Raw genomic sequence first — 57671 nt, 5'->3', positions numbered from 1 at the left:
ACCTACGTTTCGCAAGCTAATGCCGCATTAACGATCAATTTCACCAAACACAATGTCTTGAGTACCGATAATGGTCACCGCGTCGGCGATCATGTGGCCTTTAGCCATTTCATTTAACGACTGCAAATGCGCAAATCCTGGCGCACGGATTTTGATACGATATGGCTTATTCGCTCCATCCGAAACCATGTAAATGCCGAATTCACCTTTTGGATGCTCTACTGCAGCGTAAGCTTCGCTTGCAGGGACATGGAAGCCTTCTGTGAACAGTTTAAAGTGATGAATCAACTCTTCCATATTTGATTTCATGCCAACACGCGATGGCGGCGAGATCTTATGGTTCGCTGACATGACCGGGCCTGGATTATTACGCAGCCATTCAACGCACTGCTTGATGATTCGATTCGATTGACGCATCTCTTCAACACGCACCAAATAACGATCATAGCTGTCGCCGTTTACACCAACGGGAATATCAAAGTCGAGCAAGTCATAAACTTCGTAAGGTTGTTTCTTACGCAGATCCCATTCGATACCGGAACCACGCAACATTGCACCAGTAAAGCCCATCGATTTTGCGCGTTCTGGAGACACCACACCGATGCCAACGAGACGCTGCTTCCAAATACGATTGTCCGTTAATAGAGTTTCGTATTCATCAATATAGCCAGGGAAACGTACGGTGAAATCTTCGATAAAGTCGAGCAACGAACCACTGCGATTATCGTTCAGAGCTTGCATTGTTTTTGCGTTGCGCAAATGCGAAGCTTGGTACTGAGGCATGCTATCTGGCAAGTCACGGTAGACACCACCAGGGCGATAGTACGCAGCATGCATACGCGCGCCAGATACCGCTTCGTAGCAATCCATTAAATCTTCGCGCTCGCGGAACGCATACAAAAACACCGCCATCGCTCCAACGTCCAAAGCATGGGCGCCCAACCACATCAAGTGGTTCAGAACACGAGTAATCTCGTCAAACATGACGCGAATGTATTGCGCGCGCAAAGGCACTTCAACACCCAACATCTTTTCGATCGCCATCACGTAAGCATGCTCGTTGCTCATCATGGACACGTAATCGAGACGATCCATGTAAGGCACAGACTGCAGGAATGTTTTTTGCTCAGCTAATTTCTCTGTTGCGCGATGCAACAAACCAATATGCGGATCAGCGCGCTGAATAACTTCGCCATCCAATTCCAGAACCAAACGCAATACACCATGTGCAGCCGGATGTTGAGGACCAAAATTCAGGGTGTAATTTTTAATTTCAGCCATTAAATACCTCTATCAACGCAGCATTGCAGCGCAGCGCTTTTAGTAGAAAGCGAAGCGGATTGATCATAATTAAAAGTAGTAGCCATTATTTTGCGTAGTTTTCTTCACGAATAATGCGCGGAGTATTTTCGCGAGGCTCAATCGTTACAGGCTGGTAAACCACGCGCTTTTGCTCTGCATCGTAGCGCATTTCAACATAGCCAGAGACAGGGAAATCTTTGCGGAAAGGATGACCGATAAAGCCGTAGTCAGTCAGGATGCGGCGCAAGTCATTGTGACCATCAAACAAGATACCAAACAAGTCAAACGCTTCACGCTCGTACCAGTTTGCAGACGACCAAATATCAGACAAGGACGGCAATAACGGCATTTCATCGTCGGGAGCAAACACACGAACACGCAAACGCCAGTTATTGGCGATTGACAGCAAGTGGGAAACCGCGGCAAAGCGCTTACCCTGCCACGAACTATCGGCATAGGCCGAATAATCGATCCCACAGAGGTCGATCAACTCATCAAAACGGGTAGAAATATTGTCGCGCAACTCTGTCATCACAGACAGATAATCGGCATGATCAACGACCAAGGTAAGCTCACCCAGCGCAGAGGTTAACTCAAACGAGCGATCCGCCATTATTGCGCGCACGGCCAACTCAAGATTTTCTAATTTTGTCGTCATTTTGATATTGTCACTTTATGCAACCTGCTTACGATCGCGATCTTAGGATAAAACCAATTCAGAAAATGATTTAAGACGGACAACATCCCACCTCCGACTTAAACTCATACGAAAACCGATTTACCGAGCAATAGTATTGGTACGTTTGATCTTATTTTGCAACTGCATCACGCCATACAGCAGCGCTTCAGCAGTCGGCGGGCAACCCGGCACATAAATATCCACTGGCACTATTCGATCACAGCCACGCACCACCGAGTAAGAGTAATGATAATAACCACCACCATTGGCACACGAACCCATGGAAATCACCCAACGCGGCTCAGCCATTTGGTCATACACCTTACGCAAAGCTGGCGCCATCTTATTGCACAGCGTGCCAGCTACGATCATCACATCAGATTGCCTTGGTGAAGGACGGAACACTACACCAAAACGATCCAAATCGTAACGCGACGCACCAGCGTGCATCATCTCAACAGCGCAGCAAGCCAAACCAAACGTCATCGGCCACATCGAGCCAGTGCGCGTCCAGTTGATCAACTTATCAGCTGTTGTGGTTACAAAACCTTCGTTTAATATGCCTTCGATTGACATGGAACTTACCTTTTGGCTTATCTTTAACTTACCAGTTATTCTTTTTTCGAACTTTTATTCCCAGTCCAACGCGCCTTTTTTCCAGATATACCAAAAGCCCACCGCAAACTCTAGGATGAAGCCCAGCATAATCAGAAAACCAGCCCAACCCAATTCTTTTTGAGCAACCGCCCAAGGAAAGAAAAAAGCTGTTTCAAGATCAAACAAAATAAATAAAATGGCGACGACGTAGTAGCGCACATCAAACTTCATGCGAGCGTCTTCAAACGCTTCAAAACCACATTCGTACGGGGATAATTTTTGAGCATCCGGTTTATACGGAGCCATGAGACGACCTAGGATTTGAGGAATCACACCAACGGCAATTCCGACTAGGATAAACAGCAAGACGGGGAAGTAATTTTCGAGGTTCACAATTGGGCAATTAGAGCTAAAAAGTGGTTTAATTTCTGGTATTGCATTCAAGCCAAAAAAGCTTAGTTTTGCAACCGCCCCGAAACCAATTTGCTTAAGATTTAAAGCGCATTGGCTCTTTGTATTTTTGGTGCCGACGACGAGACTCGAACTCGTACAGCTTTCGCCACTACCCCCTCAAGATAGCGTGTCTACCAATTTCACCACGTCGGCATTAACTAAGTCCGGTATTCTACTTGAAGGGGACTATTTGTTCAACGCACAATTACCGAAAAACAATGAATTCCAGCCTAAATTCTGAAATTATTTCGGTATTTGATCAGCATGGCCATTGGCACTCGCGCCACTAGCAGATTTAGCCGCTGCAGATGCCGGCGCAGCCGCATTAACTGTAGCAGGCTGCGATGCAGCATTTACTGGAGCGCCCGGAACCACTTCGGTTGCTTTAGTTTGATCCACCGCATCCATCACACTTCCAGAAGGTGCTGTATGTCTATTACCAAGATAGGCTAAAGCCAGCGTAGTGCAAAAGAAAATTGTTGCCGCAATGCCGGTAGCCTTGGACAAGAAGCTTGATGACCCGGTTGCGCCGAACAAACTACCCGATGCACCAGAACCGAAAGCGGCGCCCATGTCAGCGCCCTTACCGTGCTGAACCAATACCAAACCGATGATCGCTAACGACGAAAGTACTTGAATAATAATTACCAAATTAAAAATAGTGTTCATTTAAAAGCCTAAAAAAATTAATATCTGATCACGCCGTTAAACATGTCAGCACTTCACAAAATTACAACCAATTAGCCAGATGACTTAAGTTACCCATGCAAACTGACTAAACCAATTCCTTCGCCGCCGCGACAATACCTAAAAAATCGCCGGCTTTCAGCGCCGCACCACCAATTAAGCCGCCATCAATATCTTTCATTGCCAACAACGATGCAGCGTTGTCCGGCTTCATACTACCACCGTACAAAATTTGAACTTTTTCAGCGAGTACCGAATTCGCTTGTGCTAGTTGCGCACGCAAAAAGGCGTGAACTTGCTGCGCCATTTCAGGGGTTGCGGTAATACCTGTTCCAATGGCCCAAACTGGCTCATAGGCTACGACAATCTTATCCAACGAGGCCCCATCAATTTGAGCCAACACCGCGTTTAATTGGCGCGCTACGGTTTGTTCAGTCAACCCACCTTTGCGCTCTTGCAAGGTCTCACCAACACATACAATCGGAGTAATTCCAGCAGCGATTAACCGCAATGTTTTTTGCGCGACGCTGATATCGGATTCAGAGTGATAGGTCCGGCGCTCGGAGTGTCCGACAATTCCGTAACGGCAGGCAAAATCCAGCAACATCGAACTAGAGACTTCACTGGTGTATGCGCCGCCTTCGTGCACCGAAACGTCTTGCGCGCCCCAAGCAATCGACGTGGACTGCAACGCACTTTGCGCTTGGGCCAAGTAAGGAAACGGCACGCAAACAGCGATATCACATGGGGCCGCGCTTAGCTCACTGAGACCACTTTGAATTTCCGACAACAGCACGTGGTTACTGGCAAGGCTGCCATTCATCTTCCAATTGCCCGCGATTAAGGGACGACGTTGTTCCATCCAGATCTTCCAGTTCTTAAATAACTCGACATTCTAGCTTGTCGGCCCAAATCCGGTCAAATACTGCACTGATTTAATTGAGAATTTTCGTAATTTGGCCATCCAAAGAAATCGCGCCATCAAACGCCAAATCGCTTAAGCACTTGTTTCCATAGGAAAATAATATTAACTAACTCCAATCTCCATCAATTACCGAAATCACCACATCTTTGCCATTCTGCGCAGTCCAAGCTAGCCGAGAGCGACTTTCAAGGCGACGAGTTGGGCTATTGCGCTTAGTGATAATGATTTATCGAACCCGCAATACGATTTTTCCGATGTGCTCGCTGCTCTCCATCAATGCATGTGCTTCGGAAGCTTGTTCCAGCGCGAAGGTTTGATAGATGAGCGGCTTAATTTTTCCCGATTCCAGCATAGGCCACACATTGAGTAGCAACTTTTGCGCAATAGCGTGCTTAAACTCAACCGAACGAGCGCGCAAAGTTGAACCCGTTACGGTCAGGCGACGACGCAATATTGCGCCCACATCAAGTGTCGATTTAGCACCACCCAACAACGCGATGATGACGATGCGGCCATCATCAGCCAAGCAACTCAGTTCGCGATTGACGTAATCCCCAGCAACCATATCCAGAACAACATCCACCCCTCGTTCAGCCGTTATTTCTTGAATAACCTGGACGAAATCTTCCGTCTTGTAATTGATAGCCCGCGCTGCGCCAATTTGCTCGCAAGCCCGGCACTTTTCGTCGCTACCAGCAGTTGCATAGACTTTGTGACCCAAGGCTGCGGCAAGTTGAATCGCGGTAACACCAATGCCTGATGTGCCACCCTGCACCAATAATGTCTCTTGTCCCGATAAACCCGCGCGATCAAAGACATTGCTCCAGACCGTAAAGAAAGTCTCGGGCAGCGCCGCCGCCTCGGTTGCAGTGAGATTTTTTGGAATCGGCAAGCACTGCAATAACGGCGCAGCACAATACTCTGCATAACCACCACCGGCGACTAAGGCGCACACCATGTCGCCGATTGCAAAACTACTACCTGCGAGATCACCGGAGACGATTTCGCCCGCCACTTCCAAACCAGGCAGGTCGGAAGCCCCAGCTGGAGCTGGATACGCGCCTTTGCGCTGAAACACGTCTGGTCGATTGATTCCCGCCGCATGCACTTTAATCAATACTTCCCCCGCACCCAAAGTCGGGATTGGACGCTCACATAATTGCAATACTTCGGGGCCGCCGGGTTGTGAAATTTCAATAGCACGCATCATGATTTATTCCTTGCTCCATTAAATTAGCCGCCATTCTGGCACAAATAAAAAACGCCCATGTGTTGAGCATGGGCGCTATTTAAAGTTTGCATGGCCGTGCCACGCAAATTTTAGTCTGCTGCAGGAGTGTCAGTTGTCGCTTCGGCCGCTGGCGCTTCATCTGCTGCCGCTGCTTTCATGGACAATTTCAAACGACCGCGGTCATCGGTTTCGAGCACTTTAACGCGTACTACTTGGCCTTCTTTTAAGTAGTCAGCAACGGCATTAACACGTTCGTTAGCGATTTGGCTGATATGCAGCAAGCCATCTTTACCTGGCAATACCTGGACAATCGCACCGAAATCCAACAACTTCAACACAGTGCCTTCGTAGATCTTACCGACTTCAACTTCCGCGGTAATTTCTTGGATGCGACGACGTGCTTCTTGACCAGCGGCTGCATCGACGGAAGCGATTGTAACAACGCCTTCATCACTGATGTCGATTTGCGTACCAGTTTCTTCAGTCAACGCACGGATGACCGCGCCGCCTTTACCGATTACGTCACGGATTTTTTCTGGGTTAATTTTGATTGTGATTAAGCGTGGCGCGAAATCGGACAATTCAACTTTTCCACTTGGAACCGCAGCTTGCATTTTTTCCAAAATATGCAGACGGCCTTCTTTAGCTTGTGCCAAAGCGACTTGCATAATTTCTTTAGTAATACCTTGGATTTTGATATCCATTTGCAAGGCTGTAATACCGTTAGCAGTACCAGCGACTTTGAAGTCCATGTCACCTAAGTGATCTTCATCGCCCAAGATGTCGGTCAGCACAGCAAATTTATTACCGTCTTTAATCAAGCCCATCGCGATACCAGCAACTTGCGCTTTAACTGGAACACCGGCATCCATCAAAGCCAAGCAACCGCCGCAAACAGACGCCATAGAGGATGAACCGTTGGATTCAGTGATTTCAGACACCAAACGCACTGAATAGCTGAAATCAGCTACATCGGGCAAAACTGCTTCTAACGCGCGCTTAGCTAAACGACCGTGACCAATTTCACGGCGTTTTGGCGTACCAACGCGACCTGTTTCACCAGTTGCAAACGGAGGCATGTTGTAATGCAGCATGAAGCGATCCGAGTATTCGCCCATCAATGCATCGATTTTTTGCTCGTCGCGAGAAGTACCTAGCGTAGCGATAACCAACGCTTGTGTTTCGCCGCGCGTGAACAATGCCGTACCGTGCGTACGTGGCAAAACGCTAGTGCGAATGCTGATTGGACGCACAGTGCGGGTATCACGACCGTCGATGCGTGGCTCACCTTCTAAAATCTGGGAACGTACGATTTTTGATTCCAGATCAAACAGGATATTACCCAACTCAACTGAATCGACATCTTGATCAGCCAAAGCAGCGTGCACAGCGCTTGTTGCCGCTTTGAGTTTTTCGGTACGCGCTTGTTTTTCTTTGATTTGGTAAGCTGCGCGCAATAAAGGCTCGGCAACTGCGGTAACGTTAGCGATTAACGCTTCGTTTTTAGGTGCTGGCGCCCATTCAACCAATGGCTTGCCGCCCTGCTCTACCAAATCATGGATCGCATCGATAACAACGCGCATTTGGGTGTGACCAAACACTACGCCGCCCAACATGATTTCTTCGGACAATTGCTTAGCATCGGATTCAACCATCAACACGGCTGATTCCGTACCAGCAACAACCAAATCCATCTGCGAATCTTTTAATTGCGTTGCACTTGGGTTCAATACATATTCGCCGTTAATGTAACCAACGCGCGCTGCGCCCAATGGGCCGTCAAATGGGATGCCAGATACGCACAATGCAGCGGACGCGCCGATCATGGAAGCGATATCAGGATCGATCTCAGGATTAACGGACAAAACGTGAATGACGACTTGAACTTCGTTCAAATAGCCTTCTGGGAATAAAGGACGAATTGGACGATCGATCAAACGGGAAGTTAATGTTTCTTTTTCTGATGGACGACCTTCGCGTTTGAAGAAACCACCAGGAATACGGCCAGCCGCATACGATTTTTCTAAGTAATCAACAGTCAGCGGGAAAAAATCTTGTCCCGGTTTTGCATCTTTTTTTGCTACTACAGTAGCCAATACAACGGTGTCTTCAATCGATACGAGCACAGCACCGGAAGCTTGACGGGCGATTTCACCCGTTTCTAACGTAACTTGATGTTGTCCGTATTGAAACGTTTTAGTAATTTTATTAAACACAATATTTCCTTTCGTGTGGTCATGTGACCTTGCCGACAGAATTCCAGGTGCTGTCGTTCACCTCACAACAGATTGCTAATTAACAACCATATAATGCAATTCGCAACCTTACTACAAAATTCGCTTTAAAACTGCTTGCTGAAATACAAAAAGCCCGCATCAGAAAACTGATACAGGCAATTTTTAACGCTTACAAAAGAGCGGCAAGCTAATCTGATATTACTTACGCAGACCGAGTTTAACGATCAAATCGCGATAGCGCACTGCGTCTTTATTTTTCAAATAAGACAACAAGCTCTTACGACGATTAACCATCATGATCAAACCGCGACGTGAATGGTGATCTTTCGAGTGCGCTTTGAAGTGAGCATTCAAATCGTTGATACGTGCAGTCAACAAAGCAACTTGAACTTCAGGAGAACCTGTGTCGTTAGCCGCGCGTGCATTGTCAGCAACAATCGCTGCTTTAACTTGTTTTTCGATAGTCATGATAAATCCTTTACATGCGATCAATGGAGTAAGCGATGAATTCCAACCCCAAAAATCGTGATTAATTAATAAATTTTCTACAATTAGCCAGTAAAAACACCAACTAAGCCCGAGATTATATAGGAGAAACTATTTATTCACAAATATTTAGTCCCCGAACCGAACGACGTTCCTAAAACCCTTGTTTCCGCTAAGTGAATTGACGCCCGCCAAATTGAATCGAAAGAGCGTCAATCCACTCACTAGAACTAATTAAAGCTGAGGATTTACTTTCTCAACCTTGGAATGCAGTTTATTCAAAGCAGAAATATAGGCTTTAGCGGAGGCCACAATGATGTCTGGATCAGCGCCAACACCGTTGACGATGCGACCGGACTTAGACAAGCGCACCGTTACTTCGCCCTGGGACTGCGTTCCGGTGGTGATTGCATTTACCGAGAACAGCAACAACTCTGCGCCACTTTGAGTCACGGCTTCAATCGCCGCAAAGGTCGCATCAACGGGGCCATTGCCGCGTGATTCTGAAGTAGCTTCTTTGCCTTCAATGGAAAACACCACTTTAGCGTGCGGCTGTTCGCCCGTTTCAGAACGCTGGGATAACGACACATATTGGTAGTGTTCTTGATGATGCGACTGCTGCTCATCGGACACTAAGGCCATGATGTCTTCGTCGAAAATTTCGGATTTTCGGTCGGCCAATTCTTTGAAACGCGCAAAGGCGGCGTTGACCTCCGTTTCCGATTCCAAGGCAATACCCAACTCTTCTAAGCGCTGTTTAAAAGCGTTGCGGCCGGATAATTTGCCGAGCACGATTTTATTGGCGGTCCAACCGACGTCTTCGGCGCGCATGATTTCGTAGGTGTCACGCGCTTTCAAAATACCGTCTTGATGAATGCCTGAGGCATGCGCGAAAGCGTTGGCGCCCACGACCGCTTTATTCGGCTGCACATTAAAACCGGTAATTTGCGAGACCAATTTAGACGCTGGCACGATCTGGGTGGCGTCGATCCCAAGTTCAAAGTTGAAGTAATCTTTGCGCGTGCGCACAGCCATCACGATTTCTTCCAGCGCCGTGTTACCAGCACGCTCGCCCAATCCGTTAATCGTGCATTCAATTTGACGCGCACCACCTATAGTCACACCCGCCAAGGAATTTGCTACCGCCATGCCCAAATCGTTGTGGCAATGCACTGACCAGATTGCTTTATCCGAATTGGGAATGCGTTCGCGCAAAGTTCTGAGCATATTGCCGTACAACTCTGGCACACCATAACCGACTGTGTCGGCGAAGTTGATCGTCGTGGCACCCTCGCTGATTACCGCCTCGATTACACGGCACAAAAAGTCCATCTCCGAACGGCTGCCATCTTCGGGGCTGAATTCGACGTCATCGGTGAATTTGCGCGCATAACGCACGGCCAACTTAGCTTGCTCTAAGACTTGCTCTGGACTCATGCGCAACTTCTTTTCCATGTGCAATGGCGAGGTGGCGATGAAGGTGTGAATACGTTTGCGTTTGGCTGACTCTAAGGCTTCGGCGGCGCGGGCGATGTCGCGGTCATTGGCGCGAGACAAGGAGCAGATGATGGAATCTTTGATGACGCTGGAAATAGCTTTAATCGATTCAAAATCACCTTGCGAGGCCGCGGCGAAGCCAGCTTCGATGACATCGACGCGCATTCTTTCGAGCTGCTTGGCAATGCGGATTTTTTCGTCGCGTGTCATTGAAGCGCCGGGCGATTGTTCGCCGTCACGCAAGGTCGTGTCAAATATGATGAGTTTTTCTGCCATGATGAGCTCCGTTTTTTCGTAAGAATAGTTACTGGTTGACTAAAGGAATACTGAAAACTTTGGGGTAAAACTGGCAATTTGAACGTCTTTTCTCGCCCCTTGCTGGATGTGCATGAGGTGGAACCAACTCAAATTGTGGGGGTATGAGATTTAGCGCGTGAACCGCACTAGGATTAGTGCTAGAACGTTCAGCAATAGACCGGCAGCTAGCAAGGAACTTGCCAGTTGGAGGGATGTATTGTTGCTGAAGTTTGAAGAAGTCATGGGAAAAGACTATAAGGGTAAAAATGATGTGGCGCAACACCCTAAACCAACTTTTTGCGACTATTTTTGTGTTTTTTCTGTATTTTCAGCGATAAAAAAAGCCATTTCGCAGGAAATGGCTTAATTTTATTAGGAATAATGACAGATTTTATAAAATTCCTATTAATGATCTTCCGGATCGTGCACTTCGACCTTGGTCTGCAAAATACTCACTGGGCGGCCTTTGCGCCAACGCCACAGAAAAATTGCATAACCGGATAAACAATACGCCACGAAAACGGCAAACAAGACGATAGGCGGATAACTTACGATCAACACATAACCCAAAACCAGCACCAAAGGCACGGCAAACGGAACAGATTTTTTTAAATTCACATCTTTAAAACTGTAAAACGGCACATTACTAACCATCGTCAAACCAGCCAAGATCGTGATGCCCCAAATAACCCAGCGCACGTCCACGCCATCAATTTGCAAATCGGTCATGGCCCAGATAAAACCAGCAACCAACGCCGCTGCCGCTGGACTAGGAATTCCTTGGAAATAACGCTTATCGACAACCGCAATATTGGTATTAAAGCGAGCAAGTCGCAATGCAGCGCACGCGCAATAAACAAAAGCCGCTAACCAGCCCCACTGCCCTAACCCGCGCAAGCCCCATTCGTACGCCACCAACGCTGGCGCAACGCCAAACGACACCATGTCGGACAAACTATCGTACTGAGCACCGAATTCACTTTGGGTATTGGTTAAACGGGCCACTCGACCGTCTAAGCTATCAAGCACCATGGCGATGAAAATAGCGACGGTAGCTTTTTCAAAAAAACCGTCCATGCCCATCACAATCGCGTAAAAACCGCAGAATAAAGCCGCGGTCGTAAAAGCATTGGGTAATAAATAAATACCGCGCCGAGGTTTCTTTTTGGGCTGCGCAGCAGCATTACTGGCCGCATTGACCGACGGCTTTTTCACTACTTTGAAGAAATTCTTGATATTCGTTTTGGATTGGCGACGTTTGAATGCCATGCATGGGCCTTGTAGGTTTGTTGAAGTTTTAATGGTAAATGAGATGGACTATTCTCAATTATTGCCAATAAATAGCGCCGGGAATGCGGTCACTGCAATCTAAAATATGTTGCGCGGCAAGTATAACGGTATTTGTACTAGCCGCAAAACAGCGATTGCTCAGAACTACGCAAATTCCGGAGGTAACAATTTGACTGGCCCCCAATAAATACCAAGCGGATTTTATGTTCCGTCAACATAAAACCCGCTTAAGGCCATCTCCATGCTATGCCGAGCTTATGACTGGCGAATTACAGGCTCCATATTTACAGTTGCCGCCACCCGCATCAATTGAACTTAATTTTAGCCACAACGGTGGAGCTTAAGGTTGAGTCGCCAGGCTCAAAACTGGTTTCAGCTACCGAGTTACTTTTATCCTGCATTGGAGCCGCGACCATCATCGCGCGATACACGGGCTGCGGATGCGGCGCTGAACCGTCAAAGTCTAAGCTCTCGATCACCGAATCGGCCGGATCGCGTCCCATTGCTTTGGCAATCATCGCGACGCGATCTTGTAGATTTTTATAGGCCGATTCCAGGCGTTTGGCTTCCAATTGTTTGGCCGCTTCGTCCGACAAACCGAAATTAAGTCCATTCAAGGCTAACACTTGTTGAACTCCTGCAACAGTAGCAGGAAGTTGTTGAATATTTTTAGTCGTCAAATCTAAATATTGTCCGACGCGCCAGCCGGTAATGGTGCGGGTTTTGGCATTCGGTGTGGAATCTGCATAGACTGGATAGGTGTAATACCCGCGGGTGGCGTATTTGCCATCTGAATCCGCTTTTTTTAATAATTCCGTCCCGTCTTTCATTTTTTGATTCACGCGACTGGCCGCAACCGCTTTATTTTTATCTTGTTCTTCAACAAAAAAAGTAGCGCGGGCTTGGTCATTATCGGCATGCACTTCTCCACTGCCTGAAACCATTAGTACCGTGCCTTTGGTCTGCTGGGCTAATGCTGGCAAACTAAGCGCGCCACACAATACAACAGAGGTAATTGCCACTAATTTTTTCATACGATTCTCCAAATAAAAAAGGGAATTGCGTCTCCGCAACTCACAAGAGAATACCTGAATTCAACCAACATTTACCCTACGGACACTACTTAAATTAACATTTAACGATAAGTTTCTTTGTGCCACATCAATAAGTGGCATTAAATTACAGCGCTATTTACCTGGCAAAAAGACAAATTTAGTCGCTACATTTGGCAATCATGGAGAACCTACGCACCGCAAGCCTATGAAAGCGCTTGCCATCTCAACGAACCAACGCCGCCCTACTTTACCAACTTCAAATCCAAATCCTGAAAGTCATAGCTAAAGTCGGTCATCTCAGAAATAACGGCCATTTTAATTCCCGTCGGCTTGCCATCCACGCCGAATAAAAACGTGGCAAACGCGTCCGCTAACATACTGCGTTCAAACCATTTAACGGCGTAAGTCGTGCCTTGGTAGTAAAACATTTCGCCTTTTAATTTCGGCGAATGGGCAGAGGTAAACAATAACTTACCGTCTTGGTAGCTCAGCACCACGTCGCCAAACCAATTGTCTCGATAGGTGCCGACTAGGCTGACTGGCGCAATCGAATTGACCGCATTTTTTTGCGCATCGACTTTAGCCCACACCGCAGCTACCGCCTTGGCATCTTCGTCGTTCTTCTCTTCTAAACGCGCATGATATTGCGCAATCCGATCGACTTTCGGTAGGCCGAAATACGCATCTTTAATCGTGTCAGTAATCGAGCTAAACGCTGCGCCGACTTGTTGATTGGTGAGCACAATAATGCCGAGTTTTAATTCTGGAATTAAGGTTACTTGCGTGACGACGCCGGTTAATCCGCCGGTGTGACCAACTTGTTTATAGCCATTCACATCACGCAATCCCCAGCCTAATCCGTAGGCGGCAAAGTGTGTGTTGTAGGGATTGAATTTGTGGTCAAACGGCGTGATCGTTTGCGGCGACCACATTTCTTGCTGCACTTCGGCGCTAAATAAATGCTGCGATAAATCCTTGCCATAGGCGCCGCTATTTAATTGCAGGCGCACCCATTTACTCAGGTCAACTAGATTACTATTTATGCCCCCTGCCGCGTCCGAGACTTCGGTGAGTTGCGCATCCACGGCTTGCAATTTGCCGTCAAATTCGACATGCGGCGCAACGATGTTCGATTTGTCTTTTAAGCGGAAAAACGAAGGAGCGCTTTCGGTCATACCGATCGGTTGAAAAATATGTTGCGCAATAAAGTCTTCCCACGATAAGCCAGAAACGCGTGCGACGATTTCGCCGGCGATGATGTATAAATTATTGTCGTAATCGTATTTGGAACGGAAGCTCGACGTTGGCTTTAAAAAGCGCAAATTATGAATCACATCGGCGCGGGTAAAATCACTGCCTTCTGGCCACAACATTAAATCCCCTGCCCCCAAACCTAATCCACTGCGGTGCGTGAGCAAATCGCGGATCGTAAATTCATCCGTCACATAGGGGTTGTACATCTTAAACTCAGGAATATAGTCGGTGACTTTGTCGTCCCATTTGATTTTCTTTTGATCGACCAATATGCCCAGCGCTGCGCTAGTAAAGGCTTTGGAATTGGACGCAATGCCGAACAAGGTATGCTCATCAACTTTTTGCTTAGCATTTAAGGAGCGCACGCCAAAGCCGTTGGAATACACGACCTTGTCGTCTTTAATCACAGCTACCGCAATACCGGGAACATGGAAGGTTGCCATCGAACGCTGGACTAAGGTGTCGATTTCCGATTTGGACAGCGGCTTAACTAGCGATTTGGTTTCGTCGGCTTGCGCGGCTGACAGCGCCAGCACGCACAGCAATGAGCAAAGAACAGATTTCATGTTTTCCCCTGAGTATTGTCGTAATTAAAAACTACTTCTCATTCAAATAAAAACGGCACAACTCAACGTTGCACCGCTTTTTTTAATTATATTTTGCGTATCCGACTAAGCAAACCAGTTACGCAAAAATCACTTGATTTCGGCCCGCATGCTTGGCTGAATAGAGCGCTTTATCTGCTCTAGTCAAGATATTGGAAATAGTATCGTGCGCCACACCATGGTCAAACAGGGTCACACCGATGCTGACCGTTAAGGCAAACGGATAGCCATTATCCGAGAAGAATGGGATGGCAGCGATGACTTCCCGCAACCGCTCGCTCACCAGCAATGCTTCGGTTTCGTCGGTTTCGGGCATCAACAACAAAAATTCTTCCCCACCAAAGCGAGCGGCGATATCGGTGCGGCGCATGACTTCTTTGAATACACTAGCAATCGCGGCAATCACGCGGTCACCAGTTGGGTGGCCGTAATTATCATTAATAAACTTGAAGTTATCGACGTCTATCATGCACAGCGCCAAGGGCTTCTTAGTGCGGCGGCAGCGATCCATTTCATGGTTAATCCATTCAATCATCCGACGACGATTAACCAAACCGGTGAGCGCATCTGTAGCAGCTAATAATTCCAATTCCTTGTTAGCCAGATGTAAATCTTGAGTACGCTCCACAACCCGTTCTTCTAATAACTTGCGTTCTTCGATCAAGGCGCGGTGCAATAACAAAGTGCGGCGCGCCAAACAAAAACAAAATACCAAAGGCAACGCCAACCAAGTCAGCGAGCCATTAATGTGAATTAACTGATTGAATTGCGTCGGAAAAGTGATGCCCACCGAAGAGTGCAAGAACGGCGCAACAGCTGGATCCCAAACGCGGTTAACTAGATCACTAAACATGGACGGTGACAGGCTCAAAAACATTAACAAGCCGTCTTTTGCGCCGCGCCGCCAAGCTTGCAAGCCACCTATCATAATCAAGCCGCCAACCAGAACGTCTTGCCAGTTTTCGTAATTGATCCGATTAAATGGCATGGAACCAACCGGCACACCAATCAGAGCAACAAGCGCCCAGATCAGCATGATTCCGTTGAAAGCGATAAATAATTTTAGTCCAATCGCCGCCACGACACTGTATTGATTGAATTGTCCAAACCGGATCGACAGCCAACACAGCATCATCGTTGCAAGGGGCGCAGAAAGCTGCCAGAGCCAGCCGTAATGATTTCCCAAACCAAATGCATCGACTTGATCCCAAGCTAGCAAGGTCAAACCGATAAAGAAGGAATACAAAGAATAAATACCAAAATCGATATCCCGTAACGCAATCCCAAACGAGGCCGTAAACAACGCGGAAGTCAACAAGCCCGTAGCTGCAAGGACAGTCAATACAATCGTGGTACTTTGTGCTTTCCCCAACGCTTCTAGGGTGCCGGGCGTCTTTACCATCACCCGCTCATCGAATGTGGGATTGGCGGAATCAAGCTTGATATACAGTGGGCCGGGAGCCAGACTAAACAGAGGGAACAGGCTAAGCCGGCCACTAATCAACGGCGCATGTTTGCTGCCCTCAAATTTGGTCAGGTCGATTAATTGACCTTGTGCGTCGTAAAAGGCGCTCGACAACATAGGCGAGCGAGAAAACAGTAGATAGTTAGGCGAACCAGTCTCAACTTGGACGCGCTGCAAATTGACCCGAATCCAGCAATGCGATTTTGGCTCAACGAATGCTACACCGTTGTCGGTAGCACGCCATTCAACATCGCGGGCTTGCCCATTTTGGAATAGCCCCTCCGACGGGCAACTGTAAGCCAACTCGGACGCCGCTAAATTGGCATTGGCTTGTGCATGACAAACTGGGCTCAGTAAAAAACCAAACCAGAGAATCATCAACAAGACTAATCGTGAAAATTTAAATGCCATTTACTTGGGTTGTGAATACTTTGAGCTTGAGTCGAACATTCAACATCGCTGCTTACTTTTTAATCTTAAGTCCGGTTTTATTCGTTCATTTCCGCACGCTCATGAACGCCGCAATCCCGATGAAATTACCAACATCGGCGCCTCCAGCGTTACGGCTTCGTTTGCTATGGAACGGAGTAAATTGTGAATCAAAGCCGTATTTCCAATTGAAAATATTGCATTACGTTAAAATTGTAACTTATTTTAGAACGATAATTCACACGCCAGTTGCACAAATTCAACAAAATGCAAATTTAATTTACTTTATTAAAATCAAAGAGTTAATTGTCGTTATCACTTTTTTCAATTTGGATTGATTGCACTGCGCAATCATAATAGTTATACAACTTTGAACCGTCGATACGTTTAATTCGCCCATAAAAAAACGCTACCGAGGTAGCGTTTTTTGCTTAAAGCTGTTTGGGCTTGCACGCCCAAACAAGGACGATGCCGATGACAGAATCAATTAGTTTTTCGACTGATCAACCATTTTGTTCTTGGCAATCCAAGGCACTTTATGCGTAAAAAAAAACGCTACCTGCGTAGCGTTTTTAGCTTAAAGCTGTTTGGGCTTACACGCCCAAACAAGAATGATGCCGATGACAGAATAAATTAGTTTTTCGATTGATCAACCATTTTGTTCTTGGCAATCCAAGGCACTTTATGCGTAAAAAAACGCTACCTGCGTAGCGTTTTTAGCTTAAAGCTGTTTGGGCTTACACGCCCAAACAAGAATGATGCCGATGACAGAATAAATTAGTTTTTCGATTGATCAACCATTTTGTTCTTGGCAATCCAAGGCATCATCCCACGCAACTTAGCCCCCACCTGTTCAATTTGATGCTCTGCATTCAAACGGCGACGGGAAATCAATGTTGGTGCACCAGCTTTGTTTTCCAAAATGAAGCTCTTCGCGTATTCGCCGGTTTGAATGTCTTTCAAACATTGGCGCATGGCGTTTTTGGTGTCTTCGGTCACGATTCTTGGGCCGGTGACGTATTCGCCGTATTCAGCATTGTTTGAAATCGAGTAGTTCATGTTGGCGATACCGCCTTCGTAGATCAAATCAACGATCAATTTTAATTCATGCAAACACTCAAAGTACGCCATTTCTGGTGCGTAACCGGCTTCAGTCAGGGTTTCAAAACCAGCTTTGATCAATTCAACCGCGCCGCCGCACAACACCGCTTGCTCACCGAACAAGTCAGTTTCAGTTTCTTCGCGGAAGTTAGTTTCGATGATACCAGCGCGACCGCCGCCATTTGCCATTGCATACGACAAAGCGATATCGCGGGCTGAGCCTGATTTATCTTGATACACAGCGATCAGATGTGGAACGCCGCCGCCTTGCGTGTAGGTTGCGCGTACAGTGTGGCCTGGTGCTTTTGGCGCGATCATGATGACGTCTAAATCAGCACGTGGTACCACTTGACCGTAGTGCACGTTAAAGCCGTGAGCAAAAGCCAATACGGCGCCTTGTTTAGCATGCGGGGCTACGTTTTCGTTATAGACTTGCGCGATATTTTCGTCAGGCAGCAAAATCATGATGACGTCAGCGGCTTTAACGGCTTCGTTGACTTCAGCTACATTCAGGCCAGCATTTTTAGCTTTGTTCCACGATGCGCCATCTTTACGCAAAGCGACAGTCACTGTGCAGCCAGAATCGTTCAAGTTTTGCGCATGCGCGTGGCCTTGGGAACCGTAGCCGATGATGGCTACATTTTTGCCTTTGATTAAGGAGAGGTCACAATCTTTGTCGTAAAAAACGTTCATTTTATTTTCCTAAATTTTTAAATTGGTTATCTGATCTGAATTAGAGATGCAGAAGAATAAGCTTGCTAAATTAAATGTTAAATTTAAACCTTGAGTATGCGTTCACCGCGCCCAATACCTGAACCGCCGGTACGCACTGTTTCTAAGATAGAGGTGCGTTCGATCGAATCAATGAAGGCATCTAGCTTGGCTTTGTTGCCGGTCAATTCGATGGTGTAGGTTTTTTCAGTGACATCAATAATGCGGCCACGGAAAATATCGGCGGTGCGTTTCATTTCTTCGCGTTCTTTACCTACTGCGCGCACTTTGATCAACATCAGTTCGCGCTCGATGTGCGCGCCTTCGGTTAAATCAACGACCTTAATCACTTCGATCAAGCGGTTTAAATGCTTGGTGATTTGCTCGATCACGTCGTCCGAACCCGTGGTAACAATGGTTAAGCGCGACAGTGTTGCGTCTTCGGTTGGCGCGACAGTTAGCGTTTCGATGTTGTAGCCGCGGGCTGAGAACAAACCTACTACGCGTGACAATGCACCGGCTTCGTTTTCTAATAAGACTGAAATAATATGGCGCATGTTATAAGTCCTCCGAACCAAGTAACATTTCAGAGAGACCTTTACCGGTTTTGACCATCGGCCAAACGTTTTCGGTTTGATCAGTAATGAAGTTCATAAACACTAAACGATCTTTCATCGCAAACGCGTCACGCAAGGCACCATCAACATCCGATGGATGCTCAATCTTCATCCCAACATGTCCATACGATTCCGCCAATTTAGAGAAATCAGGTAAGGAATCCATGTACGACTCGGAATAACGTGACGAGTAATCAATTTGCTGCCACTGACGCACCATTCCTAAGAAACGGTTGTTGAGCAAAATGATTTTTGGTGTGAGGTGGTATTGCTTGCAAGTGGCCAATTCTTGGATACACATTTGAATTGAGCCTTCGCCCGTAATACATGCCACGGTCGCATCGGGATTCGCCATTTGCACGCCCATCGCGTAAGGCAAGCCTACGCCCATCGTGCCTAAGCCGCCGGAATTAATCCAACGACGTGGTTTGTCGAAACCGTAGTACTGCGCTGCCCACATTTGATGCTGACCAACGTCAGAGGTAATGAAGGCGTCACCTTTAGTGATTTGCCAAACTTTCTCTACGACTGATTGCGGCTTGATGACTTCGGTGGACGGCGTGTATTTTAAGCATTCACGTGTACGCCATTCGTTAATTTGTTTCCACCACGGAGCTATAGCCGCAGCCTTTGGTTTGTTTTCGGCAGCGGCTAATTGCGAGAGCAATTCTTGCAGCACGTCTTTAACATTACCAACAATTGGAATATCGACTTTAACGCGCTTGGAGATTGATGACGGATCAATATCGATATGAATAATCTTGCGCTGTTGCGAGGCGAAATGTTTTGGATTACCGATCACGCGATCATCGAAACGTGCGCCAATTGCAATCAACACATCGCAATTTTGCATCGCCATATTGGCTTCATACGTTCCGTGCATGCCCAGCATACCAACGTATTTTTCATCCGATGCGCGATAGGCGCCCAAGCCCATTAAGGTATTGGTGCAAGGGAAGCCGAGTTGGTCCACCAGCTTATTCAATTCTGGCGAAGCATTGGCTAAAATCACGCCACCGCCGGCATAAATCATGGGTCGTTCGGCTTGCAAAAGCAGTTGCAGCGCCTTACGAATTTGCCCAGCATGACCTTTATCGACCGGCTTGTAGGAGCGCATTTCAATTTCTTTAGGATAGGAATAAGCACACTTGTGCATACTGATATCTTTAGGAATATCGATCAACACCGGACCAGGACGGCCAGTTGTCGCGATATAGAAAGCCTTTTTGACTGTCTCTGCCAGATCACGCACATCTTTCACTAAGAAATTGTGCTTGACGCAGGGACGCGTAATTCCAACGGTGTCGCATTCTTGGAAAGCATCCTGACCAATTGCGCTGCTCGGCACTTGGCCGGAGATCACAATCATGGGAATGGAATCCATGTACGCGGTTGCTAAACCCGTTACCGCATTGGTAACGCCGGGACCGGAGGTCACCAGAGCAACGCCAACTTTGTTGGATGAACGCGAATACGCATCTGCCGCATGCAATGCAGCTTGTTCATGACGAACGAGTACGTGTTGGAATTTGTCTTGTTTGTAGATGGCATCGTAAATATACAATACCGCGCCGCCAGGGTAGCCGAACACATGTTCAACGCCTTCTTCGGCCAAGCAGCGTACTAAGATTTCCGCGCCTGTTAAATCGGGATTATTGCTCACTTGCAGTTCCTTTCAAGGTCCATAGGAGATTGATCGGATGTCCTCACCTTGCGAAGTGCCATACCAGACAACAAGTGCTCCACCAGACGCATAAACAATTCTTACCTGCTTACACACTTTTATCGTCACCGCCTTCGCGCTTCACACAACCGTAGGTGTGTTACGCACAAAAACTAATGACAACTGGATTTGCTAAGTCACCCAATACAGAAAAAACTTCTCACGCTTGTGGCATGGGTTAGAACAAACTAGCTTCAAAACTTGATAAAGCGAGTCGCACATGATTAACGGGATGAGTCATGATGTGGACTTGGTTGCTCCTAGATGTAGGAGCGGAGTAGTACGGTAATGCGTTGCACCAATTTATGTCAAGCAATTTCACCATTTTAGGGAGAAAAATCCGGAAATTGACGATTCAACGCGCTGTTCTCCGAATATTTACCACTAAAATTTATATTTTGCTATGCAGCGAAATAGCGGCAATAAGTGGTTTTAATAATTCATTTAAGCAAGTAATTTGAGCGGAAAATTACCGTTCTCATTTATACTTCGGGCATATTCGGAGACTCATTATGCTTAAACATCCCTTTTTCCACGCCTTTAAATTAGGCACGCTGATCGTCTGCGTAACGACTTTATTAAGCGGCTGCGCGGTAATTGCAGTCGCTGACGCGGTGGTCAGCACAACGGTCACCGTTGGTTCGGCCGTGGTGGGAACGACGGTCAATGTTGGCTCTGCGGTGGTGGGCTCGGCGGTGGATGTGACGCGCGCTGGTGTTAGAGCAGCAACTAGCGAACCAACTCCCGCTCCAACCCCAGCAAAATAAACGATCTTCTAACTGTTGTGCGCCCTGCTGACGTTTTCACCATCGTTCACGCGCAACGTGGTGAAAGTCAGCGCAGAGATAATAGTAATCGCACCCATGCAGATAAATGCACGATGCAACGCGCTTAGCACCGCCACATGATTGGTTTGTGGCAGCCCAGCTAAAAACCAGCCAGTAATCAATAAGCCAAAAGCCAAGCCAAAACTCATCGAAAGTTGCTGCAGCGAACTAGCAATCGTGCTCGCCATGCTGGCGTCGGGCGTTTTGATGTCCGCATACGCCATGGAATTCATGCAGGTAAATTGCAGTGAATTAAAAAATCCCATCGTAAAGCCTAACAAGACAATCAATGCAATCGGCGTAGTCGTATCAACGAGTGAAAAACACGCAATCGTGCAGCCTATCATCACCGTATTAATCGTTAGGATTCGACGATAACCAAAACGCGCTAATACTTTGGTCGCAATCATCTTCATGCCCATCGCAGCCAAGGCCGACGGCATCATTAGCAGACCGGATTGCCAAGCAGGTAAGCCTAAACCGAGTTGATACAACAGCGGCAGTAAAAATGGCAGCGCGCCTATACCCAGCCGAGTGATAAATCCACCGCCGACACCAACCCGAAAAGTACGCACTTTGAACAACGCCAAATTGAGCAAAGGGTAGACGTGTTCGCGCGCATGCCAAACATAGGCCGCCAACAGCATTACCGACAAACCAAACAAAATCAAGGCCGACATATTGCTCAAATCATGCTGGCCAAATATCTCTAGCAACCACGACATCAATGCCGTTCCAGAACCGAATAGCACTAAGCCGATAACGTCTAAGGGACGCTGGCTATCCCCATAATAATTAGGCATATAATGGTGACTCAAATATAGCGCCACCAAACCAACCGGAACATTGACAAAAAAGATCACCCGCCACGACAACCAATGCACAATTAATCCACCTACCAACGGCCCCAACAACGGGCCAATTAACGCCGGAATAATCACAAAGTTCATGGCCGCGAGCAGTTCAGATTTAGGGAATGTACGCACGATCGTCAAGCGCCCGACCGGCATCATTAACGCTGCGCCTAAACCTTGCAGTACGCGGGAAGCGACCAGCATAGGCACATTGACCGATAAGCCGCACAAAATTGACGCAATCGTAAATAAAGTGACCGCAAAGCTAAACACACGGCGCGTGCCGAAGCGATCAGCAATCCAACCGCTAACAGGAATACCCACCGCTAAACTCAAAATATAGCTGGTCACCACCGCTTTCAAACTTAGTGGAGTGACGCCCAAACTAGCTGACATGGCCGGAACGGCCGTATTAACGATAGTGGAATCGAGTTGCTCCATAAACAGAGCGGAGGCCACTACCCAAGGAAGAAAACGCTTAACAACGGATTCAGACTGAGTCATTGCGACTGACTTAACGTTGAGAACTAGCGGCGCGCATTAGCAACACTTGCCAGCGCCTTTGCCGTTATAACGGGCTTCTTGCCGTTCGCGGAAAAACTCTTCATACGTCATGCAATGCTGCTCAGGATGATTTAGACGCATGTGCGCAGCATACACTTCATAATCTGGAACACCGACCATCAGACGCGCCGCTTGCCCTAGATAGCGCCCTACTTTGCCTAGTTCTTCTAACATAATCATTTCCTTGAAACGTAATGCAAAAATGAAATTTGCCGATGAACTATTCATCGGCAAATTCCAGCTCATAGCGCAAATTTGTGCTGCTAAGACTAATTACGCCATCGCTTCGTAAGGCGATTCTTTCGCCGTTGATTGATTGCTTTTAAGTGAGTGGAAAGCAGTTTTCAATCCAAAACCAACCACGCTAATCACCACAAACATAAACAGCAAAGTTAAACCAGCATCGAGTCGGTTGTTAAACACCAAACGCCCCATTTCTTCCATCGATTTAGCGGGAGCAATTAATACGCCCTTGTCGATTCCGGTTTGGAATTTATTAGCGATGGCCAAGAAACCCAATTTAGGACTTGGATCGAACACTTTAATCCAGCCGGCTGTAAGAGTGCAGGTCAACAACACAATCGTCGGGAAAATCGCAACCCAAGCATAACGTTGACGCTTCATTTTAAACAGTACTACCGCGCACATCGTCAAGGCAATTGCCGCCAACATTTGGTTGGCAATACCGAATAACGGCCACAAGGTATTAATACCACCAAGCGGATCGACCACGCCTTGGTACAAGAAATATCCCCATAAGGCCACACAAGCGCCGGTCGCGATTAAGTTCGCTATTAACGAATCGGTCTTCTTGAGCGAAGGAACAAAGGTGCCCAATAAATCTTGCAGCATGAAACGACCCGCGCGTGTTCCCGCATCAACAGCGGTCAAAATAAACAACGCTTCAAACAAAATCGCAAAGTGGTACCAGAACGCCATCATCGCTTGGCCGCCGATGAATTGGTGCAGGATATGCGCCATACCAACGGCTAAAGTCGGAGCACCGCCAGCGCGCGACAGAATTGTGGTTTCACCGATGTCTTTTGTCGTTTGCAGCAACATATCTGGCGTAATGGCAAAACCCCAACCATTAATCACTGCCGAGACCGCTTCTGGCGTTGTGCCAATTACCGCTGCGGGACTATTCATCGCAAAGTACACACCCGGATCGATGACCGATGCGGCTACCAACGCCATAATTGCCACGAACGATTCCATCAACATACCGCCGTAGCCAATCAAGCGCGCTTGGCTTTCGTTTTCCAACATTTTCGGTGTGGTACCGGACGAAATCAGAGCATGGAATCCAGATACCGCGCCGCAGGCAATGGTAATGAACAGGAAAGGAAATAGGTTACCTGCCCAGACCGGACCGGTGCCATCGATGAAACGGGTAATCGTAGGCATTTTTAAATCTGGCGCAACAAACAACACGCCCAAGGCCAAACCAACGATAGTGCCGATTTTTAAGAAAGTAGATAAATAATCGCGCGGTGCTAACAACAACCACACTGGAATGACGGCAGCGATAAAGCCGTAAATCATCAAAGCCCAAGTCAATTGTTTGCCATTAAAGTCAAACATGGCGGCCAATTCTGGGTTGCCTGCAACATAACCACCGAAATAAATCGCCAACATCAGCAACACAAAACCAACGACAGAAATCTCACCGATCCGACCTGGGCGAATGTAGCGCATGTAAATACCCATGAACAAAGCGATTGGAATCGTTGCGCCAACGGTGAATGTTCCCCAAGGGCTGTGAGTCAGGGCTTTGACCACAATCAGCGCCAAGACCGCCAAAATAATGATCATGATCATAAAGCAGCCAAACAGCGCAATGACACCCGGCACAGTGCCGAGTTCGGATTTAATCAAATCACCTAAAGAGCGGCCATCGCGGCGTACCGACACGAACAGCACCATAAAATCTTGCACTGCGCCGGCAAACACCACGCCGGCCAAAATCCACAACATACCGGGTAGATAACCCATTTGCGCGGCTAGCACTGGGCCAACCAAAGGACCCGCACCAGCAATGGCGGCAAAATGGTGACCAAACAAAACGTATTTATTGGTAGGAACATAGTCCAAACCATCGTTGAATTTGTAGGCAGGAGTTTTACGGGTCGCGTCCACGCCCAACACTTTATCGGCAATGAAACGGCTGTAATAGCGATAGGCAATCAAATAAACCGATACTGCGGCGACGATAATCCATAACGCGTTAATGCTTTCACCTCGGTTTAATGCGACGTAACCAAGTGCGAAGGCGCCGACTAGCGCCAATACCAGCCAGCCTATCTGCGAAGAAATCTGCTTCATTTTTATCTCCTGTTGTAATTTTTGTCGTAATAGCAAGCTAAAACGTCGTGCTTAAGTTGTACCAATTGCCGCCTAGCGACATTGCCGTTCTCGAAATGGTTCATGGATTATATCGACATTAATGACTGAGTTGCGAAGCCGATTATAGTCTCAGAGAAATATTACAGTTACCTTGCATGGATTTGGCATTTTGTGAAAATAAGGGCGAATAATCGGCAAAATATCTGAATATCCTTTCAACATGGTCAAAATCCATGGGTGCTTGGTTGGTCTTCGCCAATTTTGGTGCTAAGCAGGATTTTTTCTGTCTTTCCCGTAAAATTTACTTTGAGCAAGCTATTCAGTCGGATAGCATAGAGCCTTCGTTCGCGGCGAACGGATTTTGCACCTCATCGTGAGCCACTTGCCTATCCTTCGCCAACCTTAATTAGCGCACCATTACATCCCAAGCACGCATGTCTCCAGACGAATATTGCCAACAAAAAGCCGCTCAAAGCGGCTCCAGTTTTTATTACAGCTTTTTATTTTTGCCCAAGCCGCGCCGTTTGGCGATTACTGCTTTGTACGCATTTTGTCGCGAAGTCGACGATGCCGTGGATGAAACCAGCGATGCGACCGTTGCGCAGAATAAGTTAATTTGGTGGCGTTCCGAAGTCAACGCCATGTTGGCAGGCAAGCCCACCCATCCGGTAATGCGCGCTTTGGAGCCGCATATGGCGACCTACCAATTACAGGGCAAACATTTGCTGGCCATTATTGATGGCATGGAGATGGATTTAACCCAAACTCGCTACTTGGATTTTATTGGCTTGCAAAAATACTGCTGGCATGTCGCCAGCGTGGTGGGAATTTTATCCGCCAGTATTTTCGGCGTAACTAATCCCAAAACCTTGGAGTTTGCCGAAAAACTTGGTCTCGCTTTCCAACTCACCAACATCATCCGCGACGTGGGCGACGATGCGCGTAAAGGTCGGATTTACTTACCGATCAACGAATTGCAGCAATTTGGCGTAACCGCTGCCGACATTTTAAACGCGCGCCATACAGAGCAATTTACCGCGCTAATGCAGTTCCAATACGAGCGCGCACAGCAATGTTATGCACAGGCGTTCGCCCTGCTTCCAGCCGAAGATAGACGCGCCCAGCGCACTAGCTTAATCATGGCGGCCATCTATCGTACGGTGTTAGAAGAAGTCAAAGAAGACGGCTTTAAAGTCTTACATCACCGAATTTCACTCACGCCCATCCGCAAACTATGGCTGGCGTGGATTACCTATGTGCGTGGTTAATTGATATGGACGTCGCATGAAATACGCCGTCATTGGAGCAGGATGGGCCGGTTGCAGCGCAGCGGTTGAGCTGGCTAAACGCGGGCATCAAGTGCATTTGTTTGAAGCAGCGCGTACCTTGGGTGGTCGAGCGCGGCAGGTCCATCTGCACGGCATCGATTGTGACAATGGCCAGCACATTTTGCTGGGCGCGTATGAAGCGACCTTGAATTTGCTCAACACGCTCGGCGTCGATCCCGATGCTGCGCTACTGCGCCTTCCTCTGCAAATGTATTATCCCGACCAGTCTGGCGGGATGCAATTTATCGCACCTAAATTACCGGCTCCGTTTCATCTGATTGCTGCATTGCTGCGTGCCAAAGGTTTGCAGCGCGAAGATAAGATGTCGTTGGCACGCTTTTCCAGTGCAGCCCGCTGGATGGATTGGCAGTTATACACCGATTGCAGCGTGGCCGAATTATTAGAACGTTTTGATCAAACTGAGCGCTTAATCCAACTGATGTGGCAGCCGCTGTGCATCGCAGCACTGAACACGCCGATTGAGCGCGCCTCGGCACAGGTATTTTTAGCGGTCTTAAAAGACAGTTTAGGCGCGCGCCGCAAAGCGTCGGATATGTTAATTGCCCGCACTGATCTGAGTCATTTGTTGCCGCAACCGGCGGCTGATTATATTCAAGTGCGCGGCGGGCAAGTTCATGTGGGTTGCGCGGTGCAATCAGTTACACCAATTGACCAACAATGGCAGTTGGATTTCAATCCAAACATCCAACAAGAAGCAATGCGCTTCGATGGCGTGGTTATCGCCACTAACGCCGAGGCGGCTAGCACCTTATTAATGCAACTCAATTTAGCCGATCATATCCCCGCTTTTGACTACGAACCGATCACGACTTGCTATTTAAAATATCAGGCTGGAACGCGCTTGCCGCGTCCTTTTCTAGCTTTATTGGAAAATCAGGCTGAGCATCGCTGGGGGCAATTTGTCTTTGATCGAGGCCAATTTGATGGCTCAAACGGTGGGCTTCAAGATGGTTTATTTGCGGTGGTCATCAGTACATCTGGCCTAGCGACCGAATCCGGTCATGCAGAACTGGCGCTGCAATGCGCTAAGCAATTAGCGCACGACTTCAACAACCCGCAATTAGCCACACCAGAATGGTCACAAGTCATTACAGAAAAACGTGCTACCTTTGCCTGCACTCCCGCCTTAGCACGGCCTAGCAACCAACTACCGTTGGCAGGATTGGCGCTGGCTGGCGACTACACCGAAAGTCCTTATCCCGCCACGCTCGAAACCGCAGTAAAAAGCGGGCAAGCCGCTGCCCGATTGTTCGGTTGAATCCAATTACCGGGCTATTTAATCGGGCAATTTCGCCGGCGCTTTATACCAATCTTCTTTGGCAACGATCTTATCTTTAGCTGGATCGCCACGATAATTAGGCGACATAATTTGCACGCCAAATTCATTGAATACGTCTTGAATATTGGCATGCAAGCGACTCATCACTTGGGCGCGTAATTGCGCGTCACTAGGAATGGCCTGACAGATCAATAAATACTCTGGATAAAAATCCGACAACGCCGTTTGAAACACTTTGGGCGCAGGATCATTAATTACACCTTCAGTACGCAGCGCCGCCATGATCAGCATTTGCTCCACTTGCCGCCACGGCGTGTCATAACCAATCGTGACTTTGGTATCGATGATGAAGCCAATGCCCTGCACCGCTTTGGAATAATTTTGCGTCACATTACTGAGCACCAACGAATTGGGCAGCGTCAATTCCACACCCATTCCATTGCGGATGCGGGTCGAGAACATCCCCATTTCGACTATCGATCCTTGGTAATCCAGCACATGAATAAACTCGCCTTTGCGGTAGATGCCGGTATAGGTCAAAATCAAGCCGCTGACCAATTGGCCGACCAAGCCGGACGCGCCCATCGAAACCATTAAACCGACCAACACCGTGACGCCTTTAAACGCTTCCGTATTTGCGCCCGGCAAATACGGATAAGCCATCGCCAAGGCAAACAACCAAATCGCCAGATTAACAATGCGCCTTGTCGGCACTGCCACCTCGGCATCGAGCCAACTCAATTTAATACTGCCGTCTTTGACTCGATTAAAAAATCGGCTTAATCCTTGGGTGGCGGCGCGCGCCAATAAGAAAATGACGAAGGCGGTAAATAAATCGGGAATCGCTTTCAATATCGCGCTGCCCAGCATCACAATCAAGCCGATGAAATAGCCATGCAAATGCTCGCCCCAAGGCCGCGTTAAGGGGAATTGCTCCAACACGACGCTAAGCCATTCGTAGGAGATCAATAAAACAAGCAGCCAAGAAAAAGTTTGCACCAAGCGGCTGAGCACCCATTGGACACGCTCACGGCTGACGATTTGAGCGCTGTTGAGATCGAGCTGATCAATCTTGGAATTGGAAAATGCCAAGATGCGCGCTTCGACCACGCGCCGAATTCGGCGGATTGCCCACAACAAAACCAAATAAATGACCGTCGCCAAGCTCGCCAAAGCAAAGGCTTTGAGCATGTAATTCAGGCTACGGCTTTCGCGCGTTTCGGCAATGACTAGATTTAAGTTATCGACCGTTTTTTGACCGACACCCTGCAAGCTTTCTTGCTGAAACTGATCGATGTCGGTTGGTGCAATATAAAAGCTGCCGGTTTGGTCGATTTGAATCAAGATCCCCGGCGGCAAGTCGATCATGCTGGCTTTATGTTGTCCGCCTGTGCTCAGTTGCGCTGCAACCCGGCTCTCCGCTCGTTTTGCCCGCTCGAGCGGCTCAATTCCTAAGACCGACGAGCGAAACGTGACAATTTCACGGTTTTCGACAGTGACCACTGCATCCGTATTTTTTGAGACTGGCGCAGCAGCAGGAGTGCTTGTTCCGGGCAAATCAAGCGCATGCGCCAAGATGGAAGAACAGCAGAAAGAAGCGCATAACAATAATCGTGTCAGTTTCATGGCGACTTGTTTAATAAGTGAGAGGGAAATCGTCTAAACAGCGCTAAAAATAGGCGAACAAGGGTTAACTTACTTTTTATTTAGCAAGATATTACCATTGTGAAACTAGTACTGTGGAACTAGATTTACGCCTGTTTTAGCGACTTTTTCGGTCAAAAACAGCATTAACAAACTCAACTATCCCTCCATTGCATCAAGTCATGACAATTGTCACCTCGATTTCCTGACACTTGCCCCTGTTGCGCCAGTTCGCTTGGGTTCAAACTGCATTCCATCGACGAAGCACCTTTAACCCAACGTATTACCTTCAAACAACGGAGATTAGATCATGACAAACGCAACGAACGGCTTTCCAACCTGGGTATTATTTTTATTTTTCGGCTTAGTTTATTTGGGCTACCTGCAAAGCAAAACCAGAAAAGTATCGCGTACCCGCATCGTAGTTTTACCCGCCATCATGGTGTCATTAGCACTTTACGGCGTGCTAACAGTGCCGGCCCATGGCGTGATTGCTTTTGTCGCTTGGGCGATTGGGGCTGCCGCCGCGGTCGCGATGAACTCAAAAGTACCGCACGGAAACGGAGTCACTTTGCACGAAGGCCAGCAACATTTTGTGGTTCCTGGCAGTTGGATTCCATTGATTTTGATGATGAGTATTTTCGTCGTGAAATCCATCATTGGCTACTTGATCGGCAGCCATAGCGTCAATCCAGAAGATGTCTACTTCATTGCGGTAAGCAATTGGATTTCGGGACTCATCAGCGGCACCTTCTTGGCACGTGCGTTATTTATTTTCAAAGCTGGTAGCGCACATGGCACTACCCTGCTGAAACAATCCGGCAGCACAATTTAATTATTGTTAACCCAAAGAAAGCTGGCTTAAAATAGCCGGCATTTCGCCTTTCTCTGTTTGGCTCTCGCTCCCTCGACCTAAGGAACGCTGTTTCATGTCTATCGCTAATCGAATTATCAGCGGGCGCTGGATTCCCGAAAACCAAAGCAAATCGAGTTTTGCTTGGCTATTGATGATTGCATTTTTTGGATGGAAATATTTTCTCGTCCAGCCGAGCATCATGGAAGCCGTGCTGGGCGTTATTTCTGTACTATTTTTTATCGCACTTTTTGTGCTGGTCAATTGGGTTGGAATTAACTACCGAATAGGTATTATTTTCACGATGTTTTTGTTGGGCGCAGTGTGGGCGCCCTTTAACCCTGGAGCCGCGGTGTTCGTAATTTTTGCCGCTGCCAACTGCACTTCCATCGAACCCATTAAGCGGGCATATCAAGTTTTAATCGTATTGATGCTGCTATTGCTGCTTGAGGTTAGCTTAGTCAAACTGGGACCGGATTTTTGGGTGCCCTCATTTTTAGTTTCCACCGCAATGGGAATCGCAGGGATTATGCAAGGCGCTCTGCGGCGTTCACGCGAAAAATTGATTCGCTCGCAAGAAGAAGTCGCCTATCTAGCCACGATTGCCGAGCGTGAGCGGATTTCGCGCGACTTGCATGACTTACTCGGTCACACCTTGTCACTAATTACGATCAAAGCAGAATTAGCCAATAAATTACTGGCGCGCGATCCAGCAGCAGCGCAAAAAGAAATCCAAGATATCGAGGTCTGCGCGCGCAACGCACTGAGTGAAGTACGCGCTGCCGTGACAGGATATCGACAAGTCGGCTTTACCCAAGAATTAGCTAACGCCGCTAACTGCCTAAGTGCGGCAGATATCGGCTTAACCACGCATATTGATCAACTTACCATGCACGCCAATACAGAAAGTATTTTGACCTTAGCCCTGCGCGAGTCGGTGACTAATATCACACGCCACTCGCTGGCAACGCATTGTGACATTGAACTAAAAAAAGTCGCGGACCACATCGTGCTGACCATTTCCGATAATGGCAGTAAATTGAGTGAGGCCAATCAAGTCGTGCCCGGCAATGGCTTAACCGGAATGCGCGAACGTATCAATAATATAGGCGGCCAATTGCAGATCATGATCAAACAGGGTTTATCAATACGTATCAGCTTGCCAGCGTCTGGCCCGACCAACAGCGCAGGAGCCAAAGTATGATCCGCGTGTTGATCGCCGAAGACCAAGGCCTCGTGCTCGGAGCGTTAGCTGCACTCTTAAAGTTAGAACCTGATTTGGATATAGTCGGCACAGCGCCCAACGGCTTAGAAGCGCTCACCATGGCCAAAACCATGCAACCCGACATCATCATGACCGACATCGAAATGCCACTAATGACTGGACTAGAATTGGCGGTGGCGATCCAGGAACAACAATTACGCAGCAAAATGTTGATCGTCACCACTTTTGCGCGCAGCGGATTTTTGCGCCGCGCCTTGAATGCCGGGGTACGTGGTTATTTGCTCAAAGATGCGCCGTCGGAAACCTTGGCTGCAGCAATTCGCACCATCCACAAGGGCGGTAAAGTGATTGCGCCTGAATTAGCGCAAGAAAGTTGGGGCGGTGCCGAAGACCCGCTCAACGAACGCGAACGCCAAGTCTTACGTTTAGCAGGAGAAGGAAAACGCAGCGCCGATATCGCGCAACTGATTCATTTGTCCGAAGGCACGGTACGCAATTATCTGTCCGAAGCGATCAGCAAATTAAACGCAAAAAATCGAGTTGAAGCCTACCGCCTAGCACGCGAAGCTGGTTGGCTTTAAGAATATCTTTCTGAAATTTTAACCATGTCCATTTCAAGCACCGCCTTACTCATCGTCGATATGCAAAAAGGGATGCAAAATCCTGCTGTCGGCAAACGCAACAATCCCACAGCCGAAGCCAATGTTGGGCGATTGCTGGGCCGATGGCGTGATGCCGGTGCGCCGGTTGTCCATATTCGTCATATCTCTCGATCAGCTCGCTCAGCCTTTGCACCCGGTCAAGTTGGCGTTGAATTTCAAGAGGCGCTAATGCCTTTGGCGCACGAGCATGTGGTTGAAAAAAATGTGCCCGACGCCTTCATTCATTCCAGCTTAGAAAAATGGCTCAGAATACGCTCCATTACCGAAGTCGTGATTGTGGGCGTGAGCACCAATATTTCAGTGGAATCGAGCGCACGCAGCGCGGGCAATCTTGGCTTTGGTACGAGCGTGGTGTCAGACGCTACCTACACCTTCGACAAAATTGACTATGACGGGCAACTCCACGCCGCCAGCGTAGTACATGCGATGGCTTTGGCTAACTTGGATGGCGAGTTTGCGCGGATTATCTCGACCGAACAATTGCTCGATGAAATGCAGCGCTTCACTTAAAACTAAGTAACTAACACGATAACAGGAGCAAACATGTTGAAAGTCTATGGTCATCTGAGTTCAGGCAATTGCTACAAGGTTTTTCTCACGCTGAAGCAATTACACATTCCTTTCGAGTGGATTAGCACCGATGCGGTCAAACAGGAAACCCGCACGCCGGAATTTTTGGCGATGAATCCCAACGGTAAAGTTCCCTTATTAGAAATCGCGCCCGGCCAATATTTGCCAGAATCGAACGCGATTTTGCATTATTTAGCCGATGGCACAAAGCTCTGTCCGAGCGATCGCTTTGCGCATGCGCAAGTGCTGCAATGGCTATTTTTTGAGCAATATAGCCATGAACCGTACATTGCTACTTCCCGCTACGTGATGAAGTTTTTAGGTAACCCGCCGGAGCGGCAAGCCGATATGGAACGTTGGAAAAAACCTGGAATCACGGCACTCAATGTGTTGAATACGCATTTAACGTCGCACCAATTCCTCGTTGCCAACACCTACAGCATTGCCGACATCGCGCTATTTGCATACACCCATGTGGCTGGTGAAGGTGGTTTTGATTTGTCGCCTTATCCAGCAATTTTGAACTGGCTGGAGCGCATCAAGCAGCAGCCGGATTTTGTTGCCATGTGAGCCAGATCGGGACTAAGACGCATTGAAATACCGAAAACCATGCCCTACTATGCCCCAAAGCAAGTTTATTCACGGCAAGCAACTAAAAGGTTAGGCAATGAAGACATTCGGTAAGAAGTCAACGGGCGCACGTTTGGAACGCATCAAGGCCTCGCCGCTATGGGATGGTGACCGTTTTCGCAATCAATATCCGATCGCGCCAGGGCTGCGTAATCCCGATACTTCGATGCCTTCCATCCTAGACTTTATCTGTGGCGGAGAGCGGCGCGTGCCAGTTGCCCCGCTGCCTTCGATGAATCCGTTAGAAAGCTGGCGACACAAACCCGATTCCGGTTTGCGTGCCACGTGGTTGGGTCATTCCACAGTGTTGATTGAAATCGACGGCTTACGGGTGCTGACCGACCCAGTGTGGGGCCAACGCGCCTCCCCTTCGCGCATCGCTGGTCCAAAACGCTTTCAGCCAGTGCCGGTGGCACTCAAAGCCATGCCACCGGTCGATCTCATCGTGATCTCGCACGACCATTACGACCATCTGGATTACTTCACGATTAAAGCGTTAGCCAAGTCTGACGTCCCGTTTGTCACCTCCCTAGGCGTGGGCGCACATTTGGAAGCGTTCGGCATTGCACCAGAACGGATTACCGAATTGGATTGGTGGGAAACTTATACGCTGCCCAATACCGGCTTAACGGTCACCGCCGCGCCATCGCAGCATTTTTCTGGACGCGGGATTAAAGATCGCAACACCACGTTATGGTCGTCGCTGGTCATCAAGTCAGAAAAACATTCGGTATTTTTTAGCGGCGATACTGGATTGACCGGCCAGTATGAAGAAATCAAAAACCGACTTGGCCCGTTTGATTTGATTATGTTGGAAGTTGGTGCATTCCACCCTGCGTGGGGCGATATTCATCTTGGCCCTGAAAACGCGATGAAAGCGCACGCACTGCTCGGCGGCGGGGCATTTTTGCCGGTGCATTGGGGAACCTTCAATCTCGCCATGCACGCTTGGGATGCGCCGGCTGAAGCGCTATTTTTGCACGCCGAGAAAAGCAATATCCCGTTAATCATGCCGCAGCTAGGTCAAGCCGTTGAACCTATACAGACTGAGCTTGTGAAACCGTGGTGGCGCGCGGTTGATACCGCCGAGTTGCCCAAATCCGAAACCGAAAAAGGTGATCAGAATGCTGAATCACCTTTGCCAAAATCCATGCCGTGGCCGCTTGATTAAGCAAACACGACTGGCTCAAAATGTTCAACAGTTGGAAATGGATCATAGAAGTGGTGCAGCAAACGCTTCCATTCTTGATATTGCGGCGACTGTCTAAAGCCTATCGTGTGATCTTCTAACGTGGCCCAATTCACCAGCAACACATAGCGCTGTTTATTTTCTAAGCAGCGTTGAAGTTGATGCGATAGATAGCCTTTCATACTAGCGATGATGGGGCTTGCTTGTTGGAAGGCGAGTTCAAACTGCTGTTCTTGCCCGGCTTTAACGTCTAACGTGGCGACTTCTAAAATCATGGCGATGCTCTTTTAGTTTTTGGAAAGTCGCTATTCTAACAAATGCAGCTCACGCACTATCCGAGCTGTTTTTCATTTCATGGCGCACGCCATTCAAATAATGCGGCGATAAGATTTCGACTTCATGTTCGTTGAATACGTCTTGAATATTGGCGTACAACATGTCGATGGTTTCCGCTCTTGGTCGGGGGACTGGCGGGATTACATGGCAGATTAATTTATATTCGGCATAAAAATCCGCCAACCCTGTTTGAATGACTTTAGGTGCAGGTTCATTGAGTACCCCGGGCGTACGCAGCGCCGCTTCGCGCAACATCGCTTGGATATCGCGCCACGGTGTATCGTAGCCGCTGCTTAAATTCACATCGACGATATAGCCAGTTTTGCCCGATTCGTGGCTTTTTACGCCCTTCGAATAATTGCGCGTGACATTGCTCAACACCAGCGAATTGGGCAAGGTCAATTCAATTCCGATGCTATTGCGGATGCGCGTGGTGAACATACCCATTTCAACTATCGTGCCTTCGTTGTCTTGCACGCGGATGAATTCGCCGCGCCGATAAATGCCCGCGTAAGTCAGAATCAAACCGCTGGCGACTTGCCCAACCAAACCCGATGCGCCCATCGAAATCATTAAACCTACCAAGACCGAAACGCCTTTAAACGCTTCGGTCTGCGCACCGGGCAAGTACGGGTACGCCATCGCCAAAGCAAACAACCAAATCGCCATATTGGCGATGCGTTTGGTCGTTCCCGCTAGCTCGGCATCGAGCCAATCGAGCTTAATGACTTTATTTTGTACGCGCTCAAAAAAACGGCCCATCGCTTGAGTGGCGATTCGGGCTAATAAGAAAATCACGCCAACGGTAAATAAATCGGGAATCGCTTTTAACATTGCCGTTCCCAACATCAGCGCAAAGCTAACAAAAAAACCATTCAGGTTTTCTCCCCAAGGGCGCGTAATCGGGAACTGCGCCATCAACGTGCTTAACCATTCGTAGCTTAAAATCAAAATTAGTAACCACGCCATTGCTTCGACCACATGGCTAAACAGCCACAGAACACGCTCGCGGCTAATGAGTTGCGCGCTGGTTTGATTGATTTGACTTAATTGATCGATTTTGGAATTAGCAAACGCCACAATCCGCAACTCAATCACCCGCTCCACGCGCCGCACTAGCCAGACCAGACCGACATAAATAAGCGTCACCAGTAGCGCGATGCCAAAGGCGCGCAACATAAAATCGACGCTGCGGCTTTCGTGCGTTTCTTCAATGATTAAGTTAAGTACATCGACCGCGTTTTGACTGGTGGTTTGCAGGGTTTCTTGCTGAAACTGATCGATGTCTTCGGGTGCGATGTAAAACGCTCCTGCGCCATCGATTTGAATCAACATGCCCGGCGGCATCGGCGTCATGCTGGCTTGATGTTTGCCGCCAGAACTGAGTTGTTTATCGATACGGTTTTTTGCCCGCTTTACCCGATCGATCGGCTCAATACCCAGCACCGTTGCACGCAAGGTCACAATGTCGCGATTAAAAATTGTCAGTACCGCTTCGCCATCTTTATCAAGGGAAGCTGCGCTGCCATCGACTTTTTTTTCGGCGCTTACCGTTGCGAGCAAACCGGACGAAACATCGTCGGAACGATGCGATGTTGGCTGCGACCATGAGGACAACGGAATCAATAAAAATAGTGCAAAGCAAAGTGAGGTGATGAATTTCATAGCGGAGTACAAAAATGCGATAAAAGCAGCCTTCGAGTCAGCCTGAAGTTGAACGAGTGCAGACTGCGAGCAAAAACGACTTGATCAGATTGACGAGCGAGAGCAAAACTAAGGCCCGCGGACAGACCCGTATTTTAATAAGTTTACATGCAATAAAAACACGTTATTGTTAATTAATTCAGAAATCGAGGTCAATTTATTTACTTCTGGCAATTCAAAACGTGATGTCCAGTAAAATGCAATGCATTAACCACGACCATCGTGAGCAAACCCGCTTTTTTTCCAATCGCCTCAATTAGGTTTTATGACTTCAAGCCCGCAACTGCCCCAATCACATCAACGTCCATGGGAATCTTTAAATGGCGTCGATGATGCAGAAATTTGGATTGCCAATAGCAATCTGGAGCTGAATTTTTTCTTGGAACAGGATAAAAACGCCGGCCAACCATTAGGCCAAGGAATTTGTTTTGAATTGGATTTGGGCGGTGAAATTTATGTGCATACCACCAGCGAAGGCATGCTGTTATTGGATGTAACGCCCGAAGCCGAATGGGCTGCGCCGATCATCGCCGCTTGCAGCAACGCCCAAGCACCGCGCGGGCAAATTTGGATTTTGCCGGAAGATAGTTTGGTACAGCTTTTATTGGGATTGAATAGTTTGATTGCCAGCAGCCGCATTGTGCTACAGCATGAGTTTGGATTGCAGTATCGCTTAGGAGTTTAAAGCAAAAAGAGGATTTACCTAGTCGCGATAAATCCTCTTGAAGTCACCGCTAAATGCGCCAGCGAATCCACGTTCTTGGATCGACATAGCCCATCAACAAAATGCCTTTATAGCGTCGGCGGTAAATCACTCCCGCACCCGCCACCGCAATCACCATCAAAATTTGACCGATAAATTTACTGTAGCCTTGATCGACAAACGGCGGCATATTCGACGGCATTGTCGCGGCGTTCAAGCCGTGATCGTAAGTCGCCCCAATGACTTGCTCGGAATCGTTAATTGCATTGGTAATGAACAAACCCTTGCCGCTGTGATGTAGCGTCATTTTATTGTTACGCCACACGAACGACATTTGGTCGTCGCCGACGCGCAACGTGCCAACGACATGCCCTGCATTATTGATGCCAGTTGCAAAACTCTCGCCACGGCCAATTTTTGCGCCTAAATCGATCATTTTTTGACCGTCATACAAAAAGGCATGCCAGCGGTGATCGGCGGTCTCGGACGCGCCAACAATCATGCCTTTATCATTAATTGCCGTGGCCGAACTGGATCGTCCGCCAAGGGTACCTAGATCAACCATGCCATGTTCTGCATCGTAGATAAAAGCATGTCGATGCTCGATCACATCGGTTGCCGCGCCTACAATTTGCCCTGAATTATTGATGCCATTGGCATAGCTAATCTTGCCGCCCAAGGTGCCTAAGTCTTTCATCGCTTGACCGGGTTGCTGCACAAACGCATGCCATTCGCCATTGGCGGTATCCGAGAAACCGACCGCCACACCGTCGTTATTGAGCGCGGTGCCGTGACTGTTGGTGCCGCCTAACGTGTCGAGCACTTGCATGCCGGTGGCGCGGTTATACAAAAATGCGCGCCATGTGCCGTCTTTCTGGCTGGCAGAACCGATGATTTCACCTTTGTTATTGATGCGCTTGGCTTCGCTGCCTTTGCCGTCGGCCAGCGTTAATTCAATCAATTTACCGTTTTCGAAAAACACCCCGCGTTGATTGCCGTATTCGTCTTCAATCACCGCTGCGACTTGACCTGCGGAATTCATATCGTAGGCGACCGATCCGCCTTTGGCTGGCGGCAGAACGCCCAAGGACTGGGGAGCAGCTTGGCAGACAGCAGCGCTGAGCAGGGATAGCGCCACAACACAGTTTTGTAAGGTACGAGACATTGAACGCCCTTTCGCATTGGGATGAAAAGAAAAACCAAGTGAAACCGAGTGGAAACCCGTCCAATATACATTGTTATTTCTCGGCGTCAATATTAACGTGAAACAATCATAGCAACATAAAAAAGGAGAGCGATCTGCTCTCCTTTTTTTGCCTTACCAATCGTTATCGCAACCGATTACTCTTTTATCGAAATGTCTTGGTGCGCTAAGTCATACACTGTTATGCCATCGTTATCACTGGCCATGCGCAGCCAATTAGGATTATCCAAGGTGCGCTGCATATCGCGTCGCCCAGCTTCCCAATGCGCGTTCATGGTGGCGCGAGAAAACTCGTAGTCTTTGGATTCGAGCTCATACCGATTTTGGCGATAAATTAAATGCACGATATCCAAATGCGCGGTCTTAGTTGCCTCCATTAAATGCTGAACTTCTGGGTCGTTGCGCATGCTCGCTGGCAGTTTTGCGATTAACCGTTGCACGGATTGTTTGGCCCGATGCAATTCAGCTGCTTTGTCTGTTCCTAAACGGGTACGACTCGAGTACTGAATGTCTTTTTGGCGCGATAACACACCGCCCATATTGACCGGCAACGCTCCACGCGCGCTGAACAAATCGACTTGCACCGCCATCGTTTTTTTCATATCGCGGTTATCCAACACATATTGCAACGGCGTATTTGACACGATGCCGCCGTCCCAATAGGGTTCGCCATCGATCATTACTGGCGCAAACGCTGGCGGCAAGGCGCCACTGGCCATAATGTGTTCAGGCCCGATGATTTGCTTGGTGTTGTCGAAATATTCCGAGTTACCAGTTCGGACATTTACCGCGCCAACGGATAAACGCACACGCCCGCTGTTGAGCAAATCAAAATCAATCAGGCGTTGCAACGTCGCTAACAGCGGCGCGGTATCGTAATAGCTGATCGCTCCGTCAGTGCCCTGCGGCTGAAACATCGGTGGCGGCACCCGCGGTTTATAAAATCCTGGCACCCCCCAAGAAGCTGCCATCGATGCGCCCATGTGATGGATAGTGGACCATTGTTGATCAAAAATAGGGGCAAACATGCTGCTCGTCGAGGTGACCAAGTTCCAAAATTCTTGCAAGCGCTCTACCCGACGATGCGGCTCGTTACCTGCAATCAAAGCAGAATTGATCGCGCCAATTGATACGCCCGCCAACCAATGCGGCTCGGTTGGAATTTTCGCCAACGCTTCAAACACACCCGCCTGATACGCACCCAACGCGCCACCACCTTGCAATACCAAAGCAATGTGTTCATGGTCGAGTGCCGGTGGGCGATTGTGCCTTAGGGGAGTTGCGCTCGGCTTGCTTGCCACCTTAGCGGGGGACTTATTTGCGGACTTAATTGTGGTCTTAATTGTTGGCTTAGCTGCTGGCTTAGTTGCTGACTTAGTTGCTGACTTTGCTGCCAACCTGGCCGATGGTTTTGCTTTGGGAAGCGCTGTATTCGCTGTTACTCGTTTGCGGGTAGTAGCCATGAATGAATTACTTTCAATTGGAATTAGAACGATTGAAAAACTATTCGAGTGCAAATTTGTGAGTTAAGTGCTGGTCGCACTGAGTTGATTAAAAATCTAGCACAGCAACAGTAACACAAAGGGAGAAAGAGAATCTGCCCAGCCATTGGCAAGGGGCAGAAATTACACACAATTAAACAATTGTCATACCGCGGGCATTCAAGAAAGATGGCTCATCACCACCAAACCCGGCCCATCACTTTGGCACGCGCCCAACCGACCAACATGACGAAAACGATGAGCAAACCGGTGCCAATAATTTCAATCTGATGATCTTCTTGCGTCGCCATAAAAATCAACACGGAGACAATAAATACAATCACCAAATAGCTTAACCAAGGGAACAGCCACATTTTAAAATTAGGCGCCTCACCGTTTTTTTCTAAACGTTGTCGTAATTTAATTTGTGACCAAGCAATCACCACGTACACACACAAGGCAATCGCGCCAGAGGTCGCCAGCAACACATCAAACACCGCTTTCGGCACCGCGTAATTGGCAATCACGGTTAAGAAACCCACCACCATCGAACCCAAGACCGCATTGATCGGGGTACCGCTTTGATTGGTTTGCTTGAATAAGGGAAAAGCGTCGCCGCGCGCCGCTAAGGAATACAACATGCGCGAGGCAGTATATAAGGCCGAATTCAAACAACTCGCCACCGCCAACAACACGACCACATCAATAATCGCTTTCGCATGTGGCACGCCGATTAAATCCAACACGCGCTGGTAGGAACCAACTTCAGGCAAGGCCGGATCATTCCAAGGAACCAAGGCAACGACGATGAAAATCGAACAGAAATAAAACAAGCTAATCCGCCAGATTACCGAGTTAGTCGCTTTTACGATTTGCTGTTGCGGGTTGGCCGATTCGGCTGCTGCAATCGTCACAATCTCAGTACCCATGAAGGTAAACATCGTTGTGAGCAACGCGCCCAATACCGCGCCAATTCCAGCCGGCATAAAGCCGCCGTTACTCAATAAATTAGAAACACCGCTGACTTGGCTGCCCGGAATCAGACCAAAAATCGCCGCTGCGCCAACCACGATAAAACCAATAATTGCCACCACTTTGGCTAGCGCAAACCAGAATTCAAATTCACCGTAGTTTTTAACGCTAAATAAATTAGTAATCGTCAATAAGATCGTGATACCCAAAGCGAAGGCCCACAGCGGCACACCCACAAACCACGCATTCAAAATCGTTGCCGCGGCAGTTGCTTCCAGTGGAATTACCAGCACCCAAAACCACCAATACAACCAACCAATAATATAACCAGCCCAAGGACCAATTGCGCGATCCGCATAGGTAGAGAACGAGCCTGAATCGGGCTGCGCCACCGCCATCTCACCCAACATCCGCATGACCAACACCACCAACAAACCCGCCAACATGTAGGCAATGATTACCGCTGGTCCAGCTTTGGCGATGGCGTGGCCTGAACCGACAAATAATCCAGCGCCAATCACGCCGGCAATCGAGAGCATGGTTACGTGACGATCTTTCAGTCCACGACTTAATGCTTGTTGTTCACTCATTCGGAATCCTTTAATTTTGTATAGGTTTTTTTACAGGCAATTGTCACGTCTCAATGACAATTGAAAGGCGGGATTTGGCAAAACGCTTATAGTAATTGAACTTAGTTATTTAGTGAATGAAGTTCTTCGCTCAAAACGATGTTTTTTTACTATCGATGCAGTAAAAAAAACGAAATAAAAAAACGGCTGAGCGCAATGCAATTCAGCCGTTTTAATGTTTAAGAGACTTCAATAAAACTAATTAACGTTATTAAAAACATCGCTTAAAACTTGTGTCCTAATTTAGATGCTTTAGTTAACAAATAACGTTCGTTATGCGGGTTCTTTTTAATGATTAACGGAATATGTTCAGTGACCTTAATACCAAGATCGGTCAACGCCGCCGCTTTGCGCGGATTGTTGCTCATTAATTTTACCGAGCTAATTTTTAAATGCTGCAGCATCGGCAAACAGATACGGTAGTTACGCTGATCAGGAGCAAAGCCGAGCGCTTGATTGGCTTCGACCGTATCAGCGCCAGCATCTTGTAAGCGGTAGGCGTGAATTTTATTGAGCAAACCAATGCCGCGGCCTTCTTGACGCAGGTATAGCAGCACACCGCGACCTTCTTTGGCAATTTTTTGCATCGCGGTTTCAAGCTGTGCGCCGCAATCGCAGCGCTGGCTGAATAAAGCGTCACCGGTCAAGCATTCGGAGTGCAAGCGCGCCAAAACCGGCTGACCGTCGGCCACATCGCCCAAGGTCAAGGCCAAATGTTCTTTACCGGTTGCCGCCTCAAAAAAAGCATGCAGTTGAAACGTGGCAAACGTGGTTGGCAGTTCGCACGATGAGATGTACTCCACCTTGGCAGGTCCAGTCGGCGCGGTTACGGTAAAGGCTGAATGGGCAGTTGGTACAAGCTCGGTGTTATTTTTATTGCTAGGCATGCTAAGTCACTTACTCTGATTAATTTAACTGGTGGGGCATGAGATTACCCTAATTTCGTGTCCAAAAAAAGCATCAGAGAAGCGCTTAGGCCAACCATCATGCAAAAACAATTAAGCAATGATCAATTAATGCGGCGCTGGCTCGGTTAAGGTGCCATTTTGGTAATCAAATACCGCTTGCTCAATCTCAGCGCGGGTATTCATCACGAAAGGGCCGTATTGTACTACTGGTTCGCCGATTGGTTTTCCAGCTAAAACAAGAAATCGCGTCTCTTGACCCAAACTTTGCACCTCAAGGCGACCACCTTCGGACAGCACACCTGCGCTGTGGTTGTTGACTATCCGCTCGCCAATCTGCACTTGGCCTTCATAGGTATAAATAAAAGCATGGTGCAGCTCTGGCACATCGATACTGAATGTAGTGTGTGCGGGTAACATTACATCGAGATACAGCGGCTCGGTGGTGACGCCCTGAATCGGGCCTTCTACCGGCTTATCTTCCACGACGATGCTGCCGGCGATCACTTTGACAAACCCACCGTGACTCAACGTCTGTTTAGGGATTTGATCTGGTTGAATGTCGCGGTAAAGCGCTGGCTTCATTTTCTCGCTAGCTGGCAAGTTAATCCACAATTGGAAGCCACGCATACGGCCATCGACTTGCTCTGGCATTTCGGAATGAATCACACCGCGACCTGCTGTCATCCACTGCACGCCGCCGTTGCTGATGTGACCGACGTTACCCATATGATCTTCGTGACGCATGTGCCCGTCGAGCAGATAAGTCACCGTGTCAAAGCCACGATGCGGATGGGCGGGGAAACCGGCTATGTAGTCGCCCGGATTGACCGACGAAAATTCATCTAACATTAAAAATGGATCTAAACGCGCATAAGGACCGCTACCCAGACTGCGCATCAATTTCACCCCAGCCCCATCGGATGTTGCCATGCCGGGAATTTCGCGCTGCAAAGTGCGGATTTGCTGTGTTAAGTTAGTTGATTGTGCGGTGCTGTTCATAGCGATCCTTTTCGATTTTTACCATCTAGTTTTAACAATTTTCAAACCATCCCATCAATCCACCGCCACAAAAACGGGCGGGATTGATGAGTCCAACGAGACAACCGTAAATTACGCTGCCAATGCCAAATTCAATTGTGCGATTTTATCGTGCGCTTGTGTCAAAGCGGCTTGCTTGCCCTCTTCGCCCATATTCAAACCTTCGGCATACACAAACTCAACATCGGTAATACCCAAGAAACCAAAGAAACCACGCACGTAGTCCGTTTGTGTGTCCGCTGGTGTGCCAGCATATTTACCGCCGCGGGTAGCAAAAATCACGGCTTTTTTACCGGTTAATAAACCCACAGGGCCTTGTTCGGTGTATTTAAATGTACTTCCAGCGCGGGCAATGTGATCGAAGTAGGCTTTTAACACAGACGGCAGACCGAAGTTATAAAACGGCAAACCGAGTACGACGATGTCGGCGCTTTTCAATTCGTTGATTAAACCATCAGAAAAATCCACCACCGCTTGTTGCTCCGCGGTGCGGGTTTCTGGCTTGCTCAAGAAAGCGCCAAAACGCTCGCCGTCCAAATGGGGGATCGGGGACGTTGCCAAGTCGCGCACAATCACTTTGCCGTCAGCATGATCGGCTTGCCATGCGGCGACGAATTTATTGGCTAACAAGCTTGATTGGCCTTGGTTTGAGAATAAGCTGCTGTTGAGTTGCAATAAGGTTTTCATGATGTTTGTCCTCAGAAATTGAGTAATGGGGCGATTGGGCAACTGGTTTTGAGTAAATTGATCCAATGGCGTCATTTAATCATTAAATATTTAGATTAAAAAGATCAATAATTTGACTGATATAATCAGTTTTTTAGATATATTTACTCACTATGTCCGCTTACATCACGCTTGAACAATGGCGCGCTTTAGTCGCCGTGGTTGATACCGGCAGCTATGCCAACGCCGCGCTGGCGCTGCACAAAAGCCAATCTTCGGTCACCTACGCGGTGCAAAAATTGGAATCTTTGCTAGGCGTGAGCGCCTTTGAAGTGCAAGGCAGAAAATCCGAACTAACCTCGACCGGCCAATTACTCTATCGGCGCGCCGTGCATTTACTCAATGAAGCCGAAGCACTGGAGCGGGCTGCCAAGCGGATTTCCGCCGGTTGGGAGCCCGAAATCCGCATCGCCGCCGACATTATTTTCCCGAGTTGCTTGCTGCTGGATTGCTTTGCAGAGCTTGCCAAAAAGAGTCCGCATACTCGAATCGAATTCATTGAATCGGTCATGGGCGGCACGCTGGAAGCACTGCTCACCGGACAAGTCGATCTCGCCATTGCCGCATCAATTCCCCAAGGATTTATCGGACGGCATTTAATGCAATTACGTTTTATTCCGGTCACCCATCCCGAACACGCGCTGCATAAACTGAATCGACCATTAACGGTGCGTGATTTAGAAGCCGAACGCCATCTGGTGATTCGCGAATCCGGTTCCAAACGTAACACCAATAATCTGCTTACCAATACCTCTCAACGCTGGACGGTGGGACACAGTTCCACCTCGATTGAAGCGGTGGCGCGCGGTTACGGCTTTGCCTGGTTCCCTGTCATCAACATTGAACAACAGTTAAACGACGGCAAATTAAAACAATTACCCTTCAAAGATGGCGGTGAGCGCTTTGCCTCAATGTATTTAATCTTTGCCGATCCCGATGCGACCGGTCCCGGAACGCGCTATTTGGCAGAGCAAATCGAGAAAATGGTCAGTCAGATGTGCGCCAGCCATAAAGCATAAAGTGCTATTTCGGCAGGCGCTTTCTGGTATTCTGCCGAGTTGATAAATTCAGGCTTTGTCACGCTATTTGAGCCATCCCTTCCTGTTTTCGCCTAACCCATCAAGGACCACAATGATTCGTCACCTAACCCGCGCCGCATTTTTTAGCCTAGCTCTGTGCTCAGTTGCACACGCCGAAGACACTTTTCTGGGCATGGACGTGATCGACGCCAAACCCGCCAATGAGGTCTGGATTGATTCCGGCTTCTATTCCTATCACTTTGACCGCAACGCCAATTTAAATGGCGACAATTACGGACTGGGCGCGGAGTACCGTTTTTCTGATGTCAGTGCTGTGACCGTTGGCCGTTTTTACAACTCCGACCGTCAGTATTCCAATTACGCGGGCGTGTATTACCAGCCACTGGCAATCGGCCCGGTAAAACTCGGCGCGGTAGTGGGTGGATTTAACGGCTATCCAAAGATGAAAGACGGCGGCTGGTTTTTAGCGGCGATTCCGGTCGCGACGGTGGAATGGAAACGTGTGGGGCTGAATGTGGCGTTTGTGCCGACGTTAAAAGATCGCTTGTATGGCGCGATCTCGTTTCAGCTCAAGGTCAAAGTGTGGGATTGATCCCGGTAGAAATGGTCAGATCAGCAAATAACTTTGCGCTGGTCTGACCTGGCAGCATCAATGCCTTATCTGCTGTTTTTCAATTACTCCATGCAATTATCCCCGACGCTGTCCCTCAAGCTCGACATGCGGATGCGTATTCGGGTAAATCTGCTCCACCTTGGGTTCGTTAGGCCCCGGATTTTTCATTCCATACGCGTTGACTGGCTGGGAACGATTCACCCATAAGGCGTAATACAAATGATCGGCGCGCGGATCCTCGGTATTGGGGTGTATCAAAATCGTTAATCCAAGGCTATTCAACTGCAACCACGGCACGATAATCGGCAGCAAATCGTTGGTAAAGCCAAAGTAAAACGATGGCGTGACGTGCGGGCCGCGCGGTTCTAGATTCCAATCGCCCAATTCCACCTTAAACCGCTCTGCCACCCATTTACGAATTAGCGCGGCTTTATGGTAATTGTCTTCATCAAAATAAATATGCGCGTGGTAGCTCTCGATGTCGGTGTAGGCGCGCGGCAATGCCGGTAATTGCTGCTCACCCGGACGCACGTTAGGTGGGCGCGGTGTTGGTGCTAAGTCAGTGTGCTCGCCCCAAGGGCTTTTACCCGCTGTAGTTTTTGGGGCAGAGACCTCTTGTGCCGCCGCGCTGCCAGCCAATCCACTGGCCGCTAACGCCGCCGCCAAACTACCGCCGCGTAACAAAGCGCGTCTGGTCGGAGAGAGCAAATCTGCCCAACGTTGATCATCTGCTTCCCTAGGAAGTGAATTGATGTCGCTCATAGTTTTTTGTCCTTTCATCGCTCAGCGTTGCAGTCGCCTTGTCGGTCTGCAATCGAGGACTGAGGTTATCGAATTCAGGTAAAAATTTGAACGAAGATTTTCGGGTTTGGTTATAACTTATTTGGGCAATGCGTCAGACTTTGTGAAAAATACAAATACAAGCGCGATACTCGCCTTGTCATTACCAAAGAACGAAATGGGATTGTGAAGTTAACGAGGAGCAGTTAGGCAAGAAATGCCTAGATTTCGCGGAATTCCCATTGCAACATTGATGTCCCCAACCGTGCGTTGCAACGAACCATCACGGATTGCGGCGTCAAATGCGGTTTGTAATTTTTTCGCCCAATCTGGATGACGAGCATTGACCAATAAGTACGCGGGTTCAGCAGAGAGCACATCGCCCACTTCAACGATTTGGCCGTCTAAATGCTGCTGCTTGAGCATAATATTTCCGTTTAGCGTTGAATCAATGACGATATCAAATCGCTTAGCCATCAGCATTTTGTACATTGACTCGTGGGTGCTGACGGTTTGAAACTTTAATTTATTCTCTTTGGCGTACTTGACCCCTGCTTTCGATACATAAGGTACGGCAATAGCTAGATCATGATTGCTAATAACGTCAGAAACGCTGAGGTGACTATCGGCTCGGGCAAATGCCACCAATTCAGAGCAGGCGATCGGGCCGACCAAGATTATCTTGTCCTTAACCGGATCAATCGCTGATTTTACACGGGCAAACTCTGCATCGACCTCGCCGTTGGTAACCATTTGAAACGAACGTTCGCCAGGAAAATACTCAATCGTCGTGGAAAATCCAGCCGATTTAAAAACTTTTTCTATGACTTGGCTGTAGGGGCTTAATTCGATTGCGGCGGATATTTTGGCATTTTGCGCGAACGAATTACTCGTGTTTGCAATGCTTGCAATCAGCAACGCTGCAGCGATACAACTCACTTTATTAGCCATAGGAGACTCTTCAGTTTATTGCCAAATTGAAAGTTTGATTTGATTGATCAAATCCGCCGACGATCATTGTCTTGCATTAGTTCAAACGAGCAATATTCGCCAGCGCCCAAAATGTGCCGTTTCAGATAGCCCTTCACATCAAAACCGAACAGCTATTTCAGTGCCACATCAAGAATTTGAGTAAACAGGCTGATCGCCCCACCAGACGATCAGCTCACTATTTAACTACGATTTGCCATTGACTTAATGTGCGGCAGTAATATCGCTCAGCCGATCAGGTTGCCATTCTACTCGCGTTAATTGCGGATATTTCTGCCCGTCGAACCACGCCAGACGCACCGTCGAATAGCTATTACTATTTTTAACTAGCAGTTCGATAGGCTTTTTCGATTTAGCCGCCGTAGCGATCGCGTTATCGAGTTCGTCGCTGCTGTATTCTTCGCCTGCCACGGCAACGATAGACATACCAGGAGTTAAGCCAGCGTCAAATGCCGGACTGCCCCAAATCACATCGTTGACCGCACCTTTGTCGTTCCCAGCAGAGACGATAAGACCCAAAGAGTAGCTACGGTCGGTCACTTTATTGGCCTTTTCCGATGCCTTGAAAAACGCGCTTGGCGTGTCGCTGTAAGTTAGCTTCCATCCACCGCGGACAATGCCATCCAACGGCGCTCGCACTTCGTGGCTGTTTAGTCGTTGGGTCAAGAAAGCACGCCAATCATAGGCTTGCACGCCATTCAGTGTCGCGACCACATCGTCAAAACGATACGGCGTGACCTTCATGCTGCCGTTATCGATACCGTGGAAAGCGTGGGTGAAATCGTCTAAGGAATGTTTATTGGCCGACAGTTCACGAATCTTCGTATCGACATCAAGCCAGACCAATTCACCTTCTGGATAGTAATCCACGGACCGGCGGGAGCTAACCCACGCGCGTGGTTCGTAATACAGACGTTGCGCAGCGTCAGCGGTATCTTGCAACGAACGCCATGCGCGACCCGGAACATGATCCATCTGCGCCGCCGTCATCGCCAATGCGTCGCGGTATTGTTGCGCGTTCCAAAGACCGGAACGTGCAGTCAGGACATTACCTAAATATTCGGTCAAGCCTTCATACACCCATAGCAAATCGCCTTCCATCGGTGCGCTGTAATCCGGCGTGGCCAAACCTGCGGGACGGCGGAATTTGCCATTCCAAGAATGCACATATTCGTGCGGCAGCAAACCTGCGCCGCGAGCGAATAGTTCTGGGTCAGTGAAAAAATCGGCATAGATACGGTCGTCGCTCGATTGATGATGTTCTAGACCAAATGAGCCGGTTTTATCAGAAACCGCAAACAGGAAATCGTAATGACCGTAATGTTGAGCACCGAACAATGCCACGGCCTGTTTCACCATCGCTTGATGACGTGCAATTTGTTCAGGCGTGACTTGGATGTTGGCGTCGCGGTCGCCGAACACATTCAGACGCACCGGTACAGAAGCGCCCGGTGCTAAGTCGATCTGTTTGTAATTCACGCCGGTGAATAAGGGCGAATCAACTAACTGTTCAACGCTGACTTGGGCGAAGCGGATTGTGCCATCTTGCTCCACCTTGCTATCGAGCGCGGTAGCGAAATGCCATCCGCTAGGAACGCGAATACTGGAGACAACAGGAATTTGGCGCACGGCATAACCAGCCGGATAAAACGTCACTTGGTTCCATTCCAGCTCAGCCAGATTCGGCGTAGCGGACGTGCTTTGACCAAATTCGCCGCCGCCCGCTGGCGATAAATAATCAAACGCCAACTCAAGTTGGGCGACGCCGTCCGGTACTTTTAAATTGAGCGAAAACATATCCACCAAATCACGCCGCCAACTAAGCACTTGGCCCTTGGCAGAAATTTTTAGATTAGTCACATTGTCCAGCGTGCCACTTGGGGAATGCTCGCCCGGAATCCATTTCGGATAGCGCAAGGTGAGCGCGCCGGATTTAACTGGAATAGATTCATGCACATGAAACAGCTTGCGCGGTGCGTCACGCAAGTCAACATCGAGGGCCAATGTTCCAAAATATGGCGTGTCTTTGACGCTGTCGGCCGACGCAGCCAACAGCGGTGTTACAGTCGCGCTGGCCGCCAGTAAAACGTGCAAGAGTGGCTGCCATGGCAGCTTAGAATTTTTAATCATGCGGTGCTCCCTTTATTGTTATCAATTGTGATCCAACGATGGTTAGTTCTTGCCTTTCTGCTTGAAAAGGCGTTCCCAGTACAAGGCATCTCCAAATTTTTAAAATGTGTAGCCACAAAAAATTGGATTTCACAATTCTCCTACATTTTAGTAAAAGATGCTTTGGTGCAAGTCAGAAGCACGATTGTGCATAGAACATGTGGCCACAATAAATGATTCAAAAAAAAATACCCCCATTTACTCGAACGATAGATTTCGTTCGAATTAATGGGGGCAATCTGCTTTATGTACGCTAACTTATTGGGATGAAGTCACAGCACGAACCTCTCAAATAAGTCACACCAAGCGACTTCCTACGCGGTGCAAAACTATTACGCTAACAACGCCAACAATGCTTTGGCTGCTGGTTCCGATGAAGCGGGATTTTGGCCGGTAATGAGCAAACCATCGGTCACCGCATACGGATGCCAATCTGCCACTTTGGAATACACGCCGCCGTTGTTGACCAGCATATCTTCGACCAAGAACGGCACGACCTTGGTCAGGCCAACCGCCTCTTCCTCGGTATTAGTAAAGCCGGTTACTTTCTTACCATCGACAACCGATTTGCCGTCAGCCGTTTTAGGATGACGCAACACCGCTGGCGCGTGGCACACCGCTGCTACTGGCTTGCCGGCATTTAACGTTGCTTCGATCAAAGCGATTGAATTCGCATCTTCGGCCAAATCCCATAATGGGCCGTGACCACCGGGATAAAACACCGCATCATAATCGCCTGCTTTAACGTCGCTGAGCTTCTGGGTTGCTGCTAACACAGCAATCGCGGCTTTATCTTCTTTGAAGCGCAGGGTTGCTTCGGTTTGGGAAGCCGGATCATCGCTTTTTGGATCCAGTGGTGGCTGACCGCCGAGTGGCGACGCTAAGGTAATATCCGCGCCCGCGTCTTTAAACACGTAGTAAGGCGCGGCGAATTCTTCTAGCCAAAAGCCAGTTTTTTCGCCCGTGTTGCCGAGTTTGTCGTGCGATGTGAGAACCATTAATATTTTCATGTTGTTTCCTGTTGCTTTCTGTTGTGGTGTTTTTTACTGCTGGTGAAAATTAAATGCGAACGATGAGCTTGCCGAAATTTTTGCCTTCAAGCAGGCCGATAAATGCTTGTGGCGCGTTTTCTAAACCGTCCACGATGTCTTCTCTGAACTTGATTTTGCCTTCTTTAATCCAGGTACTCATTTGACTAAAGAATTCAGGGTAGCGATGACCGTAATCATCAAAAATAATGAAGCCTTGAACCTTGAGTCGCTTAGTCAAAATCGTGCGGGTCAACAAACCTAAACGGTCTGGACCGGGTGGCAATGCGGTGTCGTTGTAATGGGCGATCAAGCCGCACAGTGGGATACGTGCGCCGGTATTTAACAACGGTAAAACCGCATCAAACACCGCGCCGCCAACGTTTTCAAAATACACGTCTATCCCGTTGGGACACGCTTGATCTAACAACTTTTTCAAATCCGGACTGCGGTGATCGATACATGCATCGAAACCCAGTTCTTCCACCACTGAGCGGCATTTATCCGCACCGCCTGCAATTCCCACGACACGGCAACCTTTTAATTTAGCGATTTGCCCAACCATGGAACCCACCGCACCGGAAGCCGCGGCGACCACCACGGTTTCACCGGCCTTGGGTTGACCAATATCGAGCAAGCCCATGTATGCCGTAAAGCCAGGCATACCGAGAGCGCCAAGCGCTAATGATGGATGATCCATGCCCGCTAACTTGATCAATCCAACGCCATCGGAAACAGCAAAATCCTGCCAACCGGCGTAGGCCAAAACCAGTTCACCAGCCTTGAAATCAGGGTGATGGGAGACTTCAACTTGCGAAACGGTCGCACCCAACATGACCGCGCCGATTTCCACTGGCGCAGCATAAGACTTAGCATCGCTCATCCGACCGCGCATATAAGGATCTAAGGACAGAAAAAGGTTACGCAGCAGAACTTGCCCCTTGGTTGGGACAGGAATGGCCGATTCTACTAAGCGGAAATTGTCTGGAACTGGCGCTCCCACCGGACGAGAATGTAAAGTGATTTTGCGGTTAATTGTTGAATTTTGAGTCATATATTCACCTCGTTAAAAGAAGATCGTCGATATTTGCGATGTTAAGCAAATGGTTAGGCTAGGCCAGAATCCCGTGCTTGAATGGTGATCAATTCGATGTGCGGTCGCATTGATGATAAATAAGTTATCGCCACTAAATTTATCCACCCACTAGACCGGTCGTCTAGAAATCAAGTAAAAAAATTGAGCAAACTAAAATGAAACACTTCAATTTGCTCAACCAATACCTTGTTACTAGTACCAACAGCAATCTAGTCGCCTACGCAATTAAATTGACTGAAGCCGAATTATAACTGAAATTAGACCAGTCGTCTAAGGCACACTTTTATCTCGGTTAAATCGCCAGGTCGTGTGCCCTCAAAAGGTCATTAACCCAGCGAAGTCCAGAGGTTATCCCAATCTTCAGGCTCAAAACTGCCCTCGCGCTTGAAGATAAATTCGTTCTTGGCACTGACGACAAAATGGGTGGGCTGACGAGTAATAATGCCAAAACTATCTTTATGATTTGGAGCATTACGCCACACCATCGGAAAGCGCTGTTCTTTGGGAATGGATAAGGAAATGAGCTGACTATATTGGTCAAAATCAGCCTTGGTTGGGTCAATGTTGACGGCTAACAAAACGAAATTGCGCTTAGCATTGGAAACGTAAAATTCACGCATCAACTTCAAATCGCGCGAGCACAGATTGCAACCAGCGGTAAAAAAACTCACCAAAACGGTCTTCCCCAAAAAATCCGTCAACTCTATCTTTTTGCCATTGGCATCGACACCAGACAAAGTCAGTTTAGGAATGTCTTTGGTATCTTGCGCAAATAATGTCGGACTCATCGCCGCGCTCGAACTTAACGCGCTAGTCAGTGCAAATTGCATCCATTGTCGTCGATCCATGCCGGTTATTCCCTAAGTTGTCGTTATGAGTAAAGTAGTCGAAATTTCTCGCTATATCTTACAAAATTAAGCGGGAAAATGCTCTTTTTCAACATTTTTTGCGGAAATATTTTGCAATTGTTCATAGAAACGCGCGTTTTTCGGATAACAAGGCGTCCATGAGCGGTTGCGCTGCGTCGGCAATACGATCCAAGCTAGTTTCACGCAAGGCGGATAAATCGACTTTGGTTGCACCGGCCGTTGCGCCGAGACCTGCCCAAGTTAGCAATGCTTGGCAGGCGTCTGGGTGGTCGAACAGACCGTGCAGATAAGTGCCCAGTAATTGACCATCCGCCGAAATTGCACCTTCTGGACGTCCGTCGATATAAAAGGCAGGCGTAGCTAAGGCGGTGCCGGTGGATATTCCCATGTGGATTTCATAACCAGTCACAGCAACTGCGGCGGCGCTAAAAGCACACTGCCCGCTTACGTTCGCAAGTCGCTTTTCAGCACCGATTGCCGTGTGCAGATCAAACCAGCCCAGTCCGTCGGATTGTCCTGATGTTCCTTCCACGCCATCGGGATCGGCAATTGTCTTGCCCAGCATTTGAAAACCGCCACAGATTCCAATCACTTTTCCGCCATAACGCAAGTGGCGTCCAAGGGCGGCGTCCCATCCGTGCTGGCGTAAAAATTCCAAATCCGCACGGGTGTTTTTGCTACCCGGCAGAATGATTAAATCGGCCGCAGGGATAACTTGCCCAGGGCCGATAAATTGCAAATCCACCTCAGGATGTGCGCGTAACACATCGAAATCAGTGTGATTACTAATACGCGGAATAACTGGAACGACGATGCGAAACTTTTGAGCAGAGTTCAAATTAGCACTAGCAACTTGCGCCGTTTGAATCGCATCTTCCGCATCCAAATGCAATCCGTGTAGGTAAGGTAAAACAGCTAAAACCGGCTTCCCAGTTTGTTGCGCTAGCCAGGTTAGGCCCGATTCCAGCAAACTGATATCGCCGCGAAATCGGTTAATCACGAAGCCAATAATCCGTGCGCGCTCGGATTCGGACAGGCAAGCGAGCGTGCCAATAATGTGGGCAAACACACCGCCTCGATCAATATCGGCCACCAAAATAACCGGACAATCAACCGCCTCGGCAAATCCCATATTGGCAATATCGCGGTCGCGCAAATTGATCTCCGCCGGACTTCCCGCCCCTTCAACAATGATGCTGCCGTATTGTGTGCTAAGCCGCTGGTACGATTCCAGCACCGCGTCCATCGCGACCGTTTTGTATTCATGGTAATCACGTGCATTTAAATCAAGCACTGCTTTGCCATGAATAATAATTTGCGCGCCGGTGTCGCTCGATGGCTTTAGCAACACTGGATTCATATCGGTGTGCGGCGCAATTCCAGCCGCTTGGGCTTGCAGGGCTTGCGCTCGCCCTATTTCTCCACTATCCGCTGTGACTGCACTATTCAAGGCCATATTCTGCGGTTTGAATGGAACGACTTTAACGCCTTGGCGGGCCAGCAGTCGGCACAGCGCCGCGACAACGGTCGTTTTACCCGCGTCCGATGTCGTGCCTTGCACCATTAGAGTTTTGTAGGGAAATTGCATGGATATCGGCTGAAATGAATTCGTCATGGAGCAAGCTAAAACGATGCTTGCCTTATTTGCGATGGATGCGCGCTATGTCTAATTTTTCGCACAACTCGGCGGTACCAGCAATCATTCTCGGCCCCGAGCGATTAATCAGATTGCCATCGACTAAAAACAAATTATTACGCTTGACTGCCAACATCGCTGGATAACGCTTCCATATCGCCACGCCGCCGTCGGAAGGATTTTTTTCTGATGTGCCAATAATCGCCTCTGGATTGCGGGCAATCACTGCTTCAATGCTGACAGTGGGCGCTGTGACTTTCATGTCAGCGAAAATATTGACGCCACCACAAACACGAATCGCTTCGCTCACAATATGCTCACCGCTGAGCGTATACAAAGGCTTATCCCAAACTTGATAAAACACCGTCACCGGCGCGCGTCCAGCGTATTTATCGGTTAACGCTTTGAGTGTTTTTTGCAAATCGGCTGCCACTGGATTGGCTTCGCGCTCAGTGCCCATCAACTTACCGAGCTTGACGACGCTAGCGGGAATATCTTGTAACTGGGCCGGTTCGCTGTAAAACAGCGGGATGCCTAATTTGCGCAATTGCGCTACTTGTTTATCGGAACTGCCGTGTCGCCATACGACGATTAAATCCGGCTTCAACGCAATAATTCGCTCCACATCCACGTCACGGTTGTCACCAATATTAGGAATTTTTTTGGCCGCTTCTGGGTAGTCGCTGTAGCTCACTGCCCCCACAATACGACTCCCGCCGCCTGCGGCAAATAGCAATTCGGTCGCGTGTGGCGCCATCGAAATAATCCGCTGCGCCGGCTGCTTTAGCGTCACTTCTGCGCCTTCGTCGTCTTTGACACTGATTGCAGCCAAGGTCGCTTGTGCAACTAGGCTAAGCATCACCATCACAAACACATTAATTTTATTCATTTTCAATTACATCCTTGGGTAACATTTATTCCGAAAAAAGTGATCGAAGCTAGGCAATTGCAATTAAGCTGCGCTACCTTTTAGCACCAATGGCAATCCGGCGGTGACCAATACAACGTTCTCACAACGCTTAGCGACTTCTTGATTTAAACGCCCCGCTTCGTCCACATAACAACGCGACACCGCACCGAACGGAACAACACCTAATCCCACTTCATTCGAGACGATGATGAGGTCGCCATTCAGACTTGCAAGAGAATCCAAAAACAATCCGCGCTGCTCGATAAATAATGGCGGCATTTCAATCAATCCAACTTCTGGATAATCAACGCGCTCGGCAAACAGTAGATTGGATAACCATAAGGTCAAGCAATCGACCAAAACGATGCGCTCTGGCGCACACCATTGCTGTATGGCTTGCGCTAAGGCTATCGGCTGTTCGACCAATTGCCATTGTTGCGGGCGGCGCTGCTGGTGATGTTCAATGCGCTGCTGCATCTCGGCGTCGTATGCTTGCCCTGTGGCGATATACACCACTTCTTTGCCCGACTGGGCAGCGAGTTGTTCGGCATAGCTGCTTTTGCCGGAACGTGCACCACCTAAAATAAAGCTACGGGTCATCTGATTACTCCCCCATTTAGTGATGTGCGGCCCGCGCTACCATTCGATCCCCGCTTGCGCGACGATGCCATTTTGAAACGCATGTTTAACTTCTTGCATCTCTGTGACGGTATCGGCAATTGCGATTAACTCAGGCAATGCGCCACGACCGGTTATGATGACGTGCTGCATTGCAGGTCTGGCTTGCAGATCGGCGATCACGTTGTTTACGTCTAAATAATGGTATTTCAAAGCGATGTTAAGTTCGTCCAACAAGATTAAATCCACCGTTGGATCGGACAAATACTGCTGGCATATTTTCCAAGCGGCTTCGGCTTTTTCAATATCGCGTTCACGATTTTGGGTTTCCCAGGTATAGCCTTCGCCCATCACATGAAAGCTCACTTCATTCGGAAAACGCTGCAAAAATTTTTCCTCGCCGGTGGACATCGCACCTTTAATAAACTGCACCACCACCGCCTTCATACCATTACCCATGGCGCGAATCACCATGCCAAAACCGGACGAGCTTTTGCCCTTGCCGTTACCTGTGGTGATGACAATCAATCCTGCTTTGCGCTGAGCTTGTTCGATTTTGGCGTCGATGATTTGTTTTGCTTTCACCATACGATTGCGGTGGCGTTCATTGATGCCAGCTTGATCGTGGTTTGAGTTGTCAACGTTGTCGCTTTCTTGGCGCATAAAATTCTTTCGAAGATAAATCAATCTATTTTCATGTTGTTGGAAATATTCACGATCACGTGATTTCCATAGTCCACCGACTCGGTTGTAGTGGCAGCACTGAGCGCAACTTGTTCGGCATTGTTTGCTAACGCACAGGCTTGCAACATACGAATTGTGCCGGCGTGGCAAATGACGATTACCTCGTTCAGCTCATGTTGATGCCAGCGCAGCAAGTCGGTATAAAAGTCCGAAACTCGTTGCGCCATTTGCAATACCGTCTCACCACCGCCAACCGAATAATGAATTGGGTTAGCGGCCCACGCATCGATTTCAGCGCGTTCAATCGCGTCCCACGCCTGCATTTCCCAAAGACCAAAATCCATTTCAACTAAACGCGCATCGAACTTAGGCGTTGGAAATTGATAGGCCAAATATTGTGCTAATTTGGCGCAACGTTGCAGCGGGCTGGAATAAAGGGCTGCCTTGCGCGGTAAATCACTGATGAGCCGCTCAGCGACCTGTTTAACCTCAGCGTCAGTCACATCCAAATCAGTGCGCCCATAGCAAAGTCCTTTTGCAATGATAGGTTGCGGATGGCGAATCAAAAAAAGTCGCATGGCGATCTCCACTCAAAACCCAATGCGTAGCGAGGAAAGGATACCTAGATAGAAAAACACTTCAGTCAACTGCTGCACCGCGCCTAGACAATCACCGGTATAACCGCCAATCCGCCGAACAAATACGCGCGCCATCCATATCGCACTAACGATCACGCCAAGCAATCCGCAAGCTAAGCTGAGCCAACTAATCCAACCCCAATACAGAACGACAACAACCGGCAGCATTGCGCATACAACTGCCGTTGCAAATTCTCCCGTGCTCATGTGCTGCGCCAAAGGCTTGGCTTTGCCTTCTGCACGCACATAATTCAACGACCAAATTA

The 57671-nt window shown here is 48.4% G+C and carries 54 protein-coding genes and 1 tRNA gene (1 of these 55 cut by a window edge); 13 read left to right on the top strand and 42 right to left on the bottom strand.

All coding sequences use genetic code 11. The features are described 5' to 3' along the window. Positions 1-27 precede the first annotated feature (27 nt). From E2I14_RS11735 to E2I14_RS11685, 11 genes are all read right to left on the bottom strand, one after another. A complete protein-coding gene (locus E2I14_RS11735) occupies positions 28-1281 on the bottom strand; it encodes an NADH-quinone oxidoreductase subunit D (RefSeq protein ID WP_133328688.1) in 1254 nt (417 codons plus the stop codon). 85 nt (positions 1282-1366) lie between these two features. Then, positions 1367-1960: an NADH-quinone oxidoreductase subunit C gene (locus E2I14_RS11730; RefSeq protein ID WP_133328686.1), complete on the bottom strand. Its 594-nt coding sequence runs from the start codon at positions 1958-1960 to the stop codon at positions 1367-1369. 120 nt (positions 1961-2080) lie between these two features. Next, positions 2081-2557 (bottom strand): NuoB/complex I 20 kDa subunit family protein, encoded by a 477-nt coding sequence (locus E2I14_RS11725; RefSeq protein WP_133328684.1) that lies wholly within the window; start codon positions 2555-2557, stop codon positions 2081-2083. A gap of 54 nt (positions 2558-2611) precedes the next feature. Next, positions 2612-2971, bottom strand: coding sequence for an NADH-quinone oxidoreductase subunit A (locus E2I14_RS11720; protein WP_133328682.1), 360 nt, complete (start codon positions 2969-2971; stop codon positions 2612-2614). Between the two features lie 128 nt (positions 2972-3099). Continuing rightward, positions 3100-3184: transfer RNA gene (locus E2I14_RS11715), tRNA-Leu, on the bottom strand. 90 nt (positions 3185-3274) lie between these two features. After that, positions 3275-3700 (bottom strand): preprotein translocase subunit SecG, encoded by a 426-nt coding sequence (gene secG, locus E2I14_RS11710; RefSeq protein ID WP_133328680.1) that lies wholly within the window; start codon positions 3698-3700, stop codon positions 3275-3277. Positions 3701-3806: 106 nt separating this feature from the next. Continuing rightward, positions 3807-4580, bottom strand: a complete 774-nt coding sequence (tpiA, locus tag E2I14_RS11705; protein WP_133328678.1) for a triose-phosphate isomerase — start codon at positions 4578-4580, stop codon at positions 3807-3809. Between the two features lie 289 nt (positions 4581-4869). Then, a complete protein-coding gene (locus E2I14_RS11700; RefSeq protein ID WP_133328909.1) occupies positions 4870-5850 on the bottom strand; it encodes an NAD(P)H-quinone oxidoreductase in 981 nt (326 codons plus the stop codon). A 113-nt stretch (positions 5851-5963) separates the two neighbouring features. Beyond that, complete coding sequence (gene pnp / locus E2I14_RS11695) at positions 5964-8090, bottom strand: polyribonucleotide nucleotidyltransferase (protein ID WP_133328676.1); 2127 nt, start codon at positions 8088-8090, stop codon at positions 5964-5966. A gap of 219 nt (positions 8091-8309) precedes the next feature. Beyond that, on the bottom strand, positions 8310-8579 hold the full coding sequence (rpsO, locus tag E2I14_RS11690) for a 30S ribosomal protein S15 (RefSeq protein WP_133328674.1): 270 nt from the start codon (positions 8577-8579) through the stop codon (positions 8310-8312). A gap of 252 nt (positions 8580-8831) precedes the next feature. Continuing rightward, positions 8832-10370, bottom strand: a complete 1539-nt coding sequence (locus E2I14_RS11685) for a 2-isopropylmalate synthase (protein WP_133328672.1) — start codon at positions 10368-10370, stop codon at positions 8832-8834. A 157-nt stretch (positions 10371-10527) separates the two neighbouring features. On the opposite strand from E2I14_RS11685, the gene E2I14_RS19300 reads away from it, so the two are divergent. After that, positions 10528-10758 carry a hypothetical protein gene (locus tag E2I14_RS19300; protein ID WP_165967817.1) on the top strand — a complete coding sequence of 77 codons (231 nt, stop codon included), beginning with the start codon at positions 10528-10530 and terminating at the stop codon, positions 10756-10758. A gap of 38 nt (positions 10759-10796) precedes the next feature. Here the strand turns inward: E2I14_RS19300 and pssA are convergent, their stop codons facing one another. The 7 genes from pssA to E2I14_RS11650 form a co-directional block, all read right to left on the bottom strand. Then, a complete protein-coding gene (gene pssA, locus E2I14_RS11680) occupies positions 10797-11660 on the bottom strand; it encodes a CDP-diacylglycerol--serine O-phosphatidyltransferase (RefSeq protein ID WP_133328670.1) in 864 nt (287 codons plus the stop codon). A gap of 326 nt (positions 11661-11986) precedes the next feature. Beyond that, positions 11987-12715 carry an SIMPL domain-containing protein gene (locus E2I14_RS11675; protein WP_133328668.1) on the bottom strand — a complete coding sequence of 243 codons (729 nt, stop codon included), beginning with the start codon at positions 12713-12715 and terminating at the stop codon, positions 11987-11989. 263 nt (positions 12716-12978) lie between these two features. Further along, positions 12979-14556: a serine hydrolase gene (locus E2I14_RS11670; RefSeq protein WP_133328666.1), complete on the bottom strand. Its 1578-nt coding sequence runs from the start codon at positions 14554-14556 to the stop codon at positions 12979-12981. A gap of 118 nt (positions 14557-14674) precedes the next feature. Next, positions 14675-16471 carry a sensor domain-containing diguanylate cyclase gene (locus tag E2I14_RS11665; RefSeq protein ID WP_133328664.1) on the bottom strand — a complete coding sequence of 599 codons (1797 nt, stop codon included), beginning with the start codon at positions 16469-16471 and terminating at the stop codon, positions 14675-14677. Between the two features lie 795 nt (positions 16472-17266). After that, the gene (gene ilvC, locus E2I14_RS11660) at positions 17267-18283 is read right to left on the bottom strand and encodes a ketol-acid reductoisomerase (RefSeq protein WP_133328662.1); all 1017 of its coding nucleotides are present in this window, start codon (positions 18281-18283) and stop codon (positions 17267-17269) included. 83 nt (positions 18284-18366) lie between these two features. Further along, positions 18367-18858 (bottom strand): acetolactate synthase small subunit, encoded by a 492-nt coding sequence (ilvN, locus tag E2I14_RS11655; protein ID WP_133328660.1) that lies wholly within the window; start codon positions 18856-18858, stop codon positions 18367-18369. A gap of 1 nt (position 18859) precedes the next feature. Further along, the gene (locus E2I14_RS11650) at positions 18860-20581 is read right to left on the bottom strand and encodes an acetolactate synthase 3 catalytic subunit (RefSeq protein WP_133328658.1); all 1722 of its coding nucleotides are present in this window, start codon (positions 20579-20581) and stop codon (positions 18860-18862) included. A 572-nt stretch (positions 20582-21153) separates the two neighbouring features. Here E2I14_RS11650 and E2I14_RS11645 point away from each other — a divergent pair. Next, positions 21154-21408, top strand: a complete 255-nt coding sequence (locus E2I14_RS11645) for a hypothetical protein (RefSeq protein WP_206105629.1) — start codon at positions 21154-21156, stop codon at positions 21406-21408. An 8-nt stretch (positions 21409-21416) separates the two neighbouring features. Here the strand turns inward: E2I14_RS11645 and E2I14_RS11640 are convergent, their stop codons facing one another. From E2I14_RS11640 to E2I14_RS11630, 3 genes are all read right to left on the bottom strand, one after another. Then, positions 21417-22826, bottom strand: coding sequence for a DHA2 family efflux MFS transporter permease subunit (locus tag E2I14_RS11640; RefSeq protein WP_133328656.1), 1410 nt, complete (start codon positions 22824-22826; stop codon positions 21417-21419). 36 nt (positions 22827-22862) lie between these two features. Further along, entirely contained in the window at positions 22863-23060 is a 198-nt protein-coding gene (locus E2I14_RS11635; protein ID WP_133328654.1) for a YbdD/YjiX family protein, read from the bottom strand. 99 nt (positions 23061-23159) lie between these two features. Next, positions 23160-25211 carry a carbon starvation CstA family protein gene (locus E2I14_RS11630; RefSeq protein WP_133328652.1) on the bottom strand — a complete coding sequence of 684 codons (2052 nt, stop codon included), beginning with the start codon at positions 25209-25211 and terminating at the stop codon, positions 23160-23162. 455 nt (positions 25212-25666) lie between these two features. Here E2I14_RS11630 and hpnD point away from each other — a divergent pair, with 455 nt between their 5' ends. Both hpnD and hpnE read left to right on the top strand, forming a co-directional pair. Further along, the gene (gene hpnD / locus E2I14_RS11625; protein WP_133328650.1) at positions 25667-26500 is read left to right on the top strand and encodes a presqualene diphosphate synthase HpnD; all 834 of its coding nucleotides are present in this window, start codon (positions 25667-25669) and stop codon (positions 26498-26500) included. A gap of 16 nt (positions 26501-26516) precedes the next feature. After that, positions 26517-27839 carry a hydroxysqualene dehydroxylase HpnE gene (gene hpnE, locus E2I14_RS11620; RefSeq protein WP_133328648.1) on the top strand — a complete coding sequence of 441 codons (1323 nt, stop codon included), beginning with the start codon at positions 26517-26519 and terminating at the stop codon, positions 27837-27839. 18 nt (positions 27840-27857) lie between these two features. Here hpnE and E2I14_RS11615 read toward each other — a convergent pair whose 3' ends face one another. Next, positions 27858-29486 carry a mechanosensitive ion channel family protein gene (locus E2I14_RS11615; RefSeq protein WP_133328646.1) on the bottom strand — a complete coding sequence of 543 codons (1629 nt, stop codon included), beginning with the start codon at positions 29484-29486 and terminating at the stop codon, positions 27858-27860. 328 nt (positions 29487-29814) lie between these two features. On the opposite strand from E2I14_RS11615, the gene E2I14_RS11610 reads away from it, so the two are divergent. From E2I14_RS11610 to E2I14_RS11585, 6 genes are all read left to right on the top strand, one after another. Then, positions 29815-30339: a DUF6622 family protein gene (locus E2I14_RS11610; protein ID WP_133328644.1), complete on the top strand. Its 525-nt coding sequence runs from the start codon at positions 29815-29817 to the stop codon at positions 30337-30339. 94 nt (positions 30340-30433) lie between these two features. Continuing rightward, positions 30434-31561 carry a sensor histidine kinase gene (locus tag E2I14_RS11605; protein WP_133328642.1) on the top strand — a complete coding sequence of 376 codons (1128 nt, stop codon included), beginning with the start codon at positions 30434-30436 and terminating at the stop codon, positions 31559-31561. Next, complete coding sequence (locus tag E2I14_RS11600; RefSeq protein ID WP_133328641.1) at positions 31558-32163, top strand: response regulator transcription factor; 606 nt, start codon at positions 31558-31560, stop codon at positions 32161-32163. The genes E2I14_RS11605 and E2I14_RS11600 overlap by 4 nt, the downstream gene beginning before the upstream one ends. Before the next feature lie 24 nt (positions 32164-32187). Continuing rightward, positions 32188-32754, top strand: coding sequence for a cysteine hydrolase family protein (locus E2I14_RS11595; protein ID WP_133328639.1), 567 nt, complete (start codon positions 32188-32190; stop codon positions 32752-32754). Between the two features lie 33 nt (positions 32755-32787). After that, on the top strand, positions 32788-33384 hold the full coding sequence (locus tag E2I14_RS11590; RefSeq protein WP_133328637.1) for a glutathione S-transferase family protein: 597 nt from the start codon (positions 32788-32790) through the stop codon (positions 33382-33384). A 97-nt stretch (positions 33385-33481) separates the two neighbouring features. Next, positions 33482-34615, top strand: coding sequence for an MBL fold metallo-hydrolase (locus E2I14_RS11585; RefSeq protein WP_133328635.1), 1134 nt, complete (start codon positions 33482-33484; stop codon positions 34613-34615). Here E2I14_RS11585 and E2I14_RS11580 read toward each other — a convergent pair. Next, a complete protein-coding gene (locus tag E2I14_RS11580; RefSeq protein WP_133328633.1) occupies positions 34612-34908 on the bottom strand; it encodes an antibiotic biosynthesis monooxygenase family protein in 297 nt (98 codons plus the stop codon). The genes E2I14_RS11585 and E2I14_RS11580 overlap by 4 nt on opposite strands. Positions 34909-34957: 49 nt before the next feature. Next, complete coding sequence (locus E2I14_RS11575; RefSeq protein ID WP_133328631.1) at positions 34958-36634, bottom strand: mechanosensitive ion channel family protein; 1677 nt, start codon at positions 36632-36634, stop codon at positions 34958-34960. Positions 36635-36938: 304 nt separating this feature from the next. Between E2I14_RS11575 and E2I14_RS11570 the strand changes: the two genes are divergently transcribed. Beyond that, positions 36939-37358 (top strand): hypothetical protein, encoded by a 420-nt coding sequence (locus tag E2I14_RS11570; protein ID WP_133328629.1) that lies wholly within the window; start codon positions 36939-36941, stop codon positions 37356-37358. A gap of 49 nt (positions 37359-37407) precedes the next feature. Here the strand turns inward: E2I14_RS11570 and E2I14_RS11565 are convergent, their stop codons facing one another. The 6 genes from E2I14_RS11565 to E2I14_RS11540 all read right to left on the bottom strand — a co-directional run bounded on the left by E2I14_RS11565 (position 37408) and on the right by E2I14_RS11540 (position 44295). Beyond that, positions 37408-38541, bottom strand: coding sequence for a DUF3466 family protein (locus E2I14_RS11565; protein WP_133328627.1), 1134 nt, complete (start codon positions 38539-38541; stop codon positions 37408-37410). 176 nt (positions 38542-38717) lie between these two features. Next, the gene (locus E2I14_RS11560; protein ID WP_206105628.1) at positions 38718-40043 is read right to left on the bottom strand and encodes a patatin-like phospholipase family protein; all 1326 of its coding nucleotides are present in this window, start codon (positions 40041-40043) and stop codon (positions 38718-38720) included. A gap of 215 nt (positions 40044-40258) precedes the next feature. Then, positions 40259-41623: a GABA permease gene (gene gabP / locus E2I14_RS11555; protein ID WP_133328625.1), complete on the bottom strand. Its 1365-nt coding sequence runs from the start codon at positions 41621-41623 to the stop codon at positions 40259-40261. 263 nt (positions 41624-41886) lie between these two features. Then, a complete protein-coding gene (gene ribA / locus E2I14_RS11550; RefSeq protein ID WP_133328623.1) occupies positions 41887-42549 on the bottom strand; it encodes a GTP cyclohydrolase II in 663 nt (220 codons plus the stop codon). Positions 42550-42675: 126 nt separating this feature from the next. Beyond that, entirely contained in the window at positions 42676-43569 is an 894-nt protein-coding gene (locus E2I14_RS11545; protein WP_133328621.1) for a pirin family protein, read from the bottom strand. Positions 43570-43680: 111 nt separating this feature from the next. Beyond that, on the bottom strand, positions 43681-44295 hold the full coding sequence (locus E2I14_RS11540) for an FMN-dependent NADH-azoreductase (RefSeq protein WP_133328619.1): 615 nt from the start codon (positions 44293-44295) through the stop codon (positions 43681-43683). Positions 44296-44447: 152 nt separating this feature from the next. Between E2I14_RS11540 and E2I14_RS11535 the strand changes: the two genes are divergently transcribed. Together E2I14_RS11535 and E2I14_RS11530 are read left to right on the top strand one after the other, a co-directional pair. Beyond that, positions 44448-45353: a LysR family transcriptional regulator gene (locus E2I14_RS11535; protein ID WP_133328617.1), complete on the top strand. Its 906-nt coding sequence runs from the start codon at positions 44448-44450 to the stop codon at positions 45351-45353. A 112-nt stretch (positions 45354-45465) separates the two neighbouring features. Further along, positions 45466-45966 carry a hypothetical protein gene (locus E2I14_RS11530; RefSeq protein WP_133328615.1) on the top strand — a complete coding sequence of 167 codons (501 nt, stop codon included), beginning with the start codon at positions 45466-45468 and terminating at the stop codon, positions 45964-45966. A 96-nt stretch (positions 45967-46062) separates the two neighbouring features. Here E2I14_RS11530 and E2I14_RS11525 read toward each other — a convergent pair whose 3' ends face one another. The 12 genes from E2I14_RS11525 to E2I14_RS11470 form a co-directional block, all read right to left on the bottom strand. Next, complete coding sequence (locus E2I14_RS11525) at positions 46063-46749, bottom strand: DOPA 4,5-dioxygenase family protein (RefSeq protein ID WP_133328613.1); 687 nt, start codon at positions 46747-46749, stop codon at positions 46063-46065. Positions 46750-46959: 210 nt separating this feature from the next. Beyond that, positions 46960-47718, bottom strand: a complete 759-nt coding sequence (locus E2I14_RS11520; RefSeq protein WP_133328611.1) for a substrate-binding periplasmic protein — start codon at positions 47716-47718, stop codon at positions 46960-46962. 243 nt (positions 47719-47961) lie between these two features. After that, positions 47962-49887 carry a M61 family metallopeptidase gene (locus E2I14_RS11515; protein ID WP_133328609.1) on the bottom strand — a complete coding sequence of 642 codons (1926 nt, stop codon included), beginning with the start codon at positions 49885-49887 and terminating at the stop codon, positions 47962-47964. A gap of 371 nt (positions 49888-50258) precedes the next feature. Continuing rightward, complete coding sequence (locus E2I14_RS11510) at positions 50259-50936, bottom strand: type 1 glutamine amidotransferase domain-containing protein (RefSeq protein WP_133328607.1); 678 nt, start codon at positions 50934-50936, stop codon at positions 50259-50261. A 49-nt stretch (positions 50937-50985) separates the two neighbouring features. Then, positions 50986-52008, bottom strand: a complete 1023-nt coding sequence (locus tag E2I14_RS11505) for an NADP-dependent oxidoreductase (protein ID WP_133328605.1) — start codon at positions 52006-52008, stop codon at positions 50986-50988. 368 nt (positions 52009-52376) lie between these two features. Further along, on the bottom strand, positions 52377-52898 hold the full coding sequence (locus E2I14_RS11500) for a TlpA family protein disulfide reductase (protein WP_133328603.1): 522 nt from the start codon (positions 52896-52898) through the stop codon (positions 52377-52379). Between the two features lie 121 nt (positions 52899-53019). Continuing rightward, a complete protein-coding gene (locus tag E2I14_RS11495; RefSeq protein ID WP_133328601.1) occupies positions 53020-54507 on the bottom strand; it encodes a cobyric acid synthase in 1488 nt (495 codons plus the stop codon). Between the two features lie 52 nt (positions 54508-54559). Then, a complete protein-coding gene (locus E2I14_RS11490) occupies positions 54560-55444 on the bottom strand; it encodes a cobalamin-binding protein (protein ID WP_133328599.1) in 885 nt (294 codons plus the stop codon). A 63-nt stretch (positions 55445-55507) separates the two neighbouring features. Beyond that, the gene (gene cobU, locus E2I14_RS11485; protein WP_133328597.1) at positions 55508-56065 is read right to left on the bottom strand and encodes a bifunctional adenosylcobinamide kinase/adenosylcobinamide-phosphate guanylyltransferase; all 558 of its coding nucleotides are present in this window, start codon (positions 56063-56065) and stop codon (positions 55508-55510) included. A 36-nt stretch (positions 56066-56101) separates the two neighbouring features. Next, a complete protein-coding gene (cobO, locus tag E2I14_RS11480) occupies positions 56102-56746 on the bottom strand; it encodes a cob(I)yrinic acid a,c-diamide adenosyltransferase (RefSeq protein WP_133328595.1) in 645 nt (214 codons plus the stop codon). Positions 56747-56766: 20 nt separating this feature from the next. After that, entirely contained in the window at positions 56767-57345 is a 579-nt protein-coding gene (gene cobC, locus E2I14_RS11475) for an alpha-ribazole phosphatase family protein (RefSeq protein ID WP_133328593.1), read from the bottom strand. Between the two features lie 12 nt (positions 57346-57357). Then, a protein-coding gene (locus E2I14_RS11470) for an adenosylcobinamide-GDP ribazoletransferase (protein ID WP_133328591.1) crosses the window boundary here: on the bottom strand, positions 57358-57671 show its 3' portion. It continues 514 nt past the right edge of the window; 314 of the gene's 828 nt are visible here — the last part of the coding sequence; its start codon lies off the right edge, out of view; its stop codon occupies positions 57358-57360.

This window comes from Sapientia aquatica (genome assembly GCF_004358105.1).
Lineage (GTDB): Bacteria > Pseudomonadota > Gammaproteobacteria > Burkholderiales > Burkholderiaceae_D > Solimicrobium > Solimicrobium aquaticum.
The sequence above is the reverse complement of the archived record's forward strand: the minus strand, read 5'-3'. Positions and strand labels throughout refer to the sequence as shown.

Coding starts and splice junctions, on each gene's coding strand:
- hpnE (WP_133328648.1), top strand. CDS start 26,517: ATGAAATACGCCGTCATTGGAGCAGGATGGGCCGGTTGCAGCGCAGCG.
- E2I14_RS11495 (WP_133328601.1), bottom strand. CDS start 54,507: ATGCAATTTCCCTACAAAACTCTAATGGTGCAAGGCACGACATCGGAC.
- E2I14_RS11525 (WP_133328613.1), bottom strand. CDS start 46,749: ATGAGCGACATCAATTCACTTCCTAGGGAAGCAGATGATCAACGTTGG.
- ribA (WP_133328623.1), bottom strand. CDS start 42,549: ATGCCTAGCAATAAAAATAACACCGAGCTTGTACCAACTGCCCATTCA.
- E2I14_RS11735 (WP_133328688.1), bottom strand. CDS start 1,281: ATGGCTGAAATTAAAAATTACACCCTGAATTTTGGTCCTCAACATCCG.
- E2I14_RS11575 (WP_133328631.1), bottom strand. CDS start 36,634: ATGAAATTCATCACCTCACTTTGCTTTGCACTATTTTTATTGATTCCG.
- E2I14_RS11540 (WP_133328619.1), bottom strand. CDS start 44,295: ATGAAAACCTTATTGCAACTCAACAGCAGCTTATTCTCAAACCAAGGC.
- E2I14_RS11725 (WP_133328684.1), bottom strand. CDS start 2,557: ATGTCAATCGAAGGCATATTAAACGAAGGTTTTGTAACCACAACAGCT.
- E2I14_RS11490 (WP_133328599.1), bottom strand. CDS start 55,444: ATGAATAAAATTAATGTGTTTGTGATGGTGATGCTTAGCCTAGTTGCA.
- E2I14_RS11570 (WP_133328629.1), top strand. CDS start 36,939: ATGACTTCAAGCCCGCAACTGCCCCAATCACATCAACGTCCATGGGAA.
- cobC (WP_133328593.1), bottom strand. CDS start 57,345: ATGCGACTTTTTTTGATTCGCCATCCGCAACCTATCATTGCAAAAGGA.
- E2I14_RS11610 (WP_133328644.1), top strand. CDS start 29,815: ATGACAAACGCAACGAACGGCTTTCCAACCTGGGTATTATTTTTATTT.
- E2I14_RS11510 (WP_133328607.1), bottom strand. CDS start 50,936: ATGAAAATATTAATGGTTCTCACATCGCACGACAAACTCGGCAACACG.
- pssA (WP_133328670.1), bottom strand. CDS start 11,660: ATGGCATTCAAACGTCGCCAATCCAAAACGAATATCAAGAATTTCTTC.
- E2I14_RS11640 (WP_133328656.1), bottom strand. CDS start 22,826: ATGACTCAGTCTGAATCCGTTGTTAAGCGTTTTCTTCCTTGGGTAGTG.
- E2I14_RS11635 (WP_133328654.1), bottom strand. CDS start 23,060: ATGTTAGAAGAACTAGGCAAAGTAGGGCGCTATCTAGGGCAAGCGGCG.
- E2I14_RS11580 (WP_133328633.1), bottom strand. CDS start 34,908: ATGATTTTAGAAGTCGCCACGTTAGACGTTAAAGCCGGGCAAGAACAG.
- rpsO (WP_133328674.1), bottom strand. CDS start 8,579: ATGACTATCGAAAAACAAGTTAAAGCAGCGATTGTTGCTGACAATGCA.
- E2I14_RS11665 (WP_133328664.1), bottom strand. CDS start 16,471: ATGGCATTTAAATTTTCACGATTAGTCTTGTTGATGATTCTCTGGTTT.
- E2I14_RS11505 (WP_133328605.1), bottom strand. CDS start 52,008: ATGACTCAAAATTCAACAATTAACCGCAAAATCACTTTACATTCTCGT.
- E2I14_RS11600 (WP_133328641.1), top strand. CDS start 31,558: ATGATCCGCGTGTTGATCGCCGAAGACCAAGGCCTCGTGCTCGGAGCG.
- E2I14_RS11630 (WP_133328652.1), bottom strand. CDS start 25,211: ATGAAGCAGATTTCTTCGCAGATAGGCTGGCTGGTATTGGCGCTAGTC.
- E2I14_RS11500 (WP_133328603.1), bottom strand. CDS start 52,898: ATGGATCGACGACAATGGATGCAATTTGCACTGACTAGCGCGTTAAGT.
- hpnD (WP_133328650.1), top strand. CDS start 25,667: ATGTCTCCAGACGAATATTGCCAACAAAAAGCCGCTCAAAGCGGCTCC.
- cobO (WP_133328595.1), bottom strand. CDS start 56,746: ATGCGCCAAGAAAGCGACAACGTTGACAACTCAAACCACGATCAAGCT.
- E2I14_RS11585 (WP_133328635.1), top strand. CDS start 33,482: ATGAAGACATTCGGTAAGAAGTCAACGGGCGCACGTTTGGAACGCATC.
- E2I14_RS11730 (WP_133328686.1), bottom strand. CDS start 1,960: ATGACGACAAAATTAGAAAATCTTGAGTTGGCCGTGCGCGCAATAATG.
- secG (WP_133328680.1), bottom strand. CDS start 3,700: ATGAACACTATTTTTAATTTGGTAATTATTATTCAAGTACTTTCGTCG.
- tpiA (WP_133328678.1), bottom strand. CDS start 4,580: ATGGAACAACGTCGTCCCTTAATCGCGGGCAATTGGAAGATGAATGGC.
- E2I14_RS11685 (WP_133328672.1), bottom strand. CDS start 10,370: ATGGCAGAAAAACTCATCATATTTGACACGACCTTGCGTGACGGCGAA.
- E2I14_RS11615 (WP_133328646.1), bottom strand. CDS start 29,486: ATGAAACTGACACGATTATTGTTATGCGCTTCTTTCTGCTGTTCTTCC.
- E2I14_RS11645 (WP_206105629.1), top strand. CDS start 21,154: ATGCTTAAACATCCCTTTTTCCACGCCTTTAAATTAGGCACGCTGATC.
- E2I14_RS11545 (WP_133328621.1), bottom strand. CDS start 43,569: ATGAACAGCACCGCACAATCAACTAACTTAACACAGCAAATCCGCACT.
- cobU (WP_133328597.1), bottom strand. CDS start 56,065: ATGACCCGTAGCTTTATTTTAGGTGGTGCACGTTCCGGCAAAAGCAGC.
- ilvN (WP_133328660.1), bottom strand. CDS start 18,858: ATGCGCCATATTATTTCAGTCTTATTAGAAAACGAAGCCGGTGCATTG.
- ilvC (WP_133328662.1), bottom strand. CDS start 18,283: ATGAACGTTTTTTACGACAAAGATTGTGACCTCTCCTTAATCAAAGGC.
- E2I14_RS11520 (WP_133328611.1), bottom strand. CDS start 47,718: ATGGCTAATAAAGTGAGTTGTATCGCTGCAGCGTTGCTGATTGCAAGC.
- E2I14_RS11530 (WP_133328615.1), top strand. CDS start 45,466: ATGATTCGTCACCTAACCCGCGCCGCATTTTTTAGCCTAGCTCTGTGC.
- E2I14_RS11675 (WP_133328668.1), bottom strand. CDS start 12,715: ATGAAAAAATTAGTGGCAATTACCTCTGTTGTATTGTGTGGCGCGCTT.
- E2I14_RS11605 (WP_133328642.1), top strand. CDS start 30,434: ATGTCTATCGCTAATCGAATTATCAGCGGGCGCTGGATTCCCGAAAAC.
- E2I14_RS11515 (WP_133328609.1), bottom strand. CDS start 49,887: ATGATTAAAAATTCTAAGCTGCCATGGCAGCCACTCTTGCACGTTTTA.
- gabP (WP_133328625.1), bottom strand. CDS start 41,623: ATGAGTGAACAACAAGCATTAAGTCGTGGACTGAAAGATCGTCACGTA.
- E2I14_RS11670 (WP_133328666.1), bottom strand. CDS start 14,556: ATGAAATCTGTTCTTTGCTCATTGCTGTGCGTGCTGGCGCTGTCAGCC.
- E2I14_RS11590 (WP_133328637.1), top strand. CDS start 32,788: ATGTTGAAAGTCTATGGTCATCTGAGTTCAGGCAATTGCTACAAGGTT.
- E2I14_RS11565 (WP_133328627.1), bottom strand. CDS start 38,541: ATGTCTCGTACCTTACAAAACTGTGTTGTGGCGCTATCCCTGCTCAGC.
- E2I14_RS11595 (WP_133328639.1), top strand. CDS start 32,188: ATGTCCATTTCAAGCACCGCCTTACTCATCGTCGATATGCAAAAAGGG.
- E2I14_RS11560 (WP_206105628.1), bottom strand. CDS start 40,043: ATGGCTACTACCCGCAAACGAGTAACAGCGAATACAGCGCTTCCCAAA.
- E2I14_RS11700 (WP_133328909.1), bottom strand. CDS start 5,850: ATGCGTGCTATTGAAATTTCACAACCCGGCGGCCCCGAAGTATTGCAA.
- E2I14_RS11535 (WP_133328617.1), top strand. CDS start 44,448: ATGTCCGCTTACATCACGCTTGAACAATGGCGCGCTTTAGTCGCCGTG.